The sequence below is a fragment of the Pseudomonas sp. YA1 genome (genome assembly GCF_058680555.1).
Map to the genome: position 1 here is coordinate 391,374 of NZ_JBZWBG010000001.1, position 56,401 is coordinate 447,774.

Consider the following 56,401-nt stretch of genomic DNA (forward strand, 5'->3'; position numbering starts at 1 on the left):
AAGCCGGAGCCGGCGGTACAGAAGATCCTCGACGAACAACTCAAGGCCGATCCGAACTGGTACTGAGGCGGAACGGGCTTGCGTGACACCGCCCCGCCCGCAGCGGGGCATGGCCAGGGGACCGGGATGCGCTGGGTGAGGTCGATCCGGCGGGTTCCAGGGGTACAGGGAGTACCTCCTTCGGGGTCGGGCCAGGCGAAAACGCGCCGGAGGGGAGCCACCGATGTCTCGCTGCCTTCCGGCGCGCTTCTATATATAGAAGGGGGTACGACGCTCCGCCGTCCGGCGGAGCGTCGGCTTCCGCACCGATACTCCGCGAACTTCCCTGATATCGATCAATGCCTGTGGATGGCGGAGTCGTTTTACAATCGACCACCCGCGCGTTCCGAGGCGCCCTCCCAGAAGGGCTTTACCGCGCGGTTATCCACAGAACGCCGCTTATCCACAGCCGGCGATGGCGTGCCGGACGGCGTTGCGTGTCCTGTGACCATCCATCGCAGCGATGATGAGCGACTTTCAACTTCCCAGGATGGGCACGAGGCTCCCAGGCCTTGCACGGAGTGCCTTCCGCTCCCTGTTCTTGTACGAAAATCAAGGGCAATTTCCTGTGGGACGGACGTTTCATTAGTGATTTCTCATGCCGATTCGGCATGGGGCAGTCACTTACGGCATTAGACGGGGTAGGGGAGCGCATGAATCATTGCGCCCTTTCGCCTGTCGGGAGCGACTCTCCCGTTGGAGCGACTCCCGACTTCCACAAGAATTAAGGGTGACGAAACATGGGTAAAGCCAAGCTAAGCCTCGCCTGGCAGATCGTGATCGGTCTGGCACTCGGTATCGCCGTCGGCGCAGTGCTCAACCATTTCAGCGCCGAAAAGGCCTGGTGGATCGCCAACGTGCTGCAACCGGCCGGCGACATCTTCATCCGTCTGATCAAGATGATCGTGGTGCCGATCGTGATTTCCTCGCTGGTGGTCGGCATCGCCGGCGTCGGCGACGCGAAGAAGCTTGGCCGCATCGGCCTGAAGACCATCATCTACTTCGAGATCGTCACCACCGTCGCCATCGTCGTCGGCCTGCTGCTGGCCAACCTGTTCCAGCCCGGCACCGGCATCGACATGAGCACCCTGGGTACCGTGGACATTTCCCAGTACCAGAAGACCACCCAGGAAGTGCAGCATGACCATGCGTTCATCGCGACCATCCTCAACCTGATTCCCTCCAACGTCTTCGCCGCCATCGCCCGTGGCGAGATGCTGCCGATCATCTTCTTCTCGGTGATGTTCGGCCTCGGCCTGTCGAGCCTGCCCAACGACCTGCGCGAGCCGCTGGTGAAGGTGTTCCAGGGCGTTTCCGAGACCATGTTCAAGGTCACCCACATGATCATGAAGTACGCCCCTATCGGTGTCTTCGCCCTGATCGCGGTGACCGTCGCCAACTTCGGCTTCGCCTCGCTGCTGCCGCTGGCCAAGCTGGTGATCCTGGTCTACGTGGCCATCGTCTTCTTCGCCCTGGTGGTGCTGGGCCTGATCGCGCGGATGTTCGGCTTCTCGATCATGCGCCTGATCCGCATCTTCAAGGACGACCTGGTCCTCGCCTATTCCACCGCCAGCTCGGAAACCGTGCTGCCGCGCATCATCGAGAAAATGGAAGCCTACGGCGCGCCGAAGGCGATCAGCAGCTTCGTGGTGCCCACCGGCTACTCCTTCAACCTCGATGGCTCGACCCTGTACCAGAGCATCGCGGCGATCTTCATCGCGCAGCTCTACGGCATCGACCTGTCCATCGGCCAGCAGATCATGCTGGTGCTGACCCTGATGGTGACCTCCAAGGGTATCGCCGGCGTGCCGGGCGTGTCCTTCGTGGTGCTGCTCGCCACCCTGGGCAGCGTCGGCATCCCGCTCGAGGGCCTGGCCTTCATCGCCGGCGTGGATCGCATCATGGACATGGCGCGCACCGCCCTCAACGTGATCGGCAATGCCCTCGCGGTGCTGGTCATCTCCAAGTGGGAAGGCATGTACGACGCGGCCAAGGGCCAGCGCTACTGGGATTCGCTGCCGCACCTGCGGCAGGCGGTCGGCGAAGCCAAGGGTAAGCAGGCCACCCTCGAATAAGGCGGCTTCCCGCCCAGGAGGCCCCGGCATCGTCCGGGGCCTCGGCGTTTCTGGCGCCGGCACCGCCTGCGCCGCTATCATCCGCGCAACGCGGGGGATTCTGAATGCTGAACGGCTTGTGGTTGGGTTTTTTCCTGGTGGCGGCGGCGAGCGCGCTGGCGCGCTGGTTGATCGGCGGCGATGCGACGGTGTTCGCGGCGATGGTGGAGAGCCTGTTCGCCATGGCCAAGCTGGCGGTCGAGGTGATGGTCCTGCTGTTCGGCACCCTGACGCTCTGGCTCGGCTTCCTGCGCATCGCCGAGAAGGCCGGTCTGGTGGAGCGCCTGGCGGTGCTGCTCGGTCCGCTGTTCCGTCGGCTGATGCCGGAAGTGCCGCCGGGGCATCCGGCGATCGGCCTGATCACCCTGAACTTCGCCGCCAATGGCCTGGGTTTGGACAACGCCGCCACGCCGATCGGCCTGAAGGCGATGAAGGCGTTGCAGGAGCTCAATCCCAGCAGCACCACCGCGAGCAATGCGCAGATCCTCTTCCTGGTGCTCAACGCCTCGTCCCTGACCTTGCTGCCGGTGACCATCTTCATGTACCGCGCGCAGCAGGGCGCGGCCGATCCGACCCTGGTATTCCTGCCGATCCTCCTGGCCACCAGCGCCTCGACCCTGGCCGGCCTGCTGTCGGTGGCGCTGATGCAGCGCCTGCGCCTGTGGGACCCGGTGGTGCTGGCCTACCTGATCCCCGGCGCGTTGCTGCTGGCCGGCTTCATGGCGGTGCTCGGCACGCTCTCGGCCACCGCGCTGGCGCAGCTGTCCTCGCTGCTGGGCAACCTGACGCTGTTCAGCCTGATCGTGCTGTTCCTGATCGTCGGCGCGCTGAAGAAGGTGCCGGTCTACGAGAGCTTCGTGGAGGGGGCGAAGGAAGGTTTCGACGTCGCCAGGAACCTGTTGCCCTACCTGGTCGCGATGCTTTGCGCGGTTGGCGTGCTGCGCGCCTCCGGGGCGCTGGAAGTGGTACTCGGCGGGATACGCTGGGCGGTCGAGGGGCTGGGCTGGGACAGCCGCTTCGTCGAGGCGCTGCCCACCGCGTTGGTCAAGCCGTTCTCCGGCAGTGCGGCGCGGGCGATGCTGCTGGAGACCATGCAGACCCACGGCGTCGACAGTTTCCCGGCGCTGGTCGCCGCCACCGTGCAGGGCAGTACCGAGACCACCTTCTACGTGCTCGCCGTCTATTTCGGCTCGGTCGGCCTGCAGCGCGCGCGCCACGCGGTGGGCTGCGCGCTGACCGCGGACCTGGCCGGGGTCATCGCCTCCATCGGCGTGTGCTACTGGTTCTTCGCCTGAAGTCGCCAGGCTTCGACGTCACTGGGTGACGTCGAAGCGCAGGGTACCGATCATCTGTCCGGCCTCGGTGAGTACCTTCACCTGCCAGTGGCCGACCGGGTCGCCGGGGAAGTTCTGCTTGTGGGTCCAGGCCCGGTAGCCCTCCTTGCGGCCGCCGTGGATATCCAGGGCGATGCGGTCGAACTCCTTCCCGTTAAACATCCACACGTGATAGATGCGCTCGTCGAGGCCGCGCGGCGCGTTGATCGCGGTATAGGCGAACAGGCCCTGGCTGCGCAACTGGCTGGCGCCGACCTGCTCCAGGCTATCGCCGGGCGTGCGGCTCTGGTCGTCGAACTGGCTGCTCACCGCCACTTCGGTCAGCCACAGGGTGGCCGGCGGCACCCAGGTACGGCCGAACCAGCCGGTCAGGCCTACCGCCAGGGTCAGGCCGAGAAGCAGGAAGCCGCGCCACCAGTGCTGTAGCGGGAAGGTCACGAGCAGGCTGGGGAAGGACAGCACGACGGCGATGCCCAGCGACAACCGGTAGCTTTCCGGGGTGGTCAGGTGCAGCAGGATCGGCAGCGAGGTCAGCAACACCGCGAACAGGGTCAGGGTGTGGTAGGCGAGGAACACCCAGCGACGCCTGGACAGCCAGCGATAGTAGAGCGGATCGGTGATGGAGATCAGCGCCGCGGCGGCCAGCGTCCCTGTGAACAGCGCCTGGCCGCTGTTCCAGGTGGTGGTGATGAGAAAGAACGGCAGGACGAAGAACAGGCTTTCCTGGTGGATCAGTTGGGTCGCGTAGCGCAGCAGCGGCGCCGGGATCTCCCAGCCGAAGCGGCGGGCGAAGGTCTCCCGCAGGAGGTTCTCGAGGATCAACCAGACCCAGCTGACCAGCATGATGATTGCCAGTACCTGGGCGAAGCCCTTCTGCCGGTCGACCATGATGAAACTGAACACGCCCGAACAGAAGCCGAACAGGGCGATGGTGCGTGGATAGCGGGCCATCAGGCCGCCGACCAGGGCGATCAGTTGCTCCAGGCGGGCCTTGAGGATGGGGCGTTGTTGGTTGGGCATGGGGAACAGCGGGTTCTCGATCGGATCTGCTCGGCCAGCCGGCCGGGGCGCGCAGCATAACCCCGGCCGGGTTTCCTGGGTATGAACGAAGGACAGCTACCGCGCGGCGAATGTTTCCTTCGCCCGACAGAGGCTCCGCTCTCCTTTCGCGGAGGGCCACCAGGGAAAAAGGCGTCGCTTTCCCGACCGATGGTCGCGAAGCTTTCGGCAGCCTTTCAAACCCCTTCAATTCGCACCTTTCGGGCAATTTTAGATTGTTCGACAGGAGTTTTTACACATATGGTTACAACTCGGTCGATGGATGACGTACCCGCCTGCGTGGCCATCGACGCCGCCATGGACCGCTTCCCCGTGTCTGCCTGAGTGTGTGTCCCATGGCCTCTAATAAATCCAAAGGCGTCGCCATTTTCCGTGTGGTCAGTGGCAACTTCCTCGAGATGTACGACTTCATGGTGTATGGCTTCTACGCCACCGCCATCGCCAAGACCTTCTTCCCCGGCGACAACCCGTTCGCCTCCCTGATGCTGTCCCTCGCCACCTTTGGCGCCGGCTTCCTGATGCGGCCGTTGGGTGCGGTGTTCCTGGGCGCCTACATCGATCGCCACGGCCGCCGCCAGGGCCTGATCATCACCCTCGGCCTGATGGCCATGGGCACCCTGCTGATCGCCTTCGTTCCCGGCTATGCCACGCTGGGCGTGGCGGCGCCGTTGCTGGTGCTGTTCGGCCGGCTCCTGCAGGGTTTTTCCGCCGGCGTCGAGCTGGGAGGGGTTTCGGTCTACCTGTCGGAGATCGCCACGCCAGGACGCAAAGGCTTCTTCGTCAGTTGGCAGTCGGCCAGCCAGCAGGTCGCGGTGGTCTTCGCCGGCCTGCTCGGCGTGCTCCTCAACCAGTGGCTGAGCCCGCAGGACATGGGCGAATGGGGCTGGCGCGTACCGTTCTTCATCGGCTGCCTGATCGTTCCGGCGCTGTTCGTCATCCGTCGCTCGCTGGAGGAAACGCCGGAGTTCGAGGCGCGCCCCCACCGCCCGTCGCTGTCGCAGGTGCTGCGCTCCATCGGGCAGAACTTCGGCGTAGTGCTGGCCGGTACCGCGATGGTGGTGATGACCACCGTATCGTTCTACCTGATCACCGCCTACACGCCGACCTTCGGCAAGAATGAGTTGCAACTGTCGGACCTCGACAGCCTGCTGGTGACCATGTGCATCGGCCTGTCCAACTTCATCTGGCTGCCGGTGATGGGCGCGTTCTCCGACCGCATCGGGCGCAAGCCATTGTTGCTGGGTGCCTCCGCGCTGGCACTGCTGACCGCCTACCCGGCGCTGTCCTGGCTGGTCCGCGAGCCGAGTTTCGCCGGCCTGCTCGGCGTCGAGTTGTGGCTGTCGTTCCTTTACAGCAGCTACAACGGCGCGATGGTGGTGGCGTTGACCGAGGTGATGCCGGCGGACGTGCGCACTACCGGTTTCTCCCTCGCCTACAGCCTGGCTACGGCGACCTTCGGTGGTTTCACCCCGGCGGTCTGCACCTGGCTGATCCACACCCTGGACAACCGCGCGGCCCCGGGCATCTGGCTCAGTGGCGCGGCGCTGCTGGGGCTGCTCGCCACCCTGGTGCTGTTCCGCCGGCGCGGCAAGGAGATCGCCGAGGCCGAGCTGGCCAACGCCTGAGGCGTTTCGCCGCATGCCGTGCGTCGGCTCCCGCCGGGGCTGCGGCGGCGGCGTTGATGTCGATCAACCGGAGCTGCGCCAAACCGCGTAGACAGGAAGGAAGTGGTTGTACCGACTTCCTTCCCTTCCTGGAGATCGCATCATGTCCAATGTACAAAATGCCAGCCGGTCTTCCGCGTTCGCGGCGGTGGAGGGCGACCATTGGGTCGAGTCCCTCGACGATGGCCGCCACGTGCTGATCCGTCCCCTGCGCGAGGAGGACCGGGAGCGCGAACGCCAGTTCATCAACCGGCTGTCCCCGGCAACCCGCCACTTCCGCTTCCTCGGCGAGATCAAGGAAGCCAGCCCGGCGCTGCTCGACCAACTGATGGACATCGACTACCAGCAGAGCATGGCCTTCGTTGCCCTGGTGCACGAGGACGGTGAGCTGCGCGAGGTCGGTATCAGCCGCTACGCCGCCTGTTGCGAGGAAGGGCAGTGCGAATGCGCGGTAACCATCGCCGACGACTACCAGGGGCTGGGCCTCGACGCCGTGCTGATGCGCCATCTGATCGACGTGGCGCGGCGCAACGGCTTCCGCCAGATGTATTCGGTGGACTCGGCGGCCAACCGGGCGATGCGCGACCTGTGTTGCGCACTGGGCTTCGTCGGCCAGCGCGACCCGGACGACTCGACCCAGGTCATCCACCGCCTGGCCCTGTAGCCCGCTCAGGCGCGCCGGCGGCGCAGGCCGAACCAGAGCAGGCCGCTGGCCAGGAGACCGGCGGCGAGTAGCAACGGGTAGAGCATGTCGTCGTCGAACAGCGGCTTTTCGATGCGCAGGTAGCCTTCGCCGTCGAACAGCCGCTTCGCCAGCGCGTTCGCCTGTTGCAGGCTGACCTTCGCCAGGCGGCGCTCCTCATTGGGGAAATGGCCGTCCTCGTAGTCGGCCAGCGAGCCCCAGTAATAGTCCGCCAGCGCCGCGTTGCCCTGAGTGCTCCAGGCCAGCCTGGCGCGCTCGGCGAATTGCACCCGCTTGAAACGCCCCGGGTCCAGGCCATGCTGGCGGATGCCGTCGAGCAACTCGCGCAGGGCGGCCTCGGTGGCGGGCAGGTCGCTGCGCTCGACATCCGCGTCGAGGCTGAAGAAGCCCTGGTTGGCGAACACCTGGCGATCGGTCGATGGCCCGTAGGTGAGTCCGCGACGCACACGCAGGTCGGCGTACAGCGCGTCGTTCATATAGGCCTGGAGCAGGACCATGGCGTCCGGGTCGGCGTCGTCCGGCTCCGGATAGATCCAGTGCAGCATCGCACCCTCGCCGAATGGCCGGGTGATCAGGGTGCGCCTGGCCTCGGCATGCCCGTTGGCCGCCGGCAGCTCGCGGCGCTCGGGGAGCTCGTGGTCTTCCAGGGTGCCGAAGGTCCGGGTCAGATAGGCCGGCAGGCGCGGATCGAGGTCACCGACCAGGATCAGGGTCATGTTGCCCGGTACGTACCAGTCGCTGCGCAGCCGCTCCAGCTGCTCCGCGCCAAGCGGCGCCAGCGGCGCGCGCTGGGAGCAGGCCAGGCCCAGTTCCACCGCCAGTTGGTCCATGGCGCCACGGCCCAGGTTCTCGCGGTCGAGCCAGCGCTGCAGGTGCGAGTAATGGCCGCCGCCTTCGCGCTCGATCACTCGCTTGGCGGCGGCGATGCGCGGCTCGTCCAGTTCGGTGCGGGTGATGGTGTCCAGCAGCAGGTCGAGGACCTGCCGCTGGGTGGCGGCAGGTGCCTCGATGACGAAGGTGGTGTCGCCTTCGCTGGTGTAGGCGTTCCATTGTCCGCCGAGGGCCTGCATGCGGGCTTCCAGGTCGGCCTCGTCGCCGCCGTCCAGGCCGCTGAAGAAAAGGTGCTCGAGCAGGTGCGGCAGCTGCTTTTCACGGCACGAGAAGTCGGCGAAACCGACCCCCACCACCAGCCGGATCGAGACGTGCCGGTGCTGCTCGGTGGGCTTGAGCAGCACGCCCATGCCGTTTTCCAGCTGGAAGGCTTCGACCTCGCTGCGCTGGTCGGCGTACGACCAGGGGCAGAGCAGGCAGAACAGCAGCAGGGTGGACAACGAACGCATGGGCCGAGCCTGGAACTGAAAATACCGAGAATAGCGGATGCTTCATGACGAACCTACCCGCAGAACGGCTAATGTCGCGAACGGCGCGTTTCCGCACGCTCCTCGACGAGCGCTGGCTCGGCCAGCGGCGCCGAGGTCATGTCGTCGACCTCGTCGGCCCAGTCGTCCTCGTCCCGGCGAACGCCCTCGTCGGCGGTTCTGCTCGGCGCGTCAGGGTTGTCCAGCACGGCGTAGGCGATGGCGCAGAACAGCGAGTTGAGACGCTTCATGTCGCTGATCAGGTCCAGGTGCAGCGAGCTGGTCTCGATGCTCTGCACCACCTGCTGGTGCAGGCGGTCGACATGGGCATGGGCGTAGCGCCGTTCCTGCAGGCGGAAGCGCTGTTTGGCCCGGCGCAGGCGCTTGGCGCTGTCGAGGTCGCCGTTGAGGAACACCGAAAGGCCCAGGCGCAGGTTGGAAACCAGTTGCTGGTACAGGGTGCCGATCTCTTCCAGGCCGGTGTCGGAGAACGAGCGGCTGCGCGAGGTCTTCTTGTCCTGCACGGCGGCGAGCATGTGCTCGATGATGTCGCCGGCCTGCTCCAGGTTGATCGCCAGCTCGATGATCTCCGCCCAGCGCCGGCTGTCGCGTTCGGACAGGTCCTCGCGCGGCATCCTTGCCAGATACAGCTTGATCGCGGTGTAGAGGGCGTCGACGTCGTCGTCGAGCTTGCGGATGTCCTTGCCCAACAGCGGATCGCCGCCGCGGATGATCTGCATCAGGTTGTTCAGCATCTGCTCGACGGTATCGCCCATGCGCAGGGTCTCGCGCACCGCGTTGGCCAGCGCCAGGCTCGGCGTGTCGAGGGCGGCGGGATCGAGATGGCGCGGCCGGGCGACGTCGTCGGGAAGGGCGCGGTCGGGCATCACCCGGGTGCAGAAGCTGGCCATGGCGTTGGTCAGCGGCAGGCAGGCGAGGCAGCGCGCGGCGTTGTAGAGCACGTGGAAGGCGATCACCAGTTCGGCTGTGCTGAACTGCCAGTGATCCATCCAGTCCGCCAGCGGCCCCACCAGGGGCAGCACCAGCAGGCAGCCGGCGACCTTGAACAACAGGCTGCCGAGGGCCACCCGGCGACCGGCGGCGTTTTGCGCGGTGGCGCTGAGCATGGCCAGGATGCCGCTGCCGAGGTTGGCGCCGACCACCAGGCACAGCGCGACTTTCAGCGAGATCACCTTGGACGCGGCGAGGGTCGCGGTAAGCAGCACGGCGGCCAGGCTGGAATAGGAAATCATGGCGAACAACGCGCCGGTCAGGGCGTCGAGCATGATGTCGCCGGTCAGGCTGGAGAACAGTACCTTGACGCCCTTGGCCTGGGTCATCGGCTCGGCGGCGGCGACGATCAGCTGGAGCGCCAGGATGATCAGGCCGAGGCCGATGAACACCCGGCCGAGCTGGCCGAGGCGGGTCTGCTTGCGGCTGAGGAAGAAGATCACGCCGAAGAAGACCAGCAGCGGCGACAGCCACGACAGGTCGAGGGTCAGCACCCGCGCCATCAGTGCGGTGCCGACGTCGGCGCCGAGCATGATCGCCAGTGCCGGCGCCAGTGCCATCAGGCCCTGGGCGACGAAGGAGGTGGCCAGCAGGGCGGTGGCGTTGCTGCTTTGCACCAGGGCGGTGACGCCGATGCCGGCGGCGAACGCCAGCGGGCGTTTTTCCACGCTGCGACTGAGGATGCGCCGCAGGTCGGCGCCGTAGACCCGGAGAATTCCGCTGCGGACGATATGCGTGCCCCACACCAGCAGGGCGACGGCAGAGAGCAGGTCGAGCAGTTTCAGCATGGCGTGGCCCCCCTGGCACTACGACGAATGGCCAACCTCGCGCCAGGTTCCGCGTGCGTTGCGCCGCAGAGCCCGGACAACGGCGCCAACGGCCACGATGGAAAGGCAGCGTTCAGGCGAGTTGTAACACGAACGTCATATTTGGACAGGCGCCCCCCGCGGGAGTTCGTCCCGGCAGCCCGAGCGGCAGGGCGCCTACCCTTCATTCAAGCGTGCGCGCCGCGAAACGGCGAGGATTTTTTCGCCTTCCGTTCGATGCATGCGTTTGCGCCACAGCCCATGGAATTAGCCGACAGGAAGGGTATCCTTTGCACCTTGTGAAAAGCCCCGGTCTAGAGGGATACAGAGGAGTGGTGCGGATGCGATTTGCGGGGATCAGTGGCTGCCTCTCGGCAGCGGTGTTGGCGCTCGGGGTAGGGGGAGCGCCGGTGGTTCAGGCCGATGCGCTGGGCGATAGCCTGGAGCAGGCGCACATCCGCAAGGCGACCTTCGCCGCGCCGGCCTGGGAAGGCTATACCAACGCCGACGGCAGCGGTCTGTACTGGGACCTGCTGAAGCAGGTCTATGCGCCCTACGGGCTCGACGTGAAATTCATCAACATGCCCTGGAACCGCGCCAACAAGCTGATGACCGCGGGCTCCATGGTCGATGGCGTGCCGGGCGAGATCCCCGGCGTTGAGGGCAAGCTGTACGCCCAGTTGCCGATCGACATCGAGTACCACGGCGTGATGCATGCGGCGAAGACGCCCTTTTCCGGCCGCGCCAGCCTCACCGGCAAGCGCGTCGGCTGGCGCCATAGCTACAACCTGATCCCCGCGGAGCAGCGCGACTTCACCCTGGTCGAGTGCGTCCGCCCCGAGCGTTGCACCGAGCAGGTCCAGAACGGCGAGCTGGATTTCTTCCTCGACGAGCCGGACGAACTGGAAAAGCAGCGCAGCGAAGCGCATCTGCCGGCCGATGCCTATCCGATCGCGCAACTGCCGCCTGGCAAGGAGTCCTTCATGACCTTCGCCGACAGCGCCAGCGGCCGGCTCCTGCGCGAGGTCTATGACGCGCGGGTACGGCAGATGGCGGCGTCCGGCGAGCTGCGGGCGCTCTACCAGCGCTGGAACAGCGAGGTGCCCGGCGCCGTGCAGGCCCTTTCGGCGCAGTGATGCGCCGCTCATTTCCACCGCGGAGCCTTTCCGGGGCTTGCGCGGCGGGAATGAAACGCCTAGGATTCGCCCTTCATTTCCCCCACTCACGCACCGCAAAGGAGGTTACATCGATGATTCAGTTCTCTACCCTTTGCAGGCTGCGCCTGGCCTAACGGCCACCGAAACCTACCGCTCGACCCCCTGCACCGCTGAACGATTCCCGCCCTTGCGTCCGCGCAAGCTTCCGGCGAGAGGTCATCGGCTGCCGCGGTCACCGCTCCCCAGGTTTTCACTTCTCCGTTAGACGCCCTTCGCCCTTCCGCGAGTGCCCGCTCGGCTTCGGTCTGCCCCCCGGATCTACCGTTTCAATCACATGGATTGGATTATGGGCAACTACATCAAGCCTTTGTCCGCGGGCGTCGCACTGATCGCCTCGGACAGCACCTGGATCGAAGGCAAGGCGATCCAGCAACTGCAAACCACCGCCGAGCTGGACGGCATGCGCCGCGTCGTCGGTCTCCCGGACTTGCATCCCGGTCGCGGCTATCCGGTCGGCGCGGCGTTCTTCTCCGTCGGCCGCTTCTACCCGGCGCTGGTCGGCAACGACATCGGCTGTGGCATGGCCCTGTGGGAAACCGGCCTGGCCCCCGGCAAGCTGTCGGCGGACAAACTGGAAAAGCGCCTGGGCAATCTCGACCTGCCGCTGGACGAGACCTGGAACGATTGCATCGAAGCCCTGGAGCTGCCGGCCCGCGAGCACTGGCGCGCGCTCGGCACGATCGGTGGCGGCAATCACTTCGCCGAACTACAGCAGGTCGAGACCGTGTTCGACCAGGCTGCCCTGCACGCCCTCGGCCTCGATGCCGATCGCCTGCAACTGCTGGTGCACAGCGGCTCGCGCGGGCTCGGCCAGGCGATCCTGCAAGAGCATGTCAGCCTGCACGGCCACGCCGGCCTGCTCGACGGCAGCCTGGAAGCTTCCGCCTACCTGGCGCGCCACGCCGATGCGTTGCGCTTCGCCGAGGGTAACCGCCAGCTCATCGCCCGGCGCATTCTCGAACGCTTGCGCTGCGACGGCCTGGAACTGCTCGACGTCAACCACAACCTGGTGGCGCCGGCACAGGTCGATGGCGTCGACGGCTGGCTGCACCGCAAGGGCGCCACCCCGGCCGACCAGGGCGTGCTGGTGATCCCCGGCTCGCGCGGCGACTACAGCTACCTGGTGGAGCCTGTGCCGAGCGCGCAGAGCCTGTTCTCCCTGGCCCACGGCGCCGGTCGCAAATGGCAGCGCGGCGAGTGTCGGGAACGCCTGGCGGCGCGCTTCAGCGTCGACCAGCTGGGCCGCACGCGCCTTGGTAGCCGGGTGATCTGCGGCGACCGCCAGCTGATCTACGAGGAAGCGCCGGAAGCCTACAAGGGTATCGACTCGGTGGTCGGTGCGCTGCTCGAAGCCGGCCTGCTGCGCCTGGTCGCCCGCCTGAAGCCGGTGCTGACCTACAAGACCCGTGGGGAGTGCTGCCGATGATCCTGCTGCAACTCTCCGCGGCCCAGGGGCCGGCGGAATGCTGCCTGGCGGTGGCGAAGGCGTTCGAGCGGCTGTGCCTCGAGGCGGCGCAAGCCGGCGTCGAGGTCGAGGTAATCGAGGAGGTGGCCGGCGAGCGTCCGCGCACCTGGCGTTCGCTGCTCCTGGGGCTGCGCGGCACTGCCGCCGAAGCGCTCGCCGAGCGCTGGTGCGGCGGTATCCAGTGGATCTGCCCCAGCCCCTACCGGGCAAGGCATGCGCGCAAGAACTGGTTCATCGGCGCGGAGCGCTTCGCCGCGCCGCCGGCCAGTCTGGAGGGCGAGATCCGTTTCGAGACCCTGCGCTCTTCCGGCCCCGGCGGCCAGCATGTCAACACCACCGACTCGGCGGTGCGCGCCACCCACCTGGCCAGCGGCATCAGCGTCAGGGTGCAGAGCCAGCGTAGCCAGCACGCCAACAAACGCCTGGCGATCCTGCTGATCGCCCGGCGCCTCGCGGATCAGGCGAGCAGCGCGGCCGACGCGCTGCGCGCGGAGCGCCGCCAGGCCCACGGCCGGATCAGTCGCGGCGCGGCTCGCCGGGTATTCCGCGGCGAGCGTTTCGAGCCGGCCTGAGCGGCTCAGTCGCCGAGCACTTCCTTGCGCAGCTTCACCGGCTCTTCGCCCCGTTTGCGCGCGGCGGCGCCGCGCATGCGGATGTTCAGCGCCTCCACGGCCAGGGAGAAGGCCATGGCGAAGTAGACGTAGCCCTTCGGCACATGGACTTCGAAGGCTTCGGCGATCAGCACCGTGCCGACCACGATGAGGAACGACAGGGCGAGCATCTTCAGCGACGGGTGCTTGTCGATGAAGTCGCTGATGGCGCCGGCGCAGAGCATCATCACCAGTACCGCGACGATGATCGCCGCGACCATCACCGGCACGTGGGAGACCATGCCGACGGCGGTGATCACCGAGTCCAGGGAAAAGACGATGTCGATGATCGCGATCTGGATGATGGTGCCAATGAAGCCGCCCGCCGAACCCTTCGGTTCCTCGCCGCTTTCTTCCTCGCCTTCCAGGCCCTGGTAGATCTCCGAGCTGCTTTTCCAGAGCAGGAACAGGCCGCCGAAGAACAGGATCAGGTCGCGTCCGGAGATGCCTTGGCCGAACAGGTAGAAGAGGTCGGCGGTCAGGCGCATGACCCAGGTGATCGACAGCAACAGCAGGATCCGCGTCACCATCGCCAGGGCCAGGCCGAAGAAGCGGGTGCGTGGCTGCAGGTGCTTCGGCATGCGCCCGACCAGGATCGAGATCATGATGATGTTGTCGATGCCGAGGACGATCTCCAGGGCGGTCAGGGTGAAGAACGCAATCCAGATTTCCGGGCTGGTCAGCCATTCCATGAAGCGGTCACTCGTCTCGGTCAGTTACTGAACAGGGGGAACAGGCCCAGCAGCAGGGCCATGGCGAGGATTGCCAGGCACACCAGCACGGCCCATTTCAGGGTGAAGCGCTGGTGGTCGCCGAAGTCGATCTTGGCCAGCCCCACCAGCAGGTAGGTGGAGGGCACCAGCGGGCTGAGCAGGTGCACCGGCTGGCCGACGATCGAGGCGCGGGCCATTTCCACCGGGGTGATGCCGTATTCGGCGGCGGCCTGGGTGAGGATCGGCAGGACGCCGTAGTAGAAGGCGTCGTTGGACATGAAGAAGGTGAACGGCATGCTCACCAGCGCGGTGATGGTCGCCAGGTATGGGCCCAGCGCCGGCGGGATCACCGCCAGCAGGCTCTTGGACATGGCGTCGACCATCCCGGTGCCGGAGAGGATGCCGGTGAACACCCCGGCGGCGAAGATCAGCGAGACCACCGCGAGAATGTTCTCGGCGTGCGCGCCGATGCGCTTCTTCTGCTCCTGGATGCACGGGTAGTTGACGATCATGGCGATGCCGAAGGCGATCATGAACAGCACCGGCATCGGCAGCAGGCCGGCGATCAGGGTCGCCATCAGGACCACGGTGAGAATGGCGTTGAACCACAGCAGCTTGGGCCGGCGCGCCTCCGGATACTGCGACACGCTGATCTCCGCCAGGTCCTCGTGGTCGGTGGGCAGGTGCAGCTCGCCGAGGCGGGCGCGCTCGCGCTTGCCGTAGATCCAGGCGATGGCGAAGATCGCCAGCAGCCCGGCGATCATCGCCGGGATCATCGGCACGAAGATATCCGCGGGGTCGACGTGCAGGGCACTCGCCGCGCGGGCGGTGGGGCCACCCCAGGGGGTCATGTTGAGCACGCCGCTGGAGAGCATGATCAGGCAGGCCATCACCAGCGGGCTCATGCCCAGGCGGCTGTACAACGGCAGCACGGCGGCCACGCAGATCATGTAGGTGGTCGAGCCGTCGCCGTCGAGGGAGACGATCATCGCCAGCGCCGCGGTGCCCAGCGAGACCTTCAGCGGGTCGCCCTTGACCAGCCGGAGGATCTTGCGCACCGCCGGGTCGAACAGCCCGGAGTCGATCATGATGGCGAAGTAAAGGATCGCGAACATCAGCATCACGCCGGTCGGCGCCAGGGTGCGGATGCCGTCGAGCATCATCGGGCCGAGGCCGGCGGCGAAACCGCCGATCAGGGCGAAGGCGATCGGGACCAGGATCAGCGCGATCAGCGCGGACAGGCGCTTGGTCATGATCAGGAACATGAAGGTCGCCACCATGGCGAAGGCGAGCAGGGTCAGCATGGGTTCACTCCGGGGAAGACGGCGGACGGGCGTGCGGCGTGCGGTCAGCAGGCGGCGGGCGGGAGGCGTCGCGCGGACGGAGTGCGGCTGTAGGCGTGTGCGGAACGGGGCATGGCAATCACCATTGTTGTTTTTGTACGGGTAAGCGGGCGTCTCATGGACGCGCCGTCGTGACCGGTCTTCTGCCGGTGGTGGGCGGATGCTACGGCGGGAAGCTTTCAGGCAGCTTTCGCTGGATAACGGCGGGAAACGTGCGGGTAATTTCGGATATGTGGTCGATCAGGGCTGCCGCGTGAGGAGCGCCGCGGCCAGTTGCAGGTCGCTGTACCCGGCGTATTCCGGGGCCTGGCGCAGGACCTGCAAGGCCGCCTGGAGGTACGCGCCACGGATCGCACCGTCGCTGGCGACGAAGCTGGCGGCGTCGTCCCGCGCCTGGACGAGCTTGTCGCCCTCATCAGCGCTGGACTCCTGTGCGCTGATGGTGCTGCCGATGAACGGGCCGACGGTGGTGACGGCCGCCCAGAAGAAGGTGGCGGCGCCGGGTTCGTCGTCGAATTCGGGAAACACCTTGATGAAACCGAAGGCCGGTTGGCAGAGCAGGCAGAGCGCCGTGAGGGCGGCGGCCACGCGTCCTGTCGTCATGGGCTTCCTTGCAGCACGAGGAGTACGCCGACCAGAGTGGCGCCGGAAAGCAGCGTTTGCAAGGTGATGATGCCCGCCATCAGGTGGCCGTCGCCGCCCAGTTGGCGGGTCAGCACATAGGCGGTGGGCGCCGTCGGCAGGGCGAAGAACAGCACCAGCACGGCGCTTTCCATGCTCGGCAGGCCCAGCCCGCGAGCGATGGCGAAGGCCAGCAGGGGCATCGCCAGCAGCCGCGCCGCGCAGTTCCAGCCAAGGGCCGCGACTTCGCCGCCGAGTTCCTGGGGTTTCAGCGCCGCGCCGACGCACAGCAGGCCCAGCGGCAGGCTGGCCACCGCCAGCAGGTTGAGCAGGCGATCGCTGCCGCCGGGCAGGCCGACGCCGGCCAGGTTGACCAGTGCGCCGGCGAGGCAGGCGAGGATCAGCGGGTTCTTCAGGATCGGCAGCAGCAGCGCGCGCAGGCTGATGCCGCGCTCGGCGGTCAGCGCCCAGACCGACATCACGTTCACCGTCGGCACCATCAGCGCCAGCATCAGCGCGGCCAGGGTCAGCCCCGGCTTGCCGTACAGGCTGCCGACCGCGGCCAGGCCGAGATAGGTGTTGAAGCGCAATACGCCCTGGGCGATGGCGCCGAAGCGCCCGGCGTCCCAGCCGCGCCAGCGCTTGCAGAGCAGCAGGGCGAGCCAGGCGACGCCGAGCCCGAGCAGTACGGCCAGGGCCTGGCGGGCCAGGCCGGGGTCGTCCAGCGGCGCGGTCGCCAGGTTGCTGAACAGCAGCGCGGGAAACAGGATGAAGTAGTTCAGGCGTTCGGCGGCAGGCCAGAAGGCTTCGCCGGGAAAGTCCCAGCGGCGCAGGGCGTAACCGCCGACGATGAGGGCGAACAGCGGCCAGAGGGAGTAGAGCAGAGCGGTCACGGGCACCCCCGGATAGTGGAATCCGCTCATCTTGCGAGGTGGCTGCGGCACAGGGCAAGTCCGGCTTATGCTGGCACTCCCGCGAGGAGGATTCGCCATGCCCGAGACCCATACCGGCGGTTGCCATTGCGGCTATCTGCGCTACGCCGTCGCCGCGCCGCTGGACGATGTCGCTCACTGCCACTGCTCGATCTGCCGGCGCACCACCGGCGGCATCGTCACCACCTGGGCCACGGTGCCGCGCGCGGCGTTCCGCTGGCTGGCGGGCGAAGCGGCGGAATATGCCTCGTCGGCCAGCTGCACGCGCTACTTCTGCCCGCGTTGCGGGGCCAACCTGGCGTTGTTCACCCGGCTCAGCGCCGATACCCTGGACTTCACCGTGGCCAGCCTCGACCATCCCGAGCGCGCGCCCGCCAACCGGCATATCTGGGTCGGCAGCCGCCTGCCATGGCTACACCTCGACCCGCAGTTGCCCGAAGAGGACGAGGAGTTCATCGCCGGAGCGGACGCCCCGTGAGCGAAGACCGGAGCTGGCACCTGTAGGGTGAATAACGCAGAGCGTTATCCGCCGTCTGCGAGGCGCTGGAAGAGCGCCCGGGACCATGCGTCCTGCAGGCGCCTCCCTCAGGGCAGCATCAGCCCGCCGGCCGCCTTGTGCAGCTCGCGCAGGTGCGCGCCGACCTCCTTGATGTTGGCCTCGTTGGCTTCCAGCTCGGCGCGGCGCTCGGGATCGAGCAGGGCGCGGACCTCGCGGTCGAGGTCGTCGCTGAGCCGGCGCAGGCGCGCCTGGCGTTCGCGGGTCTGCTCTTCCAGGTGCTTCCACTCGGCGGCCTGCGGCAGGCCGTAGCCGCCCTCCAGGAGTTCCGCCGGACGACTGAGGAAGCCGCTGTCGTCGAGGATCTGCTGGAAGGTCTTGCCGGCCACTTCCAGGCGCTGGTCGCCGGCCGGCTTGTCCAGGTGGCCGAGGTACAGGCGCTTCAACTCGTCCTGGGCGAGCAGCAGCTGGCGCCGCAGCGAGGCCTGCTCGAGCAGCAGCAGCGCGGCGCTGGCGCGCAGGTCGGCCTTGGCGAACCAGGGCTGGCGCTCCCTGGCCGGCAGCGCCAGCCAGTCCTCGACCTTGTCCTGGGGGATGTGCAGGCGCTGCTTGAGCACGTCGAACATCGCCTGGTAGCGGTCGCGGAAGGAGTCGAAGCGGTAGCCCAGGCGCAGGGCTTCCTTGGGATCGTCGAGCACACTGGGATCGGCCAGCTTGCGGTTCTCCAGCATCTCGAGCACGCCGTAGGGGGTGATGCTGTCCAGGCTTTGCAGCGGTCGCCGGGGGATGCCGCTGCGCAGCAGCTTGAGGGTTTCCACCGCGCAATTGTTGGAGATGAAGTAGTACTGACCGTCGTAGCTCCAGTGACTCTGCGCGGCGCGCTCGACCAGGCTGGCGACCTCCTCGCGGTCCAGCTTCAGCGGCACCGAGGCGAGGCTGCGCAGCTCGACCTTGGTGTATTCCTCGATCACCTGCGACAGCGGCAGGACGAACAGGCGCGACGGATAGGCGCCGGTCAGGCCGTCCCAGCTGGACAATTGCAGGTCGCCGACGAAGGCGCGGTAGGACAGCACCAGATGCTGGTCGAGGTCCAGCCGGCAGTCCGGCCCGCGCGGCCGGCCGGGGGCGCAGATCACCAGGCGGAGCATGGTGTGGCCCCAGCGGCTGACCAGGTTGTCGTTGGCCTCGGCCAGCAGGTAGTCGACCTCGTAGACCCGCTCGGGGTCGAGCTGGCCCAGCGGCTGCTGGCCGAAGTCGCGGCCGGCGTTGAGGTAGGCGAAGCTCTGCGCACAGGCACTGTGTTCCGGCGCCCAGCCGAAGCGTTGCTGGTAGTAGCGGTAGAGCGCCGGGCGGCGGCAGGCGTAGCTGGGATCGAGGAGGAAGTACTCCATGTTCACCGCGACGAACTCGCGCGGATTGCTCAGCTCGTAGACGTCCGGGCTGCGCAGTACGAAGCCATTGTGCGCCTCGCGCCGCCCGCGCTGGCCGGCGCGCTGCGGCCAGCCGGCGAGATCGAGCAGGCGCGGGTCGTCGGAGAGCGTGAAGCGGCGACCGCTCTGCCCGCGGCAATCGGTGGGCTGGGCGATCCGGCCGAGGGTTTCTTCCTGGCGCGTGCAGCGGCGGATCTCGCGTTTTTCCTCCGCCGACCACAGGCGCGCGCGATCGTAGACGTGGGTCAGCTCGTGCAGCAGGGTCGCCAGCAGCTCGCGCCGCTCGGTGCCGTGCACGCGCCCGGTCTGGCGGCTGGCGGCGCTGCCGTCGGTGAGATCGGCCAGGTACTTGCGGTTCAGCGCGATGCGCTGCGGGCCACGGGCCTGGCCCATGCCGTTGGCGGGCAGGTCGTCGCGCCACTCGACCTCGATCTCGCGGTCCAGGCGTTCGCGGAAGGCCGGCGGCAGCTTGTCCGCGGCTTCGTCCAAGAGTTGCTGGCTGGCCTCGCGCTGCGCAGGGTCCAGCCCAGGCGCGTCGAGTTTCAGGCGCAGGGCCGCCGTCGCGTTGCCGGCTCCGCAGAGGGCCAGCGCCAGCAGCCAGGCGCAGGCCTTCCTCACAGGGCGAGAATGGCTTCGGCAAGTACCTGGTCGGAGGCTTCGCGGGCTTCCGGCAGACGGCTGCGCAGGGTCCGCATCGCGGCTTCCAGCTGGGCGCCGCGAATGGCGCCGTCGCTGGCGACGAAACTGGCGGCGTCGTCGCGCGCCTCGGTGACCACTTTCATGTCGCGCACGGAAGTGGTGGTGTCGGAAGTGAAGTCGATGCTGCGGTCGAGGGCGCGGACGATGATATTGCTGGTCGCGACCACCGAGCGTGCTTCCGCGGCCGTGGCGCAGAGCGCCAGCAGCAGGGCGGCGAACAGGGGGCTATGACGCATGGAGCTACGGCGCATGGAGGTTCTCCGGAACGGTGGTGATCGCCTATTGGGCAAGAATTGCTTCGGCCAGTTCCTGATCGCTGGCCGCCAGCTCGGGGTGCGCGACACGCAGCCAGCGCAATGCCGCTTCCAGGCGCGCACCGCGGATGCTGCCATCGCTGGCGACGAAACTGGCCGCATCGCCCCGGGCATCGCGTAACAATTTGTTCTCGAACGGCGTGCTGGTCAGCTTGCTGGTGACGTAAAGAGACTTCGCGGTGAACGCCGTCGTGGTATCGAAGGCGTGCGCAGCGGGCGCCAGCAGGCAACAGAAGAACAACGAGAACCGGTAACGCATGGGGTTGAGCGGAATAGGACTGGAACAGCCGCCAAGGCTAACGGAATGTGCGGCGCGGAGCCAGTGTGGCCGGTCGGCCGGGTCATCGCCGCAGCCGGGCGGCTGCGGCGGCGGGGCGGGCGACTCAGATGGTCAGGATCGCCTGGGCCAGTTGCATGTCGTTGGCGGCCAGGCTCGGCAGCTTGCCACGGATGTGGCGCAGTGCGGCTTCCAGGTGCGAGCCGCGGATGTCGCCCTGGCTGGCGACGAAGCTGGCGGCGTCGTCGCGCGCTTCGAGGACGATCTTGTCGTCGCGGAAGGAATTGGTGATGTCCGAAGTGGCATTGGAGGTCATGCCGGTAGCGCGGACCAGGGTATCCGTGGTGACCACGAAGCTGCTGGCGAACGCGCTGGAGGCGCAGGCGAGCAGGGCAGCGGCACCGATCAGGCGCAGACGTTTCATGTGAGTTGCTCCGAACGAAGTCAGCGTAGACGGCCGCATCCGCGCGGCCGTGTCAACGCTGAGACTAACCAACTGTGCGCCACGTCACCAGCGGCTCAGCGCCAGAAAGGTTTCGAAATCTCTACGTAGCGTTCGCTCGGGCTGATCGCCAGGTCGGCGAGGTCGTGTTCGGACATTTGCGCAAGATGCTTGCGCGATCGAGCATTTTGTCGCCAGGAATTCAATTTTTCCAGCAGGGCGGCGAGATGTGGATGGGCGGCCGGGAGACCGCTGGAACTCCCGGCGTGCGGGTGCGGGGATGTCCTCATCGTGCGTTCCTTCCCATCCCGGGGATGGGGGCGGGGTGTGGAACCTCATGATGCGCCGGGACCGCTGGCTTGCTCAGGGGCAACCACGCGGGAGTTGGACGGAACAGTTCGGTGGCCCCGGCAACTGTTCTGCCCGGCTGTAGCGGAACTGTTCCGGTGGCTCTACGCCTGGGCGGGCTTGCGCGCGATGATCACCTGGCTCTTGGCGACCACGGCGTCCAGGGCCTGCTTGATGGCCGGGCCGCGCGGCGAGTCGAGCAGCGCCTGCCAGGTCCTGGCCCAGTGTTCGAGGAGGGGATGGTCGGGATTGCCGAAATCGACCTTGGCCTCCCAGAACAGCAGCATCCACAGCGACCAGTAGAAGCCGTAGCGGCTGTGGCTGAGGATTTCCAGCCCGGCTTCGCGCACCAGTGCGGCGAACTGCTCCTCGCCGAGCACGCGGATGTGGTTGGGCTTGCGGAAGTATTCGTCGGCGGCGAAGTCCTTCTGCAGGTCTTCCGACGTGGGATGCGGCACGCTGAGCAGATAGAGTGCGCCGGGCTGGCCGACCCGCACCAGCTCGGCGAGGAACTGCCGCGGATCGTCGACGTGCTCGATGACCTCGGTGGAGACCACCCGGGTGGCCGTGGCGTCAGCCAGGGGCAACGGGTCGCAGTCGCTGACCAGGCATTCCAGTTCGCGGGCCGGGGTATCGGCCAGGCGCTCGCGGGTCCTGGCGATCTTTTCCGCGTCGATGTCGGCGATGATGATGCGAGCGCCGCGCATGGCGCAGAAATGAACGTTGCCGCCGTCGCCGCACCCCACGTCGAGCACGGTGTCCTCGGCGGAAATCGGAAAGCCGCTGAACAGCTCGTCGGTCTCCTGGTTGAACCAGCCGCTGAGCACCGCGTCGCGCAACCCGAGCATGTACGGGTCGACCGGCGCGGGGGCGGGTGGCACGGCGACGGGCTCGGTGGCGGGGCTGGGCGGCGAGACGATCTTCTTGAGGAAGTTCAGCATGAGGTGGCTCCGGAAGTGGTGGCGACGCGGCGGGCGGCGCTCAGGCGCTTGACCAGGCGGGAGCCCAGGTCGCGGCAGGGGCTCTCGACGAAGCGGTAGTTGAGCTCGCTGAGTACGACGATCAGGACCAGGCTGGTGCCGAGCAGCGACAGGGGCCGCTCGCCGGCGTCCCAGCCCAGGCGGAAGCAGAGTTCGCGACTGAGATAGAACGCCGGGATGTGGATCAGGTAGATCGCATAGGAGCGCGCGCCGACCCAGACCAGCAAGCGCTTCAGCGGCCCGTTGGAGAGCAGGTAGTCGCGGTCGTAGGAGGCTATCCACACCAGCAGTCCGCACAATAGCGCGATGGCGCCGATCCGCACGGCGACCAGGCTGTACGCTTCGCTGGCCAGCACGCCCAGGGCCGCGGCCACGGCGACCAGCAGCAACGGCCCGCTCCAGGCGCGGCCCAGCAGGGTGGGGTTCCAGCGGGCATAGCCAGGCTGCAGGGAGGCGAGGGCGAGCAGTACGCCGATGGCCAGGGCGTCGGTGCGCAACACCATCAGCAGCGGCGTGCGCAGGCTGAAGAACTGGACCAGCACCAGCGCCAGCAGGGCCCAGCCCAGGTAGCGACGCAGGCAGAGGACCAGCAGCGGCAGCAGGAGGTAGAACTGTTCCTCCAGGGAAAGGCTCCAGTAGACGAAGCTGGCACCGTATTCGTAGCGGTAGAAACTGTCGGCGAAGCGGAAGTTGGCGACCTGGAGGAAACCGGCGAGGCTCGCCGCGAGGTTGGCCGACAGGCTGCCGAAGGCTCCGGAGCGGTTCAGCAGCAGGCAACAGGCCAGGATCAGCGCCAGCCACAGCCAGGCCGAGGGCAACAGGCGGAAGGCGCGGCGGATCCAGAAGTACCGCGCCTGTTCCCAGAATGCCTGGCGTGTGGGCGCCTCGCGCAGTTGCGGGATGAGGGTGCGGGCGATGACGAAGCCGGAGATGGCGAAGAACAGGTCCACGCCCCACCAGAACTGGACGCGCTGGTTGATGCCGTCCAGCAGTGCCGGGGAGCCGCTGAACAGGTTGCCGTGCAGATGGTGGAATACCACGCCGAGTACGGCCAGCCCGCGCAACAGTTCGATGTCGAGGATGCGTTTGCCGCTCATGTCCGCGACGGTCCGGGGTCGAGCGGCTTGCGCGCGATGATCACCTGGCTCTTGGGCATGAAATGGTCGAGCAGGTGCTTGATCTCCAGGCCGTCGGGACGGGCCAGGAGGTTTTCCCAGAGCCGTGCCCAGTCTTCCATCAGCGCCGGGTAGGGCGGCTGGATACGGTCGCGGACGGCGCCGCCGAGCTCACGGCCGGCGGCCCGTTCGCTGGCCCAGAAGAAGATCATGCCCATCACCCAGAAGAAGCCGCTGGCCTGGCGGTGCTCGATGACCAGCCCGGCGTCCTGCACCAGGCGCGCGAAGTCGTCGCGGGAGAAGATGTGGATGTGGTTGGGCGCCCGGAAGTAGTCGGCCGGGGCGATGCCCTGCTGCAGGTGTTCGCCGACCGGGTCCGGCACGCTCAGCAGGTACTGCGCGCCAGGGCGCCCGAGACGCACGAGTTCGGCCATCACCCGCGCTGGGTTGGCCACGTGTTCGAGCACTTCCATGCACACCAGCTTGTCGGCGCAGGCGTCGCGCAGCGGCAGCGGGTCGCTGTCGCTGACCAGGCCGGTGAAGGGCCGCCGGGCCACCGCCTCGACCTGCTGCGCCAGGCTCCGCACCTTGTCCTCCTCGCTGTCGGTGAAGATCACCGAAGCGCCCTGGCGGGCGGCGAAGAGGGTGGCGACGCCTTCGCCGCAGCCGAGATCGAGCAGGGTGTCCTGGGCGCCGATGGCGAAGCCGGCGAGCAGTTCGCCGGTTTCGCTGCGGAACCAGCCATCCAGCACCGCATCGCGCAGACCGCACATGCGTGGCGACACCGGTTCGCTCGCCGCAGCGGGACGGGAACGCCAGCGTTGGAGCAGGGCGCGGATCATGCCGGGATGCTTTGCAAGGCGGCGGGGTCGCCTTGTGCCGCTTCGTCGAGGAAGCGACGCACGCGCTCCACGGCCAGCTTGCGGCTGCAGAAGCGTTCGAGGCTGGCGCTGGCATGCGCGGACATGCGTGCGTAGCGCTCCGGTTCCTGGCGAGCGACCTCGAAACTGGCCCGGTAGGCCCGGCACAGCGACTCCCAGTCGGTGATGTAGCGCAGCGTGCGGTAGGCCGCACGCGGGTCGTGGGGCCAGGCGGTGGCTTCTTCCGAGGAGTCGACGATGAAGGCGTTGTCGGCGTCGATGTAGTCGATCATCGCGGTATTGCGCGGAGCCACGGCCGGCTTGCCGCTGGACATGAATTCCATCAGCGGCAGGCATTGGCCTTCGCCGTAGGAGGTGTTCACCACGTAGCTGGTGGCCTCGACCAGCCGCTCGTAGTCCGGGTCGGCGAGGTAGCCGTGGATCAGCACGATGCGGCAGCGGTAGGACTGGTTCTTGTACAGGTGGTGAAGCATGTCGGCCAGCGCTTCGCCGACGTTGTGGTGGGTCAGTTTCAGCACCAGGGTGGCGTCGGGCTCGTCGCGGAAGGTGGCGCAGAACGCGCTGATCATGTCCTGCCAGTTCTTGCGCCCGTCGTAGGGGTTGAACACCGAGGTGTAGATGACCCCGTCGAGGCTCAGCTCGACCTGTTTCGCCGCGCGGTCCGGCAGGGCCAGGACCTCCGCCGAGGGCTCGGGGTCGGCATGGACGGCCAGGTCCAGCTGGCGGCTGTCCACCAGCAGGCCGTCCAGGCGCAGGCGCACATCCCGGGCTTCGGGACGGCCCGCCTGCTGCGAGGCGCGGTTGGCGAAGCGATCCCAGACCGGCGCCGGCACGCTCAGTACCGGGTAGTCGCGACCCATGGCGGCGCGCACCACGTCGACCGTGAAGCTGGAATGGGTGATGGCCCGTCCGCTGTGGCGCAGCACGTGTCGCCAGTCGTGGCGCGGTTCGCCGTGCCAGGTTTCGCTGGGCAGGGTGCTGAACTCCCAGGCGAACACCGGGATGGTCGGGCAGGCATGGTGGATCGGCGTGCGATGGGGCGGCGAGAAGGAGAGGAAGACGCAGGGTTCGCCGCGCTTGCGGCAGTCGTGGTAGAGGCGGTCCACCAGTTCGTCGGGATCGCTGACTTCGACCACCTGGCCGATCTCTTCCAGCAGCGGACGGAATTCCTTGAGGACGAAGTAATAGCTGTACTCCGGGCGCCCGAGGTTCTGCCGGATGGTGGTCTTGTTGGTCTCGGAGTGGATGATGATCAGCATGGAACGTTGCCTGTGGCGGTGGCCGCCAGTTCGACGCCGGGCGCAGGGGTTGCCTTGCGGGCGGAAAGGAAGGGTTCCAGGCGCTGGCGGACCACGTCGCCGGCGCAGTAGCCGCGCATGCGTTGGTTGGCCGCGGCGGACAGCTGCCGATAGCGCTCCGGCTGTTCCCGGGCCACCCGGTAGCTCTCCAGGTAGGCCTCCTTCAGGGACTCCCAGCTCGGCCGGTAGCGCCGGGTGCTGTACAACCGGCGCGAATCCTGCGGCCAGGCCGCGGGCTCCTGGCTGGAGCGGACCACGAAGCCCACCTGGGCGTCCATGTAGTCGGCCATCGCCGAATGGTCCGGAGCGATCGCCGGGGTGCCGCAGGACATGAATTCCATCAGCGGCAGGCACAGGCCCTCGCAGCGCGAGGTGTTCACGTAGTAGCTGGCGGCTCCGTACAGGCGGGCGTACTCCGCGGCGTCGAGATAGCCGTGCAGGGCGATGACCCGGCAGGCGAACGGCGACAGTTGGGAAAGCAGGGTGAGCAGTTCGACGTGGTAGGTCGTCAGGTCGCTCTGGGTCATCTTCAGCACCAGCGTGGCATCGCTGGTGTCGCGGAATGCCCAGCAGAAGGCGGTGATCAGGTGATGCCAGTTCTTGCGCCCGTCCAGCGGATTGAACACCGAGACGTAGACCACCCCGTCCACGACGACCTGCTGGTGCTGGTCGACGTCCGGCAGCAGCGCCGGCGGATGCTCGGGCTCGGCGGGCGGCATCGGCTCGGTGGCCTGGGGCAATGGCTCCGGCAGCGTTTCCAGCGCCGTTGGCGGGGGCGGCAGCGGCCGGCGCAGGTGACGGAACAGCCAGCGGCGTACCGGTATGGGTACCAGGTCGCTGACGGCTTCCCGGTACCACAGCAGCAGGTAGTGCTTGCTGATGACCAGTCGGCGCCTCCAGTCGAGAGGAACCGGCTCTGGCTCTGGTTCTGGCTCAGGGACCGGTTCGGGCTCGGGCTCGGCGGGCGTCTCGGGGAGGACCTCGAGGATCTCATCCTCGGTCTCTTCCCTGATCGGTGCGATGAGGCCGTCGGCGGAAAGGCCCAGCAGGCGGCTGTCGATGACGCAGCCCTTGAGTTGCAGGGTCTCGCCGGACTTGACCGGATTCCGTTCGCCTTGCTGGCGGATCGCGGCGAACTCCTCCCAGATCGGCGTCGGCAGCGCCAGCACCGGAAAATCTTCGCCCAGCACCCGGCGAACCGCGTGGGCAGTCTGCTCGGAGAGGGTGATGGCTGCGCCATGGCCGGCCAGGACCTGGCTCCAGTCCTGCGCCGGATCGCCGTCCCACGCCACGTCGGGAATCGACTCGAACTCCCAGGCGACCACGCACAGCATCGGGCATTGCAGGCCCCGCGCCGCCTTGTGCGGCGGGGTGAAGGAGAGGAACAGGCAGTCTTCGCCCTGTTCATGCAGTTGCCGATAGAGCGGGTCGACTTCGTCCGTGCTCTGTACCAGGTGGACCTGTCCCAGCGATTCGAGGATTGGCCGGTAGGCCTTGAGGACGAAGTAGTAGCTGTATTCGGGGCGACCGAGGTTGTGGCCGATCGAGCGCTCGTTGATATCCGAGTAAAGGATGAAATTCATGGCATCTCGTGATGAAACTGCCCGTTCGACAGCTTGGTGGTGATGAGCGAGGCCAGGCGCTGCTTCGTTGTCCGGAAGCCTTCCCGGCGGACTGGTCGACCCATCGTGTTCTTGTTCTGTTATCGCAGCCGCGACCTGTTCGATCAACAGAACAGGAGGCAGTCAAGCACGAAATCGAGAGGCATTCTAAACATACCTTTCGCAAAAACGTGAAGGCTGACGGAGAAAACGTCATGCCGTTCGAGTGAGAACCTACCGGTCACGAATAAGCGGTTGAAATTGGCGCATTCTTGGCACAGATTGGAGCGCGATAATCAGAACAACACGCTATCCGGCATGACCTCTGGAACGTCGTATTCCTAGGAAGAGCGTCGCCGAGCGTAGCATCAGATAAAAGGCCCGCTTCCTTGACTCAGCGTCTGTTCGTCACCGGGCTCTCCGGTTTCGTAGGCAAGCATCTTCAAGCTTATCTGGCAGCGGCCCACACGCCGTGGGCGCTCCTTCCCGTACCGCATCGTTACGATCTGCTGGAGCCGGATTCGCTGGGCGACCTCTGGCCGGAGCTGCCGGATGCGGTCATCCACCTGGCCGGGCAGACCTATGTGCCGGAGGCCTTCCGCGATCCTGCGCGGCCCCTGCAGATCAACCTCCTTGGCACCCTGAACCTGCTCCAGGCGCTTAAGGCGCGGGGTTTCTCCGGTACCTTCCTGTACATCAGCTCCGGCGACGTCTACGGCCAGGTGGCCGAGGCGGCGTTGCCGATCCACGAGGAACTCATCCCCCACCCGCGCAATCCCTATGCGGTCAGCAAGCTGGCGGCCGAGTCGCTGTGCCTGCAGTGGGGTATCACCGAAGGCTGGCGGGTGCTGGTGGCGCGGCCGTTCAACCATATCGGGCCGGGGCAGAAGGACAGCTTCGTGATCGCCAGCGCCGCGCGGCAGATCGCCCGGATGAAGCAAGGCTTGCAGGCCAATCGGCTGGAAGTGGGGGACATCGACGTCAGCCGTGATTTCCTCGATGTCCAGGACGTGCTGTCAGCCTATCTGCGCCTGCTCTCCCACGGCGAGGCGGGCGCCGTCTATAACGTCTGTTCCGGGCAGGAGCAGAAGATTCGCGAGCTGATCGAACTGCTGGCGGACATCGCCCAGGTCGAGCTGGAAATCGTTCAGGACCCTGCCCGGATGCGCCGGGCGGAACAGCGTCGGGTTCGCGGCAGCCATGCGCGACTGCATGACGCCACGGGCTGGAAGCCTGAAATAACCATAAAACAGTCCCTGCGGGCGATCCTGTCCGACTGGGAGTCACGGGTACGAGAAGAATGACAAGAAGTGCACTGGTAACTGGGATCACCGGTCAGGACGGAGCGTACCTGGCCAAGCTGCTGCTGGAGAAGGGCTACCGGGTCCACGGCCTGGTGGCGCGGCGCAGCAGCGACACGCGCTGGCGCCTGCGTGAACTGGGGATCGAAGGCGATATCCAGTACGAGGACGGCGACATGGCCGATGCCTGTTCGGTGCAGCGCGCGGTGATCAAGGCGCAGCCGCAGGAGGTCTACAACCTGGCGGCACAGAGCTTCGTCGGGGCTTCCTGGAACCAGCCGGTGACCACCGGCGTCGTCGACGGCCTGGGCGTGACCCACCTGCTCGAGGCGATCCGCCAGTTCAGCCCGGAAACGCGCTTCTACCAGGCCTCCACCAGCGAGATGTTCGGCCTGATCCAGGCCGAGCGCCAGGACGAGAACACGCCGTTCTACCCGCGCAGCCCCTACGGCGTGGCCAAGCTCTATGGCCACTGGATCACCGTCAACTATCGCGAGAGCTTCGGCCTGCACGCCTCCAGCGGCATCCTGTTCAACCACGAATCGCCGCTGCGCGGCATCGAGTTCGTCACGCGCAAGGTTACCGACGCGGTGGCCCGCATCAAGCTCGACAAGCAGCAGGAATTGCGCCTGGGCAACGTCGACGCCAAGCGCGACTGGGGCTTTGCCGGGGACTACGTCGAAGCCATGTGGCTGATGTTGCAGCAGGACAAGGCCGACGACTACGTGGTGGCCACCGGTGTCACTACCACCGTGCGCGACATGTGCCAGATCGCTTTCGAGCATGTGGGCCTGGACTACCGCGACTTCCTCAAGATCGACCCGGCGTTCTTCCGGCCCGCTGAGGTCGACGTGCTGCTGGGTAATCCGGCCAAGGCCCAGCGTGTGCTCGGCTGGAAGCCCAGGACCAGCCTGGACGAGCTGATCCGGATGATGGTCGAGGCGGACCTGCGACGCGTTTCCCGGGAGTAAGCCATGCTGATTCCCGTGGTGCTTTCCGGCGGCGCCGGTACCCGCCTGTGGCCGGTGTCGCGTGAAGGACAGCCGAAGCCGTTCATGCGCCTGCCCGATGGCCAGACCCTGCTGGGCAAGACCTACCGACGTGCCGCCGGGCTCCTGGCCGGGCATGGCGAAATCGTCACGGTGACCAACCGCGAGCATTACTTCCAGAGCAAGGACCAGTTCCACGCGGCCCGCCTGGGGCGGCACCGGGGACATTTCATCCTCGAACCGACCGGGCGCAACACCGCTCCGGCGATTGCCGTCGCCGCCCTGGCGCTGCAAGCCGAACATGGCGACGCGGCGGTACTGGTGGTGATGCCGGCGGATCACCTGATCCGCAACGAGGAGGCCTTCCGCGAGGCGGTGGGGCATGCCGCGCGTCTCGCCGTCGCCGGGCACCTGGTTACCTTCGGCGTGGTACCGGACGCAGCGGAAACCGGTTTCGGCTATATCGAGCTGGGCGACCGGCTGGACGAACAGGGGGCGGCCAAGGTGCGCCGCTTCGTCGAGAAACCCGATGAGGAAACCGCCCGTCGCTACGTGGAAAGTGGCGGTTTCCTGTGGAACTCCGGGATGTTCTGTTTCACGGCCTCGACCCTGGTCGACGAGCTGGCGCAGCATGCCCCGGCCCTGCTGGAGCAGGCCAGGGCCTGCCTGGCCGCCAGTGCGGCGGTGAAGATGGCCGATGGCATCCAGCATGAGCTGGCGGGCGAAGCCTTCGCCGCGCTGCCGGACATTTCCATCGACTATGCGCTGATGGAGCGCTCCGCGCGGGTCGCCGTGGTGCCGGCGGCTTTCGACTGGAGCGATATCGGTTCCTGGGGCGCGATGAGCGCGCTGCTCGACGCGGACGCAGAGGGCAATCGCGGCAGCGGCGACACCCTGTTCGTCGACACCCGCAACACCTTCGTGCAGAGCGACGGGCGCCTGGTCGCCACGGTCGGGGTCGACGACCTGGTCGTGGTGGATACTTCCGATGCGCTGCTGATCGCCCGCGCCGACCGGGTCCAGGAGGTGCGCAGGGTGGTGCAGCGGTTGAAGGACGAGCGGCACGAGGCCTATCGGCTGCATCGGACCGTCAACCGTCCCTGGGGCAGCTATACCGTCCTCGAGGAGGGGCCGCGCTTCAAGATCAAGCGAATCGTGGTCAGGCCGGGAGAGCGCTTGTCGCTGCAGATGCACCATCACCGCAGCGAGCACTGGATCGTGGTGCAAGGCATGGCCAGGGTCACCAATGGCGATGGCGCGCGGCTGGTCAACAGCAACGAGTCGACCTACATTCCCGCGGGCCACCGGCATCGCCTGGAAAACCCGGGGGTCATCGACCTGGTGATGATCGAGGTGCAGAGCGGCGAATACCTGGGAGAGGACGACATCGTCCGCTTCGAGGACCAGTACGGCAGGGTGGTCTGATGCTTCTTGGCTTGTCTCGTTCCTTGTGGGGCTATCGTGGCTTCGTTCTCGGCAGCGTCAAGCGCGAGTTCCAGTCGCGCTACCGCGGGTCGCTGTTCGGCGCGTTGTGGACGGTGCTCAATCCGCTGTCGATGATCGTCGTCTACACGGTGATCTTCTCCCAGGTGATGCGCGCGCGCCTGCCGGGGGTCGACGACGGCCTGGCCTACAGCGTCTATCTCTGCGCCGGGCTGCTGACCTGGGGCCTGTTCGCGGAAATCACCTCGCGCAGCCAGAGCATGTTCATCGAGAACGCCAACCTGCTGAAGAAGATCAGCTTCCCGCGCATCTGCCTGCCGGTCATCGTACTGCTCAACGCCGGGGTCAATTTCGCCATCATCCTCGCCTTGTTCCTCGGCTTTCTTGCCCTCAGCGGGCGCCTGCCGGGCGCGGCATTGCTCGCGCTGGTGCCGCTGCTGGCGATCCAGGTGCTGTTCGCGGCGGGACTGGGGATGATCCTCGGGGTGCTCAACGTGTTCTTCCGCGACGTCGGCCAGTTGTTCGGCATCTGCCTGCAGTTCTGGTTCTGGCTGACGCCGATCGTCTATCCGATCGGCATCCTGCCCGAGGGTATCCGCTCGCTGATCGAACTCAACCCGATGACCGCGCTGATGCGCAGCTACCAGCAGCTGTTCCTCCACGGGCAATGGCCGGACTGGCCTTCATTGCTGCCGATCACCCTGCTGGCGCTGCTGCTGTGCGCGCTCGGCCTGCGTCTGTTCCGCCAGCGGGTCGGCGAAATGGTGGATGAACTCTGATGGGACAGATACGCGTATCCGGCCTCGGCAAGGCCTACAAGCAGTATCCCAATCGCTGGAGCCGGTTGTTCGAATGGCTGGTGCCTTTCAGCCCTCCGCGCCACCACCTGCACTGGATCCTGCGCGAGGTCGAGTTCACCATCGAGCCGGGCGAAGCGGTCGGCATCGTCGGGGTCAACGGCGCCGGCAAGAGCACCCTGCTGAAGATGATCGCCGGCACCACCCAGCCGACCTGCGGCGAGATCCGCGTGGCCGGCCGGGTCGCCGCGCTGCTCGAGCTGGGCATGGGCTTCCACCCGGACTTCACCGGCCGGCAGAACGTCTTCATGGCCGGGCAACTGCTGGGCATGCAGGTCGAGGAAATCCAGGCGCTGATGCCGGAGATCGAGGCCTTCGCCGAAATCGGCGAGGCCATCGAGCAACCGGTGCGCACCTACTCCAGCGGCATGCAGATGCGCCTGGCGTTCAGCGTTGCGACTGCCCGGCGGCCGGACATCCTGATCGTCGACGAGGCCCTGTCGGTCGGCGATGCCTATTTCCAGCACAAGAGCTTCGAGCGCATCCGCAGTTTCCGCAAGGCCGGCACCACCCTGCTGATCGTTTCCCACGACCGCTCGGCGATCCAGTCCATCTGCGACTCCGCGATCCTCCTGGAGCAGGGACGGATGGCCATGCGCGGGCGGCCGGAAGAGGTGATGGACTACTACAACGCCCTGCTCGCCGAGCGCGAGGGGCAGACCGTGCGCCAGGAAATGCTCGCCGACGGCCAGGTGCGGACGATTTCCGGCACCGGCGAGGCAGCGATCCTCGACGTACGGATGGTCGACCAGCGGCAGCGCGCGCTGGAGGTGGTCGAGGTAGGCCAGGCGGTGACGCTGGAAGTCGAGGTCGAGGTTCGCCAGGACATCGAGCGGCTGATCCTCGGCTTCATGATCAAGGACCGCCTCGGCCAGCCGATGTACGGGATCAATACCCACCGCCTGGACAAGGCCCTCACCGACCTGAAGGCCGGCGAGCGCATCACCTACCGCTTCGCCTTCGACATGCGCCTGGGCAAGGGGCACTACTCGGTGGCGCTGAGCCTGTCGCGGCTGGACTCGCACCTGGACCGCAACTTCGAATGGCGCGACTACGGCCTGGTCTTCCATGTCATCAACAACCGCCAGGAAGACTTCGTCGGTTGCTCCTGGCTGGGCGCCGAAACCCATATCAGCCGCTCCGGCGAGGCGGCTCTGGACCCCACTTCCGCGGAGAGCACTCCATGAGGCGTCTGTTGGTCGAATGCACCTATGTGTTCGAGCATCCCAAGGTCAATTCCGGTATTCAGCGGGTGGTGCGCAACGTCATCCGCGAGTTGCCGGAAGCCGACGAGACGGTGGAGTGCATCCCGGTGGCAATGCTCGACGGCACCCTGTACCAGGTCCACAGCCTGGCGCCGCTGGACCCACGGCCGCATTCGCCGCTGGTACGCCTGCGCATCCTGGTGGAGCGAGCCGCCAACTACTTCTGGCTGGGCCAGCGCACCCTGGAAAAGCGCCGCCCGTTCCGTTCCTCGCCGTGGGCCCGGCGCCTTCTCTATGTAGCCTGCCGCCTGTTCGCCTTCGCCTTCCTCAGCATTCCGCTGCGCCTGCTCGACCGCATCCTCGGCAAGCAGCAGCCTGCACCCGTGCGCGCGACCCCGCTCGAACATCGGGCCGGCGACCAACTGGTCTTGCTGGACTCCTCCTGGCACGCCGATTTCTTCCCGCTGGCGGAACGCCTCAAGAGCGAGGGTGTGGGCATCGTCTCGGTGATCTACGATCTGATTCCCCTGACCCATCCGCAATTCTGCGATGCCGGCCTGGTCAAGGTGTTCAACCACTGGTTCGACTGGGTCGCGGCCACCGCCGACGGCTACGTCGCGATTTCCGAGACCATCCGCGACGAAGTGCGCGCGGAGATGCTGCGGCGCATCGGCCCGGAGAAGGTCGCGCAACGCTGGTTCGATTATTTCCACCTGGGTTCGGAGCTGGACCTGGTGGAGGACGGCGCCTCCGTCGAGCCCGACCTGCTGCGCATGTTCAAGGCCAAGGCGCCGGTATTCCTGATGGTCAGCACCATCGAGCCGCGGAAGAACCACGGTTACCTGCTGGATGCCTTCGAGCGCGCCTGGGCCCAGGGTTCGCAGGTGCGGTTGTGCATCGCCGGACGCATCGGCTGGAAGTGCGAGGCGCTGGTGGAACGGGTGCGGCAGCATCCGGAGCTGAACAAGCGCCTGTTCATGTTCAACGACCTCTCCGACAAGAGCCTGGAGTACGCATACTCCCATGCCGCATCGCTGGTCTTCCCGTCCTATGTGGAAGGTTTCGGCCTGCCGCTGGTGGAGGCCATGCAGCGCGGCCTGCCGGCGATGGGCAGCGACATCCCGGTGTTCCGCGAGATCGGCGGCGAATTCATGGCCTACTTCGACCTCGCCGATCCGCAGACCCTGGCGAACCTGGTCACCCGCTTCGAAGCCACGGGCGAGTTCCCGGCCGAGCGACCGGTCGGCGAATGGCGCTGGATCGGCTGGCACGAAGCGAGTCGGCAACTGATCGCGCGGATCCTGCTCGCCCTCGGCAAGGCCCCGACGCATGGCGAGGCAGTACATGCGGATTGCGGTTAACGCGCGGATTCTCCAGGCGCCGCGGACCGGCATCGGACATTACCTGGTCGAGTTGCTGGGCGCGTTGCAGGCGCACGCGGACTTCGAGTTTTCCCTGTTCCATGGCTGGGGCTGGAGCGGCGACCTGCCGGCGGCGGCGCTGCCCGGCTATTCGCGTCTGTCGCCCTGGCTGCGCAACCTGCCCGGAGCCTACCGGGCACGACGCTGGCTGGAGCAGCGGCGTTTCGATAGCGGTCGGCCGCCGGTCGATCTCTACCATGAGCCCAGTCTCTGGCCGCTGGACTTCGACGGGCCGATGTTGATGACCCTGCACGACCTGACCCACCTGCATTATCCGGCGACGCAACCCGCCGCCCGCTTGCGCGAAATAGAACGCCGGCTGGCGCGCGGGATGGAAAAGGCGCGGTTGATCCTGACCGACTCGCAGGCGATCGCCGACGAGGCGCAGGCGTATTTCGGCCTGCCGCGCGAGCGCTTCGTGGTGGCGCCCCTCGGCCATGCCGCGCGGTTCCGTCCGCGGGACCGGGAGTCCCTGCGCGAGCCCTTGCGCGCGCATGGCCTGGTGCCGCGCGGGTATTTCCTCTGCGTAGGAACCCTCGAACCGCGCAAGAACCTGTCGCTGGCCCTGCGCGCCCATGGGCAACTGCCGGCGGCGGTCCGCCAGCGTTTTCCGCTGATGATCGTCGGCATGCCGGGATGGGAAAGTCGCTCGCTTGACGACGAACTGCGCCAGGCGCTGGCTTCGGGGACGGTGCGGCTGCTCGGCTACCTGCCGGACGAGCGGGTCGCCGAGTTGATGTCGGGCGCTCGGGCGCTGGTCTTCCCCTCGATCTACGAAGGCTTCGGCCTGCCTGTGCTGGAAGCCATGGCCAGCGGCACGCCGGTATTGCTCACGCGACTCTCCGCAATGCCGGAGGTGGCCGGCGAGGCGGGCAGCTATATTGACCCGGATGATGCCAATGGGCTATCTGACATGCTGGTCCGCATGACCGAGGATACCGTCTACTGGGAGTGCTGCCGGGAAGCCGGCCTGCGACGGGCGGAGCAGTTTTCCTGGAAGCGTTGCGCGAATCTCACCGCTGCAGCCTATCGTCGTGCCGTGGAGGGCTGAATGCGGGTACTGCACTTCTACAAGACCTACCTGAGCGAGACGGTAGGCGGGATCGAACAGGTGATCTTCCAGCTTTGCGAGAGCAGCGGGTCGTGGGGGATCGACAACCACGTCCTGACCCTGAGCAGCGACCCGCATCCGCCTGTCGTGCCCTTCGGCGGACATGTGGTGCATCGCGCCAGGCTCGACCTGCAGCTCGCCTCCACCGGTTTTTCCCTGAGCGTGTTCAAGCAGTTCCGCGAGCTGGCGGCGGAGGCGGACGTGGTCAACTACCACTTCCCCTGGCCGTTCATGGACCTGGTGCATTTCCTCACCGGTATGAACAAGCCGAGCGTGGTCACCTACCATTCGGACATCATCCGCCAGCGCGTCCTGTTGAAACTGTACCGGCCGCTTATGGGGCGCTTCCTTCATAGCGTCGATCGGATCGCGGTGGCGTCGCCCAACTACTTCAGCACCAGCGACGTGCTCCGCCAGTACCGGGAAAAGACCCGGGTGATCACCTACGGCCTGGACAAGGCTTGCTACCCGAAGCCTGCGGCACAGCGTCTGGAGCACTGGCGAGAGAAACTCGGGCCGCGGTTCTTCCTGTTCGTCGGGGTGATGCGCTACTACAAGGGCCTGCATATCCTGCTGGATGCGTTGCAGGGCACCGATTACCCGGTGGTGATCGTCGGTGCCGGGCCGTTGCAGGCCGAGCTGTATGCCCAGGCCGCGGCGCTGGGGTTGCGCAACGTGCACTTCCTCGGGCGGGTGGACGACGAGGACAAGGTCGCCCTGCTGCAACTCAGCTACGCCATGGTCTTTCCGTCGCACCTGCGTTCCGAGGCGTTCGGCATCTCCCTGCTGGAGGGCGCGATGTACGGCAAGCCGATGATCTCCAGCGAGATCGGCACCGGCACCAGCTACATCAATATCCATGGCGAGACCGGCCTGGTCGTGCCGCCCAGCCAGCCGGCCGCGTTTCGCCAAGCGATGCGCTGGCTCTGGGAGCATCCGCAGCAGGCGGAGGATATGGGCAGGAACGCGGAGGCCCGCTATCGGCAACTGTTCACCGCCGAAGAGATGGGGCGTCGCTGGAGCGAGCTGTACCGTGAACTGCTGGAGGAAAAGGCTTCTTCCAGATACGTGAAGGCCGCTCGGTAAGGAGCGGCCTACGGTACAGTTCAGGCTGGGCCGAACCGGGGCGTTACAGTATCGCTTAGCGCCAGAACGGCTTGTTCAGCTCGGCGTAGCGCTGGGCTTCGCTGATGCCGGCGTCGGCGAGCAGGCGGGAGTCCAGGCGGGCCAGCTGGCGACGGCTCTGGATGCGGCGCTGCCACAGTTTCATGGTGCCCAGCAGGCTGCTGCTGCGGCGGTTGGAGCGAGCGATGTCGAAAGTGTTGGAACCGAGGGTACGTTCCATGATGTGTCGATCCTTCCCACTTGTGGTGGGTAGTCAGGTTGCTAGTGATTAACTGAGCAATATGATCTGACTAACAGGTCAACAAGAATAGGAACAGTTGCGGAGAATTGCGTTGGATCACCGGGGTGTGTTTCCGAACTGTATGGGTTGTTTCGGTGCGTAACTGTACCGCTCTGCACCGTCATGGTGCGTTACCGAAAGAAACAACGAAGTGTTACAGCAGGAAAAGCGGAAGGGCCGGGTCGGCGTGTTGCGATGGCGGCAAGAGAAAAGGCCGCCGAAATATGTTTTTACGTGGTTTTTTCTGCCCTGTCCAGACGCCCGGAAGAATTAATCGTCCGGGCGCTGGAAATAGTTGCGGATGAAACGGTTCAGCCTCAGCCGGCCAGCATGTGTCCACGTTCTTCCAGGTTCAGGTGCCAGGCCAGCGCCTCGCGCAACAGATGCGGCGTGTGGCCGCCTTTCGCGCAAGCCGCCTCGAAGTAGTCCAGCAGCGGTGCCTGGTAGGACGGGTGGACACAGTTCTCGATGATCACCCGGGCCCGTTCGCGAGGCGCCAGGCCGCGCAGGTCGGCGAGGCCCTGCTCGGTGACGAGGATGTCGACGTCGTGCTCGGTGTGGTCGACGTGGCTGACCATCGGCACCACGCTGGAAATGTTGCCGCCCTTGGCGATCGACTTGGTGACGAAGATCGCCAGGTGCGCGTTGCGGGCGAAGTCGCCGGAGCCGCCGATGCCGTTCATCATCTTGGTGCCGCCGACGTGGGTCGAGTTGACGTTGCCGTAGATGTCGAACTCCAGCGCCGTATTGATGCCGATGATGCCCAGGCGACGGACCACCTCGGGGTGGTTGGAGATTTCCTGCGGGCGCAGCACCAGCTTGTCCTTGTAGCGCTCCAGGTTACCGAACACGTCGGCGTTGCGCCGCGGCGACAGGGTGATCGAGCTGCCCGAGGCGAAGCGCAGCTTGCCGGCGTCGATCAGGTCGAAGGTCGAGTCCTGCAGCACTTCGGAGTACATGGTCAGGTTCTCGAACGGCGACTCGATGAGGCCGCACATCACCGCGTTGGCGATGCTGCCGATACCGGCCTGCAGCGGGCCGAGGCTGTTGCTCATGCGCCCGGCGTCGACCTCGCGCTTGAAGAAATCGATCAGGTGGTTGGCGATGGCCTGGGTCTCGCCGTCCGGCGGCAGCACGGTGGATGGCGAGTCCGGCTGGTCGTTGATGACGATGGCGACGATCTTCTCCGGCGGGATCGGGATCGCCGTGCTGCCGATGCGGTCGTCGACGCGGGTCAGCGGGATCGGCGTGCGGGTCGGCCGGTAGGTTGGGATATAGATGTCGTGCAGGCCTTCCAGGTTGGTGCTGTGGGCCAGGTTGATCTCGACGATGACCTGCTTGGCGAAGATCGCGAAGCTCGCCGAGTTGCCCACCGAGGTGGTCGGCACGATGTGGCCCTGCTCGGTGATCGCGGCGGCTTCGATGACGGCGATGTCCGGCAGCTTCAGCTGGTGGTTGCGCAACTGCTCGACGGTTTCCGAGAGATGCTGGTCGATGAACATCACTTCGCCGGCGTTGATCGCCTTGCGCAGGGTGCTGTCGACCTGGAACGGCATGCGCCGGGCGAGCACGCCGGCCTCGGTGAGCTGCTTGTCGAGGTCGTTGCCGAGGCTGGCGCCGGTCATCAGGCTGATACGCAGCGGACGTTCCTTGGCGCGCATGGCCAGCGCCTGGGGTACGGCCTTGGCCTCGCCGGCGCGGGTGAAACCGCTCATGCCGACGGTCATGCCGTCCTGGATCAGGTCGGCGGCTTCGGCCGCACTCATCACCTTGTCGAGCAGGGAGGGCAGGCGCACGCGATCACGGTACATGGAACGAACCTCAGACGACGAATTATTAGAGGCCGCCAGTCTAGGGTTTCCGCGATTTTTCGCCTTTATACCAAGGTCGAAGCGCCATTCAGCGGGCTTATGGGCGGATTGCCAGGACCACCACGCCCGCTGTCACCAGGGCTACGCCGAGCCATTGGCGCAGGTCCAGGCGTTCGCCGAGGAGGGCCACGCCGAGCAGTGCCACCAGCACCACGCTGAACTTGTCCAGCGGCGCCACCAGCGACGCCGGGCCGAGCTTGAGGGCGCGGAAATAGCAGATCCAGGAGGCACCGGTGGCCAGCCCGGAGAGCACCAGGAACAGCCAGCTGCGCGGCGGGATGCTGCCCGGGGCCTGGAACTTGCCCAGGACCGCGAGGATGCTGCCGAGGGTGACGAGGATCACCAGGGTGCGAATGAAGGTGGCGAAGTCCGAATCGACCCGGTCGAGGCCGATCTTGGCGAAGATCGCGGTCAGCGCGGCGAACAGCGCCGAAAGCAGTGCCCAGAAGGCCCAGGATGCCAGCATGTCGTCCTCCTCCGGGCCTTCTCCACGGGCTGCGCCGCTACAGGGCTTCCAGCTTGGCGTAGCCGAGCATCAGCCACTTGCTGCCTTCGCTCTCGAAGTTCACCTGCACCCGGGCCTGGGCGCCGGCGCCTTCGAAGTTGAGGATAGTCCCTTCGCCGAACAGCGCGTGGCGCACCCGCTGGCCGAGGGAGAAGGGCGTCTCCGGCACCCCGGCGCCGCTGAACAGGCTGCCGCCGGCGTTGCGCGAAGTGCCGCCGTAGGGGCGGCTGACGGTATTGGACAGGCGCACTTCCTGGATCAGCGACGGCGGGATCTCGCGGATGAAGCGCGAAACCTTGTTGTAGGTCTCGCTGCCATAGAGCCGGCGGGTCTCCGCGTAGGTCAGGACCAGTCGCTGCATGGCGCGGGTGACGCCGACGTAGGCCAGGCGGCGTTCCTCTTCCAGGCGGCCGGATTCCTCCAGGCTCATCTTGTGCGGGAACAGCCCTTCCTCCATGCCGACCAGGAACACCAGCGGGAACTCCAGGCCCTTGGCGCTGTGCAGGGTCATCAGCTGGACACTGTCCTCGTGGGCGTCGGCCTGGGTTTCCCCGGCCTCCAGGGAGGCGTGGCTGAGGAAGGCCTGCAGCGGGGTGAGGTCTTCCTCTTCCTCGCTGTTCTCGAAGGCGCGGGCGGCGCTGACCAGTTCCTCGAGGTTCTCCACCCGGGCCTGGCCTTTCTCGCCTTTTTCTTCCTTGTGGTAGCTGATCAGTCCGGACTGCTCGATCACCGTCTGGGTCATCAGGTGCAGCGGCATGTCCATGACCTTCGCCGAAAGATTCTCGATCAGCTCGACGAAGCCGGTCAGGGCGCTGGCGGCGCGGCCGGGCAGGACCTTGTTGGCGATCATCAGGCGAATCGCCTCCCACATCGACACATCGTTGCCGCGGGCGAATTCGCGGATGCTCTCCACGGTCTTCTCGCCGATGCCGCGTGCCGGCACGTTGACCACCCGTTCCAGCGCCGCGTCGTTGCCGCGGCCGTCGAGCAGGCGCAGGTAGGCCATGGCGTTCTTGATTTCGGCACGCTCGAAGAAGCGCTGGCCGCCGTAGATGCGGTAGGGAATCTTCTCCCGCAGCAGGGCTTCCTCCAGCACCCGCGACTGGGCGTTGGAGCGGTAGAGGATGGCGATCTCGCTGCGCGCCAGGCCGCCTCTGAGCGCGCTCTCGATCGACTCGACCACGTAGCGCGCCTCGTCGTGCTCGTTGAACGCGGCGTACAGGCTCAGCGACTCGCCGTCCTCGCCGTCGGTCCACAACTCCTTGCCCAGGCGTCCCTGGTTGTTGGCGATCAGGGCGTTGGCGGCCTTGAGGATCGACGCGGTGGAACGGTAGTTCTGCTCCAGGCGGATCACCTCGGCGTCGGCGAAGTCGTCGCTGAACTGCTGGATGTTCTCGATCCGTGCGCCACGCCAGCCGTAGATCGACTGGTCGTCGTCGCCGACCACCATCAGGCTGTCGCCGCCCTTGGCGAGAATCCGCAGCCAGGCGTACTGCACGGCGTTGGTGTCCTGGAACTCGTCCACCAGGATATGGCGGAAGCGCCGCTGGTAGTGCTCGAGCACGCCGGGATGGTCGCGCCAGAGGTCCAGGGCGCGCAGCAGCAGCTCGGAGAAGTCGATCACCCCGGCGCGGGCGCAGGCCGCCTCGTAGGCTTCGTAGATCTTCAGCATGGTGGCGAGGAACAGGTCGCCGCCGGGCTGGATGTGTTGCGGCCGCAGGCCCTCGTCCTTCTGCCCGTTGATGAACCACTGGGCCTGGCGCGCCGGCCAGCGCTGCTCGTCGAGGCCGAGTTCGCGGATCACCCGCTTGACCAGGCGTTGCTGGTCGTCGCTGTCGAGGATCTGGAAGTTCTCGCTCAGCCCGGCCTCGCGCCAGTGCGCGCGCAGCAGGCGATGGGCGAGGCCGTGGAAGGTGCCGACCCACATGCCCGCCGGATTGATCCCGAGCAACTGCTCGATGCGGTGGCGCATCTCCGCCGCCGCCTTGTTGGTGAAGGTCACCGACAGGATGCTGTAGGGCGAGGCGTGCTCGACCTGGATCAGCCAGGCGATCCGGTGCACCAGCACGCGGGTCTTGCCCGAGCCGGCGCCGGCGAGGACCAGTTGGCGGCCCAGCGGCGCGGCCACGGCCTGGCGCTGCGGGTCGTTGAGGGAGTTCAGCAGGAGGGAGAGGTCGTCGTTCATCGCGGCATTCTACCGGGGCGGGGAAAAGCCGGGCAAACCGGGCCGCCATTCGGCGCAGGCCGGCGCAGCGTCGGGCCTGGCTGCGGAAAAATGCTCTATCCCGGCCTTGGGCAGCCTGCCCCTGCTCGGTTATGCTCCGGCCACTTCAAGGCAAACCACTACAAGAACAAGCGCCTATGACCGTCCATGTCGAGCCCTTGGCGCTGCCGGGCGGCAGCACCGATGTACTGCGGCTCTACGCCCGCGAAATTGCCATCGAGCGTACCCGGCTCCTTTATCTCGGCTCGCGCACGCCGACCCTGCTCATGCTGCTCGGCGGCGTGACCAGCGCCTGCCTGGTGTGGGGCAAGGTCAGCAGCTGGCTGCTCGGTGGCTGGCTGGTCTGGCTGGTGTTGCTCGCCGTCCTGCGCCTGCTGCAGGTCGCCGCCTTCCAGCAGGCCGACAGCCGTCGCCAGGCCAGCCGCCACTGGCGGCGGACCTTCCTGTGCGGCGCCGGCGCCTCGGGCCTGACCCTGGCGTTCGCGGTGATCATGCTGGTCCCGGCCGATGCCTTCCTCCAGCAGGTGCTGGTGTTCGGCCTGGTGGCGGCGGCGATCCTCTCCGCCAGCGTCGCCTATGCGGTGAGCCTGCCGGCCTTCCTCACCTTCGCCTTGCCGGGCCTGCTGCCATCCATCGTTTTCCTGCTGTTGCAGCCGCATAGCCTGTTGCAGGGCTGGGGCGTGCTCGGCCTGATCCTGCTGGTGGCGCTGCTGGTGGTCGCCGGGCAGATCCACCGGCTGGTGCAGGGCGCGCTGCTGCGACGCTTCCAGACCCAGGCGCTGAACCTGCACCTGGAGCGCGTCAACGCCGAGGCCGAAGCGCTCAATCGCAAGCTCGCCCAGGAGGTCGGCCAGCGACGCCTGGTCGAACGCGAGCTGCGCGCCGCCCGCGATGCCTTGCAGCGCCGGGTGGAGGCGCGCACCGAGGAGCTTGGCGCGACCAGCCAGGCGCTCAGCCAGAGCGAGGCGCGCCTGGCCATGGCCCTGGAGGCCAGTGAACTGGGGTTGTGGGACTGGAACCTGGAGAGCGGCCGGGTCCAGCATTCCTATCTCGAGGCGGTCTTCAGCGACGCCGGGGACGGTCCCGAGGACTATCGCAGGCTGATCGAAAGCATCCACCCCGGCGACCTGCCGCGTATCCGTCGCGCCCTCGCCGAACATCTCAAGGGGCGCAGCGAGCTGTACCGGGTGGAGTACCGCGTGCGCGACCGGGAGGGCGGCTGGCGCTGGCTGGAGGATCGTGGCCGGGCCATGGCTCGCGACCCGCGGGGACGGGTGACGCGGATGCTCGGCACGCGCAGCGACATCAGCGCGCGCAAGCGCCTGGAAGAGCAGCAGCAACTGGCCGCGACAGTGTTCGAGGCGGCCAGCGAGAGCATCGTGATCCTCGATCCGGCCTACAACCTGCTGGCGGTCAACCAGGCCTTCAGTCGCATCACCGGCTATCGCCGCGAGGACGTGGTCGGGCGCAACGCCAGCCTGCTGGTGAATACCCCCGAGGCCCAGCGCCACTACCGGCAGATCCGCGCCGAGCTGCGCCAGCACGGGCAGTGGCAGGGCGAACTGGTGGATACGCGGAAGAATGGCGATCCCTATCCCCAATGGCTGCAGCTCAACCTGCTGCGCGATGGCAATGGCGAGGCGACCCACATCGTCGGTTTCTTCACCGATCTCAGTGCCCGCCGCGACGTCGAGGAGCGCCTGCGTCACCTGCTGCACTACGACGAACTGACCGGCCTGGCCAACCGCCGGTTGTTCCGCGAGCGGCTGCACGAGGCGGCCCAGCGGGCGCGCCAGGAGGAGGGCGGGCTGGCCCTGCTGCTGATCGACCTGGACCGCTTCAAGCTGCTCAACGACAGCCTCGGCCACGAGGTCGCCGACCAGTTGCTCAGGGAGATGGCCCAGCGCCTGCGGCGCACCGCGCCGGAAGCCAACACCCTGGCGCGTCTGGCCGGCGACGAGTTCGCCATCCTCCTCGATGGCGGCACCGGCGCCGCGGCCCTGTCGCGCCTGGCCGAACGCCTGCTGGTCCAGTTGCGCCAGCCGGTGAGCGTGCTCGGCCACGAGCTGATCCTCGGCGCCTCGCTGGGGATCAGCCTGTTTTCCGAGCAGGCGCGGGAAATCTCCGTGCTCATGAGCCAGGCGAACCTGGCGATGCAACATGCCAAGCAACTCGGCGGCAACACCTTCCAGTTCTTCCGCGACAACCTGCAGGACAGCACCCTCGAACGCCTGCGCCTGGAAACCCGGTTGCGCAAGGCGGTCGAGGAGGGCCAGCTGGACGTGCATTACCAGCCCAAGCTGTGCCTGGCCAGCGGCCGCCCGGACTCGGTCGAGGCGCTGGTGCGCTGGCACCATCCGGAGGAGGGCATGATCCCGCCGTCGACCTTCATCGGCCTGGCCGAGGAGTGCGGGTTGATCGGCGAGATCGGCGAATTCGTCCTGCGCCGGGCCTGCCTGCAGGCCGCCGAGTGGAGCCAGCGGGGCCTGAACCTGCGGGTCTCGGTGAACCTCTCGGTCCACCAGTTGCGCCAGGGCGACCTGCTCGACGTAGTGCGCTCGGCGCTGGCCGACAGCGGCCTGCCGGCGGTGCAACTGGAGCTGGAGTTGACCGAAAGTCAGTGGCTGGACGCCCTCGACAGTGTCCTGGCGACCTTCCGCCAGTTGCGCGAGATGGGGGTGAAGCTGTCGGTCGACGACTTCGGCACCGGCTATTCCTCGCTCAGCTACCTGAAGCGCCTGCCGCTGGACTACCTGAAGATCGACCAGTCGTTCGTCCGCGACCTGACCCAGAACAGCGAGGATGCGGCGATCATCCGGGCGATCATCGCCATGGCCCACAGCCTCGACCTGAAGGTGGTCGCCGAAGGCGTGGAAACCATCGAGCAGCGGGACTTCCTGGTGGCCCAGCGTTGCGACGAGCTGCAGGGCTACCTGATCGGCCGGCCGTTGCCGGCCCATGCCCTGGAGGAAGGTTTGCGCCAGGCTCGTTGAACGCGATCCGGCGGAGTATGCTGTAGCACTTTCGACTCCCACGAATTAAGGACGATTCATGCGCTCGAAGCCGCTTCTTCCTGCCCTCCTGCTGGTGGGCGCCGGTCTCTCCCCGCTGGCCCAGGCCAGCAGCGACGACTCCTGCTATCCCGATTGGTCGCTGGTCGGCGGCGGTGTCTGCGATACCTTGCCGTTCCTCGCCCCGGGCAACGACACCCGCGCCAACCTGCGCCTGCTGCTGGCCGACGCCGGCCACTGGCGGCTGGTGGAGGCGCCGCCGTCGGAGGAAGAGAAGCTCGAAGGCTACGGTCTGGTGCCGTTCGGCCTGTTCCGCCTGCTGCCCGGCGACGGCAGCCAGCCGCCTGCGCCGGCGGTGAGCGAGGCGGAGACACCGCCGCCTGCGCCAGCGCCCTCGCCGCTCGCCGAACTGGCCCGGCAGATGGGCGCCGCAGCGCTACCGGAAAAGATCGCCGGCGCCGAATTCTTCGAGGGCGAGGGCAGCCGCTGCCGCAGCAACGACCAGGACAGCGCGCTGGCGTTTCTTCGCCAGGTGCGTGACGCCGGGCTGGGCGAGGCGGAGACCAAGGCACTGGCCAACAGCCGCCTGGAGCTGCTCGGTGCCTGCGGCTGGGAACAAGAGGAACTGGGCGGTGTGCTCGCGCAAGGCGTCGAGTCGGCCGCAGGCAAGGCCTTCGCCACGTACCTGGAGGCTGCGGCCAACTTCTACAGCGGCCGCTTCGACGAAGCCGAACAGGGCTTCAAGGCGTTGCAGGACGTGTCGCAGCCTTGGCTGAAGGAAACCGCCCTGTACCTGCAGGCGCGCACCCTGCTCAACGCCGCCCAGCAGAACGCCTTCGACGACATGGGCTTCCCCGAGCTGCAGAACGTCGACAAGGCTCGCCTGGAACAGACCCGCAGCGCCCTCGAGGCCTACCTGCAGGCGTATCCGAAGGGGCTCTACGCCGCCTCGGCCAAGGGCTTGCAGCGGCGCGTGCACTGGCTGGCCGGCGACCAGAAGCTGCTGGCCCAGGACTATGCCACGCAATTCGCCGAAGCCGAGCAAGGGCAGCGCAACATGGCCCTGGAAGACCTGGTCCAGGAGGTCGACAACAAGCTCCTGACCGGTATCCAGCTCGGCGACATCCAGACTCCGCTGCTGCTGGCGGTGGCCGACCTGGTGCAGATGCGCGCCCACGATCCGTCGACCCCGCGCAGCTTCACCTGGGAAACACTGCAGGCCCAACAGGCCAGCTTCGCCGCGCATCCCGAACTGTTCGCCTACCTGCAGGCGGCCTATCGCTTCTATGTCGACCAGGACCCGGCGAAGACCCTCGAAGCGCTGCCGCAAAAGGTCGGCAGCCTCGACTACGTCGGCTTCAGCCAGCAGACCCTGCGTGGGCTGGCGCTGGAGCAACAGAAGGACTGGAAAGCCGCCGAGGCGCTCTGGCTGGAACTGTTGCCGCAGGCCGCGCAGCCGTACCAGAAGGGCCAGTTGCAGTTGGCCCTGGCGCTCAACTACGAGCGCAGCGGCCAGTTGGAAAAGGTCTTCGCCGAAGGTTCGCCGGTCCAGGAGCCGCTGCTGCGCAGCATCCTCCTGCGCAACGTCGCCGACGCCGCGCTGTTGCGCCGCCAGGCCAAGCAGGGGGCGACGGCGGAAGAGCGCGACAGCGCGCTGTTCACTCTCCTTTACAAGGACCTGCGCCGCAGCCGCTTCGCCGACTTCGGCAAGGACTTCGCGCTGCTCGGCGAAACCCCCTCGCAGACCAAGCTGGGCACCAGCCTCGGCTATGTCTACGGCGCCGGCAACAGCCTGGAGCTGTTCCGCTGGACGGGCGACAAGGCCGAGTCCGGCTACGTTTGCCCGGCCATCGCCGAGTCGGCCGCGGCGCTGGCCGCCGATGACAAGGACCCGAAGGGCCTGAACTGCCTGGGCGAATTCATCCTGCGCAACGGTCTCGACGGCATGCCGCTGGACAGCCAGCCCGAGGCCAACGAGCTGGGCGGCACCCCGAGCGGCTTCAAGGGCGCGGTGTACTCCCGGCTGGATGGCTATCGCCTGGTCATGGACAACCCCAAGGCACCGCGCGAAGACAAGGCCTACGCGCTGTTCCGCGCGATCAACTGCTTCGCCCCGGCCGGCTACAACACCTGCGGCCAGCAGGACATCCCGCAGGCCGAGCGCAAGCAATGGTTCCGTACGCTCAAGTCGACCTACGCCGACAGCTCCTGGGCCAAGGAACTGAAGTACTACTGGTGAGGCGCTGGCGAGCCTGGCTGGCGGGCCTGTTGCTGGGCCTGCCGCTGTTGCCGTCCGTCGAGGCCGCGGTGCGCGCCGAGGACTACGGCGCTTTCTGGCTGTGGAGCGGCGTCGCGCCGCAGCCGGTGCTGGCGCGGGCCGAGACGCTGTACATCCTGCAGGGACAGATCAGCCAGTCGCGCCGGCGCCCCGGCGAGGGCGTGCGGCTGATCGCCCAGGGCATCTCGGTGCCGCGCCTGGCGCGGGGTGAGGTCTGGGTGGTGTACCGCGCCCATACCCTGCGCTGGACGCCGCAGATCTACCAGGCCGTGCTGAACCAGGTGCAGCGCTGGAAGCGTGCCGGCAACCCGGTGGTCGGCATCCAGATCGACTTCGATGCGCGTACCCGCTACCTCGACGAGTACGTCGATTTCCTCCGCGACCTGCGCCGGCGCCTGCCCCGCGAATACCGCTTGAGCATCACCGGGCTGCTCGACTGGGGCAGCAACGCCGAGCCGGCGGCGATCAACCGGCTCAAGGGCGTGGTCGACGAAGTGGTGGTGCAGACCTACCAGGGGCGCCACAGCATTCCCAACCACGCCGCCTACCTCCCGCGGGTCAGCCGCCTGCAACTGCCGTACCGGATCGGCCTGGTCCAGGGCGGCGACTGGCAAGCCCCCGACTACCTGGAAAAGAGCCCCTGGTTCAGGGGCTACGTGGTGTTCCTGCTCAACCCTCAGTGAGCGCAGCCGCAAGCGCCCTTGCCGGCACACCCGCCGCTGCGTTCGGCCTGCGGCTGGCGGGTGTCCTGGCCGGGCTGGAGATCGCGCATCAGTAACGCGTAGCGCAGGTCCAGGCCTTCCGGCAGCGCCAGGTAGACCACGTGGCCATTGCCCGGCGCCACCTCGATGGCTTCGCCGGCGGCGTTGCGCAGGTCCTCCACGCGCAGGCTCAGGTTGCCTCGCGGAGTCATCAGTTCGACGCTGTCGCCGCGCTGGAAGCGGTTCTTCACCTCCACCTCGGCCAGTCCGTCGCGGCGTTCGCCGGTGAGTTCGCCGACGAACTGCTGGCGCTCGGACAGCGAATGGCCGTGCTGGTAGTTCTGGTACTCGTCGTGCACGTGGCGGCGCAGGAAGCCCTCGGTGTAGCCGCGGTGGGCGAGGGACTCCAGGGTGTCCATCAGACCGCGGTCGAACGGCTTGCCGGCCGCCGCGTCGTCGATCGCCTGGCGGTAGACCTGGGCGGTGCGCGCCACGTAGTAGTGGGACTTGGTACGGCCCTCGATCTTCAGCGAGTGCACGCCGATCCGCGCCAGCCGCTCGACGTGCTGCACGGCGCGGAGGTCCTTGGAATTCATGATGTAGGTGCCGTGTTCGTCCTCGAAGGCGGCCATCGGTTCGCCGGGACGGTTGCCTTCCTCGAGGAGGAATACCTGCTCGGTCGGCGCGCCGCGTCCCAGGGTCGGCTCCCGCGCCACCACGTTGCCCAGCTCGTCCTCGCGGCCCTCCACCGCCTTGTATTCCCAGCGGCAGGCATTGGTGCAGGTGCCCTGGTTGGGGTCGCGGCGGTTGATGTAGCCGGACAGCAGGCAGCGCCCGGAATAGGCCATGCACAAGGCGCCGTGGACGAACACTTCCAGCTCCATGTCCGGTACCTGCTGGCGGATTTCCTCGATCTCCTCCAGCGACAGCTCGCGGGAAAGAATCACCCGGGTCAGGCCCTGCTGCCGCCAGAATTGCACCGTGGCCCAGTTCACCGCGTTGGCCTGCACCGACAGGTGGATGGGCATCTGCGGGAAATGCTGGCGAACCAGCATGATCAGGCCGGGATCGGACATGATCAGCGCATCCGGACCCATGGCGACCACCGGCTCCAGGTCGCGCAGGAAGGTCTTCAGCTTGGCGTTGTGCGGGGCGATGTTGACCACCACGTAGAAGCGCTTGCCGAGCGCGTGGGCCTCGGCGATGCCTTCGGCCAGTTGGGCGTGGTCGAAATCGTTGTTGCGCACCCGCAGGCTGTAGCGCGGCTGCCCGGCGTAGACGGCATCGGCGCCGTAGGCGAAGGCATAGCGCATGCTTTTCAGGGTGCCGGCGGGGCACAGCAGTTCGGGGCGGAGGGCGGTGGCGGTCATGGTTCGGGCTCGCAACGACGTGGGCGCGCGACTCTAGCCGAGCGCGCGCCGGGCGATCCTGAGCCGGATCAATGTCCGCGTCATTCCAGCCAGCGTCGACCCTGCAGTTCCAGCAGCAGTTGCGCCTGTTCCGGGCCGTTGCTGCCGGCCGGGTAGGGCCGCGGGCTCTGGTAGTGCTCGCGCCAGCCGGCGAGGATCGGGTCGACCCAACCCCAGGCGGCCTCTACCTCGTCGCGGCGCATGAACAGCGTCGAGTCGCCCTCGATCACGTCCAGCAGCAGGCGTTCGTAGGCGTCCCAGCGCCGCTTGTTGCGGCTGAGGGCCTCGGCCAGGTTGAGGTCCAGCTCCACCGGTTCCAGTTGCATGCCCTTGCCCGGGGTCTTGGCCATCAGTTGCACGCTGATCCGCTCCTCCGGCTGCAACCTTATCCACAGGCGGTTGGCCGGCCCGCCGCCGCCGTCGATCAGGCTGTGCGGCACCGGCTTGAACTGGATGACGATTTCCGAGCACTTGCGCGCCATGCGCTTGCCGGTGCGCAGGTAGAACGGCACCCCGGCCCAGCGCCAGTTCTCGACCTCGGCCTGGAGCGCGACGAAGGTCTCGGTATCGCTGTCGTTGTCGACGTTCTTCTCGAAGTAGTAGGCCGGCACCTCCTGGCCGCCAATCCTGCCGGCGGCGTACTGGCCGCGTACCGTCTTGTCCTGCACGTCGAGCCCGGAGATCGGCTTCAGCGCCTGCAGCACCTTGAGCTTCTCATTGCGCACAGCCTCGGCGTCGAAACGCACCGGCGCCTCCATCGCCACCAGGCAGAGCAACTGGAGCAGATGGTTCTGCACCATGTCGCGCATCGCCCCGGCGTGGTCGTAGTAGCCGCCGCGGTTCTCCACGCCAAGGGTCTCGTTGACGCTGATCTGCACATGGTCGATGTGCGCCGCGCGCCAGACCGGCTCGAACAACGCATTGGCGAAGCGCAGGGCCATCAGGTTCTGCACGGTTTCCTTGCCCAGGTAGTGGTCGATGCGGAACACCCGCGACTCGTCGAACACCCGGCCGATGGACTGGTTGATCGCCCGCGCCGAGTCCAGCGAATGGCCCAGCGGTTTTTCCAGCACGATGCGCGCTTGCGGCCCGGCGAGGCCGGCGATGGAGAGGTTCTGCGCGATCGGCGCGAACAGGCTCGGCGAGGTCGCCAGGTAGTGCACCAGCACCCGGCCCTCGCTGCTCTTCAGGTGCCGCGCGAGACGGCCGAAGTCGGCGCTCTGCGAGGCGTCCATGGCCAGGTAGTCGAGGCGCGCGGCGAAGCCTTTCCATTGTTCGGCGGCGAACTCGCTGCGCGTCACCACCGCGCGGACGTTGCGCTCGGCGAGGGCGAGGAAGGCGGCGTTGTCCAGCGCGCTGCGGGCGAGGGCGAAGATCCGCGTATCGGCCGGCAGGCGGTCCTCCCGGTGCAGGCGATAGAGCGCCGGCAGCAGCTTGTGCAGGGCCAGGTCGCCGGTACCGCCGAAGACCAGGATGTCGCAGGACGTTGGAGTGGCTGGTGTACTCAAGGCAAGCTCCCGACGGCGTTGGCTGGGCGTGGCTGACTGTTTGTAGTATAACTACAAGGTTACTACAGAGAATCGAGTCCAGCCTGTGAACCTGCTGCAGCACATAGCCCAGTCCCGCCAACAGCTCCGCAAGTCGGAACTCAAGGTCGCCGATCATGTTCTCAACGATCCGGCGTCGGTCATGCACAGCTCCATGGCCGAACTGGCCCATGGGGTCGGGGTCAGCGAGCCGACCATCGTGCGTTTCTGCCGCGCCATCGGCTGCAGCGGCTTCCAGGACCTCAAGCTGAAGCTGGCGCAGAGCCTGGCGGCCGGCGCCAGCTTCGGCCAGTTTTCGATCCACGAGAGCGACTCGGTGGCCGACTTCAGCCTGAAGATCTTCGACACCACGCTGCACAGCCTGATGGAAGTCCGCGAGCACCTGGACACCCACGCCCTGGAGCGCGCCATCGCCGCCATCGCCCACGCCCAGCGCGTGGAGTTCTACGGCTTCGGCGCTTCCGGCGCGGTGGCCTCGGATGCCCAGCACAAGTTCTTCCGCCTGCTGCTGTCGGCGGCGGCCTACTCCGACCCGCACATGCAGGCGATGTCGGCGGTGACGCTCAAGCCCAGCGACGTGGCCATCTGCATTTCCCAGTCGGGTCGCTCGAAGGACCTGCTGATCACCGCCAACCTGGTCCGCGAGGCCGGCGCCACGCTGATCACCCTGTGCCCGAGCCAGACCCCGCTGGCCGACCTGGCCACGGTCAATCTGGCGATCGACGTGCACGAGGACACCGACATCTACACCCCGCTGACCTCGCGCATCGCCCACCTGGTGGTGATCGACGTGCTGGCGATGGGCGTGGCCATGGCCCGCGGCCCGGACCTGGTCAACCACCTCAAGAGCGTCAAGCGCAGCCTGCGCAGCCTGCGCCTGTCGCCGAAGGTGATGAAGAACCAGGAAGAGCGCGGCGAGCCGTCCTGAGGCGCCGCCGGGAAGGCATAACGCAGTCTTCACCGGCCTGCCGCCAAACCGTCACATTGCTGCGCGATGCTCGCGACTCCAGCCAGTCGGCCATGGGAGACGCGAGATGCCCCGTCATAGCGATGCCAATGCCCAGCACGTGGATTCGAAAACCCGCCGCAAGCTCGAAGACCAGCGGCGCATGCAATTCCGCCGGGCGATCGAGGACCACTGCGAAGAACTGCGCCTGCGCCAGGAACTGGCCGACTACCCCGAGCTGGTAGCCGCCGCCTACCTCAGCTCGAACCGCCAGGGCCGGCGAAGCGCCCAGCGAGCTGGCTGATCAGCGCCCGCTCCTCGCGGACGAAGGCGACGAACGCCTGGGCCACCGGGCTCAGGCGCTTGCCCTTGGCGTGCACCAGGCACCAGCTGCGATAGAGCGGCAATTCCTCCACCGGTAGTTCGCGCAGCAGGCCGTTGGCCAGTTCCTGGTGCGCCGCATGGCGCGGCAGCAGGGCCAGGCCGAGGCCGGCGATCACCCCTTCGCGGAGGGACTCCAGCGAGGCGATCTCCTGGATCTGCGAGAAGTGCGCGCGGCGTTGCTGGAAGAACTCCTCGCAAGCCTTGCGGGTGCCGGAGCCCGGTTCGCGGACCAGTAGCGGGAAGGGCTCCAGGTCCTTCAGGGCCAGCTTCGCGGCGTTGCACAGCGGATGGTCCGGCGGCGCCACGGCGATGATCGGGTTGTTCAGGAAGGGCAGGAACTCCAGGGCCATGTCCTGCGGTACCAGGGACATGATCACCAGGTCGTCGCGGTTGTCGGCCAGGCGCTTGATCACCTGGGTGCGGTTGACCACCGTCAGGCTCAGGCTGACTTCCGGATGCAGGTTCTGGAACGCCTTGAACAGGTGCGGGGTGATGTACTTGGCGCTGGACTCCACCGCCAGGCGCAACTGGCCCTGCAGCGAGCCCTTCAGATCCGAGAGCTGCATGTCCAGGCTTTCCAGGCGCTGGAACAGGTCGGTGCTGGTCTTCAGCAGGGCTTCGGCGGCATCGGTCAGGTAGAGCTTCTTGCCGACGTACTCGAACAGCGGCTGGCCGACCAGCTCTTCCAGTTGGCGGATCTGCAGGCTGACCGCCGGCTGGGTCAAGGCCATTTCCTCCGCCGCCCGGCTGTAGGAGCGGCTCTCGCATACGGCACGGAAAACCTGAAGCTGCCGTAATGTCATACGCATCAACGACTTACGCATTCCAGTCACACTCTGACCGAGATCGGTCGGGCGACTATAAAGCTTTTCTAATGGCTATCCCAATAATTATTGATTTTTGTTAATCACCCTCGCGGGGGTAGGGTAAAAGTGCGACCGGGAGCTGCCTGCCGGTCATGCAGCGACCGGAATATCCGGATCGACCGTACCAGGTTCCCAACCCCGAAGAGGGAGACCTCCGTGATCAAGAAGATCCTGATCGCCAACCGCGGCGAGATCGCCGTCCGCATCGTGCGCGCCTGCGCCGAGATGGGCATCCGCTCGGTGGCCGTCTACTCCGAGGCCGATCGCCACGCGCTGCACGTCAAGCGCGCCGACGAAGCCCACAGCATCGGCGCGGACCCGCTGGCCGGCTACCTCAACCCGCGCGCCCTGGTGAACCTGGCGGTGGAAAGCGGCTGCGACGCCCTGCACCCCGGCTATGGCTTCCTCTCGGAAAATGCCGAGCTGGCGGAAATCTGCGCCGAGCGCGGTATCAAGTTCATCGGCCCGTCGGCGCAAGTGATCCGCCGCATGGGCGACAAGACCGAAGCCCGCCGCAGCATGATCGCCGCCGGCGTGCCCTGCACCCCCGGCACCGAAGGCAACGTCGCCGATCTCGCCGAGGCCCTGCGCGAAGCCGAGCGGATCGGCTACCCGGTGATGCTCAAGGCCACCTCCGGCGGCGGCGGCCGTGGCATCCGTCGCTGCAACAGCCGCGAGGAGCTGGAACAGGCGTTCCCGCGGGTGATCTCCGAGGCGACCAAGGCCTTCGGCAGCGCCGAAGTATTCCTCGAGAAGTGCATCGTCAATCCCAAGCACATCGAGGCGCAGATCCTCGCCGATTCCTTCGGCAACACCGTGCACCTGTTCGAGCGCGACTGCTCGATCCAGCGCCGCAACCAGAAGCTCATCGAGATCGCCCCGAGCCCGCAGCTCACCCCCGAGCAGCGCGCCTACATCGGCGATCTGGCGGTGCGCGCGGCCAAGGCGGTGGGCTACGAGAACGCCGGCACCGTGGAGTTCCTGCTCGCCGACGGCGAGGTGTACTTCATGGAGATGAACACCCGGGTCCAGGTGGAGCACACCATCACCGAGGAAATCACCGGCATCGACGTGGTCCGCGAGCAGATCCGCATCGCTTCCGGGCTGGAGCTGTCGGTCAAGCAGGACGACATCGTCCATCGCGGCTACGCCCTGCAGTTCCGCATCAACGCCGAGGACCCGAAGAACAACTTCCTGCCCTCGTTCGGCAAGATCACCCGCTACTACGCCCCCGGCGGCCCCGGCGTGCGTACCGACACGGCGATCTACACCGGCTACACCATCCCGCCGTACTACGACTCGATGTGCCTGAAGCTGATCGTCTGGGCGCTGACCTGGGAAGAGGCCCTCGATCGCGGCCTGCGCGCCCTTGACGACATGCGCGTGCAAGGGGTCAAGACCACCGCGCCGTACTACCAGGAAATCCTCCGCAACCCGGAATTCCGCAGCGGCCAGTTCAACACCAGCTTCGTCGAAAGCCACCCGGAACTGACCCAGTACTCGATCAAGCGCAACCCGTCGCACCTGGCCATCGCCATCGCCACCGCCATCGCGGCCCACGCCGGCCTGTAAGGGAAGGAGCAGAACATGAGCAACACCATCCAAGCGAAGAAGACCGGCGTCACCGATACCATCCTGCGCGATGCCCACCAGTCGCTGCTGGCGACCCGCATGCGCACCGAGGACATGCTGCCGATCTGCGACAAGCTCGACCGCGTCGGCTACTGGTCGCTGGAAGTCTGGGGCGGCGCGACCTTCGACGCCTGCGTGCGCTTCCTCAAGGAAGACCCGTGGGAACGCCTGCGCAAGCTCAAGGCAGCGCTGCCCAACACCCGCCTGCAGATGCTCCTGCGCGGGCAGAACCTGCTCGGCTACCGCCACTACAGCGACGATGTGGTGCGCGCCTTCGTGGCCAAGGCGGCGGTCAACGGCATCGACGTGTTCCGCATCTTCGACGCGATGAACGACGTGCGTAACCTGCGCGTCTCCATCGAGGCGGTGAAGGCCGCCGGCAAGCACGCCCAGGGCACCATCTGCTACACCACCAGCCCGGTGCACACCATCGAGGCCTTCGTCGCCCAGGGCAAGGCGATGGCCGACATGGGCGTCGACTCCATCGCCATCAAGGACATGGCCGGCCTGCTCACCCCCTATGCCACCGGCGACCTGGTCAAGGCCCTGAAGGACGCCCTGCCGCTGGACGTGGTGGTGCATTCCCATGACACCGCCGGTGTCGCCAGCATGTGCCAGCTGAAGGCCGTGGAAAACGGCGCCGACCGTATCGACACGGCGATCTCCAGCATGGCCTGGGGCACCAGCCACCCGGGCACCGAGTCGATGGTCGCGGCGCTGCGCGGCACCCCCTACGACACCGGCCTGGACCTGGAGCTGATCCAGGAGATCGGCATGTACTTCCACGCGGTGCGCAAGAAGTACCACCAGTTCGAGAGCGAATTCACCGGCGTGGATACCCGCGTGCAGGTCAACCAGGTGCCGGGCGGGATGATTTCCAACCTGGCCAACCAGCTCAAGGAGCAGGGCGCGCTGAACCGTATGGGCGAGGTGCTCGAGGAAATCCCGCGGGTCCGCGCCGACCTCGGTTTCCCGCCGCTGGTGACGCCGACTTCGCAGATCGTCGGCACCCAGGCGTTCTTCAACGTGCTCGCCGGCGAGCGCTACAAGACCATCACCAACGAGGTGAAGCTGTATCTGCAAGGCCGCTATGGCAAGGCTCCCGGCGAGGTCAACGAGCAACTGCGGCGCCAGGCCATCGGCAGCGAGGAAGTCATCGACGTGCGCCCGGCCGACCTGATCAAGCCGGAGCTGAACAAGCTGCGCAGCGAGATCGGCAACCTGGCCAAGTCCGAGGAAGACGTACTCACCTACGCGATGTTCCCGGACATCGGGCGCAAGTTCCTCGAAGAGCGTGAGGCCGGCACCCTGAAGCCCGAGGAACTGCTGCCGATTCCCACCGGCAAGGGCGTCGCCGCCGCCGGCGCGGAAGGCACCCCGACCGAGTTCGTCATCGACGTGCACGGCGAGACCTACCGCGTCGACATCACCGGGGTCGGCGTGAAGAGCGACAACAAGCGGCACTTCTACCTGTCCATCGACGGCATGCCGGAAGAAGTGGTGTTCGAGCCGCTCAACGAATATGTCGCCGGCTCCGCCAGCGGCCGCAAGCATGCCAGCGAGCCGGGCCACGTCAGCACCACCATGCCGGGCAACATCGTCGACGTGCTGGTGAAGGAAGGCGATAGCGTCAAGGCCGGCCAGGCGGTGTTGATCACCGAGGCGATGAAGATGGAAACCGAGGTCCAGGCCGGCATCGCCGGTACGGTCAAGGCGATCCACGTGGCCAAGGGCGACCGGGTCAACCCGGGCGAGATCCTGATCGAGATTGCGGGCTGACCGCGACAGACGGTTAAAGTCCCTGGGGGAGCATGATGCTCCCCTTTTTTTATCGGCATCGGTTGCCGCGTCGGCTGGCTGTTCGCCCTGCCAGGGTGCGCCCGGCGCGCGCGCCGCCTAGAATGCCGCCTCTGCCCAACGGCGCGTCGCGCCGCAGGCGCTGACTATCGGGAAGTCCAGGTGTCGTCCTCTCCAGCTCAAACGCCCAGCCGCCGGCCCTCGCTGCTCGGCGGTTCGATGATCATCGCCGGCACCGCCGTCGGTGCCGGAATGTTCTCCCTGCCCATCGCCATGTCCGGCATCTGGTTCGGCTGGTCGGTGGCGGTGTTCCTGCTCACCTGGTTCTGCATGCTGCTGTCGGGGATGATGATCCTCGAGGCCAACCTCAACTACCCGGTGGGCTCGAGCTTCTCGACCATCACCCGCGACCTGCTCGGCCAGGGCTGGAATGTGGTCAACGGGCTGAGCATCGCCTTCGTCCTCTATATCCTCACCTATGCCTATATCTCCGGCGGCGGCTCGATCATCGGCTACACCCTGTCCAGCGGCCTCGGCGTGACCCTGCCGGAAAAGCTCGCCGGGCTGCTGTTCGCCTTGGCGGTGGCG

General features: G+C 66.8%; 50 protein-coding genes (2 of these 50 only partly in view). 26 read left to right on the forward strand and 24 right to left on the reverse strand.

Features of this window, described 5'->3' with window-relative positions:
* The 3 genes from AC4OR5_RS01810 to AC4OR5_RS01820 form a co-directional block, all read left to right on the forward strand.
* Positions 1-66: the 3' end of an inhibitor of vertebrate lysozyme family protein gene (locus AC4OR5_RS01810; RefSeq protein WP_003096958.1), read on the forward strand. Its footprint begins 402 nt before the window's first position; 66 of the gene's 468 nt are visible here — the last part of the coding sequence; its start codon lies beyond the left edge, outside the window; its stop codon occupies positions 64-66.
* 713 nt (positions 67-779) lie between these two features.
* Positions 780-2,114, forward strand: coding sequence for a glutamate/aspartate:proton symporter GltP (gene gltP / locus AC4OR5_RS01815; RefSeq protein ID WP_003096956.1), 1,335 nt, complete (start codon positions 780-782; stop codon positions 2,112-2,114).
* A gap of 104 nt (positions 2,115-2,218) precedes the next feature.
* The gene (locus tag AC4OR5_RS01820) at positions 2,219-3,448 is read left to right on the forward strand and encodes a nucleoside recognition domain-containing protein (protein WP_003096953.1); all 1,230 of its coding nucleotides are present in this window, start codon (positions 2,219-2,221) and stop codon (positions 3,446-3,448) included.
* Positions 3,449-3,466: 18 nt separating this feature from the next.
* Here the strand turns inward: AC4OR5_RS01820 and AC4OR5_RS01825 are convergent, their stop codons facing one another.
* The gene (locus tag AC4OR5_RS01825; protein ID WP_031686827.1) at positions 3,467-4,507 is read right to left on the reverse strand and encodes a DUF5924 family protein; all 1,041 of its coding nucleotides are present in this window, start codon (positions 4,505-4,507) and stop codon (positions 3,467-3,469) included.
* 374 nt (positions 4,508-4,881) lie between these two features.
* Between AC4OR5_RS01825 and AC4OR5_RS01830 the strand changes: the two genes are divergently transcribed.
* Together AC4OR5_RS01830 and AC4OR5_RS01835 are read left to right on the forward strand one after the other, a co-directional pair.
* Entirely contained in the window at positions 4,882-6,171 is a 1,290-nt protein-coding gene (locus AC4OR5_RS01830) for an MFS transporter (protein WP_031686826.1), read from the forward strand.
* A gap of 142 nt (positions 6,172-6,313) precedes the next feature.
* A complete protein-coding gene (locus AC4OR5_RS01835) occupies positions 6,314-6,874 on the forward strand; it encodes a GNAT family N-acetyltransferase (RefSeq protein ID WP_003096934.1) in 561 nt (186 codons plus the stop codon).
* 5 nt (positions 6,875-6,879) lie between these two features.
* Here the strand turns inward: AC4OR5_RS01835 and AC4OR5_RS01840 are convergent, their stop codons facing one another.
* Both AC4OR5_RS01840 and AC4OR5_RS01845 read right to left on the reverse strand, forming a co-directional pair.
* Positions 6,880-8,253: a M16 family metallopeptidase gene (locus AC4OR5_RS01840; protein WP_003096933.1), complete on the reverse strand. Its 1,374-nt coding sequence runs from the start codon at positions 8,251-8,253 to the stop codon at positions 6,880-6,882.
* A gap of 68 nt (positions 8,254-8,321) precedes the next feature.
* A complete protein-coding gene (locus AC4OR5_RS01845; RefSeq protein ID WP_058155790.1) occupies positions 8,322-10,070 on the reverse strand; it encodes a Na/Pi cotransporter family protein in 1,749 nt (582 codons plus the stop codon).
* A 353-nt stretch (positions 10,071-10,423) separates the two neighbouring features.
* Between AC4OR5_RS01845 and AC4OR5_RS01850 the strand changes: the two genes are divergently transcribed.
* The 3 genes from AC4OR5_RS01850 (at position 10,424) to prfH (ending at position 13,342) form a co-directional block, all read left to right on the forward strand.
* Positions 10,424-11,224, forward strand: coding sequence for a substrate-binding periplasmic protein (locus AC4OR5_RS01850; protein ID WP_073646277.1), 801 nt, complete (start codon positions 10,424-10,426; stop codon positions 11,222-11,224).
* Positions 11,225-11,591: 367 nt separating this feature from the next.
* A complete protein-coding gene (locus AC4OR5_RS01855) occupies positions 11,592-12,731 on the forward strand; it encodes an RNA ligase RtcB family protein (RefSeq protein ID WP_003142126.1) in 1,140 nt (379 codons plus the stop codon).
* On the forward strand, positions 12,728-13,342 hold the full coding sequence (gene prfH, locus AC4OR5_RS01860) for a peptide chain release factor H (RefSeq protein WP_003158566.1): 615 nt from the start codon (positions 12,728-12,730) through the stop codon (positions 13,340-13,342). The genes AC4OR5_RS01855 and prfH overlap by 4 nt, the downstream gene beginning before the upstream one ends.
* Positions 13,343-13,347: 5 nt before the next feature.
* On the opposite strand, the gene AC4OR5_RS01865 is transcribed toward prfH, so the two are convergent.
* From AC4OR5_RS01865 to AC4OR5_RS01880, 4 genes are all read right to left on the reverse strand, one after another.
* Positions 13,348-14,112 (reverse strand): TerC family protein, encoded by a 765-nt coding sequence (locus AC4OR5_RS01865; RefSeq protein ID WP_019484459.1) that lies wholly within the window; start codon positions 14,110-14,112, stop codon positions 13,348-13,350.
* A 20-nt stretch (positions 14,113-14,132) separates the two neighbouring features.
* Positions 14,133-15,437: a CitMHS family transporter gene (locus AC4OR5_RS01870; protein ID WP_003096918.1), complete on the reverse strand. Its 1,305-nt coding sequence runs from the start codon at positions 15,435-15,437 to the stop codon at positions 14,133-14,135.
* Between the two features lie 279 nt (positions 15,438-15,716).
* A complete protein-coding gene (locus tag AC4OR5_RS01875) occupies positions 15,717-16,079 on the reverse strand; it encodes a DUF2388 domain-containing protein (protein WP_058155792.1) in 363 nt (120 codons plus the stop codon).
* Positions 16,076-17,020: an AEC family transporter gene (locus AC4OR5_RS01880; protein WP_003096914.1), complete on the reverse strand. Its 945-nt coding sequence runs from the start codon at positions 17,018-17,020 to the stop codon at positions 16,076-16,078. Before AC4OR5_RS01880 ends, AC4OR5_RS01875 begins: the two co-directional genes overlap by 4 nt.
* Positions 17,021-17,087: 67 nt before the next feature.
* Here AC4OR5_RS01880 and AC4OR5_RS01885 point away from each other — a divergent pair, with 67 nt between their 5' ends.
* Positions 17,088-17,507, forward strand: coding sequence for a GFA family protein (locus tag AC4OR5_RS01885; RefSeq protein WP_003110364.1), 420 nt, complete (start codon positions 17,088-17,090; stop codon positions 17,505-17,507).
* Positions 17,508-17,614: 107 nt separating this feature from the next.
* Here the strand turns inward: AC4OR5_RS01885 and AC4OR5_RS01890 are convergent, their stop codons facing one another.
* The 10 genes from AC4OR5_RS01890 to AC4OR5_RS01935 all read right to left on the reverse strand — a co-directional run bounded on the left by AC4OR5_RS01890 (position 17,615) and on the right by AC4OR5_RS01935 (position 26,892).
* Positions 17,615-19,573: a DUF7844 domain-containing protein gene (locus tag AC4OR5_RS01890; RefSeq protein WP_003110363.1), complete on the reverse strand. Its 1,959-nt coding sequence runs from the start codon at positions 19,571-19,573 to the stop codon at positions 17,615-17,617.
* Complete coding sequence (locus AC4OR5_RS01895; RefSeq protein ID WP_003114112.1) at positions 19,570-19,890, reverse strand: DUF2388 domain-containing protein; 321 nt, start codon at positions 19,888-19,890, stop codon at positions 19,570-19,572. Before AC4OR5_RS01895 ends, AC4OR5_RS01890 begins: the two co-directional genes overlap by 4 nt.
* 43 nt (positions 19,891-19,933) lie before the next feature.
* Entirely contained in the window at positions 19,934-20,227 is a 294-nt protein-coding gene (locus AC4OR5_RS01900; RefSeq protein ID WP_003110362.1) for a DUF2388 domain-containing protein, read from the reverse strand.
* 124 nt (positions 20,228-20,351) lie between these two features.
* Positions 20,352-20,669 (reverse strand): DUF2388 domain-containing protein, encoded by a 318-nt coding sequence (locus AC4OR5_RS01905; protein WP_003096907.1) that lies wholly within the window; start codon positions 20,667-20,669, stop codon positions 20,352-20,354.
* 95 nt (positions 20,670-20,764) lie between these two features.
* A complete protein-coding gene (locus tag AC4OR5_RS01910) occupies positions 20,765-20,977 on the reverse strand; it encodes a DUF1127 domain-containing protein (protein WP_003096905.1) in 213 nt (70 codons plus the stop codon).
* Positions 20,978-21,139: 162 nt separating this feature from the next.
* Positions 21,140-21,976, reverse strand: a complete 837-nt coding sequence (locus AC4OR5_RS01915) for a class I SAM-dependent methyltransferase (RefSeq protein WP_023436440.1) — start codon at positions 21,974-21,976, stop codon at positions 21,140-21,142.
* Positions 21,970-23,112 (reverse strand): acyltransferase family protein, encoded by a 1,143-nt coding sequence (locus AC4OR5_RS01920; RefSeq protein ID WP_023100277.1) that lies wholly within the window; start codon positions 23,110-23,112, stop codon positions 21,970-21,972. The genes AC4OR5_RS01915 and AC4OR5_RS01920 overlap by 7 nt, the downstream gene beginning before the upstream one ends.
* Positions 23,109-23,972 (reverse strand): class I SAM-dependent methyltransferase, encoded by an 864-nt coding sequence (locus tag AC4OR5_RS01925; RefSeq protein WP_003110359.1) that lies wholly within the window; start codon positions 23,970-23,972, stop codon positions 23,109-23,111. The genes AC4OR5_RS01920 and AC4OR5_RS01925 overlap by 4 nt, the downstream gene beginning before the upstream one ends.
* Positions 23,969-25,270 carry a glycosyltransferase gene (locus tag AC4OR5_RS01930; RefSeq protein ID WP_058159820.1) on the reverse strand — a complete coding sequence of 434 codons (1,302 nt, stop codon included), beginning with the start codon at positions 25,268-25,270 and terminating at the stop codon, positions 23,969-23,971. The genes AC4OR5_RS01925 and AC4OR5_RS01930 overlap by 4 nt, the downstream gene beginning before the upstream one ends.
* Positions 25,264-26,892, reverse strand: coding sequence for a glycosyltransferase (locus AC4OR5_RS01935; protein WP_023436439.1), 1,629 nt, complete (start codon positions 26,890-26,892; stop codon positions 25,264-25,266). Before AC4OR5_RS01935 ends, AC4OR5_RS01930 begins: the two co-directional genes overlap by 7 nt.
* Before the next feature lie 11 nt (positions 26,893-26,903).
* Here AC4OR5_RS01935 and AC4OR5_RS01940 point away from each other — a divergent pair, with 11 nt between their 5' ends.
* The 9 genes from AC4OR5_RS01940 to wbpZ all read left to right on the forward strand — a co-directional run bounded on the left by AC4OR5_RS01940 (position 26,904) and on the right by wbpZ (position 36,323).
* Positions 26,904-27,140 carry a hypothetical protein gene (locus AC4OR5_RS01940; protein ID WP_003096896.1) on the forward strand — a complete coding sequence of 79 codons (237 nt, stop codon included), beginning with the start codon at positions 26,904-26,906 and terminating at the stop codon, positions 27,138-27,140.
* 159 nt (positions 27,141-27,299) lie between these two features.
* The gene (rmd, locus tag AC4OR5_RS01945) at positions 27,300-28,214 is read left to right on the forward strand and encodes a GDP-6-deoxy-D-mannose reductase (protein ID WP_058159817.1); all 915 of its coding nucleotides are present in this window, start codon (positions 27,300-27,302) and stop codon (positions 28,212-28,214) included.
* Positions 28,211-29,182: a GDP-mannose 4,6-dehydratase gene (gene gmd / locus AC4OR5_RS01950; protein WP_058159815.1), complete on the forward strand. Its 972-nt coding sequence runs from the start codon at positions 28,211-28,213 to the stop codon at positions 29,180-29,182. The genes rmd and gmd overlap by 4 nt, the downstream gene beginning before the upstream one ends.
* Positions 29,183-29,185: 3 nt before the next feature.
* Positions 29,186-30,625, forward strand: coding sequence for a mannose-1-phosphate guanylyltransferase/mannose-6-phosphate isomerase (locus tag AC4OR5_RS01955; RefSeq protein WP_003114106.1), 1,440 nt, complete (start codon positions 29,186-29,188; stop codon positions 30,623-30,625).
* Entirely contained in the window at positions 30,625-31,422 is a 798-nt protein-coding gene (locus AC4OR5_RS01960) for an ABC transporter permease (protein WP_003096887.1), read from the forward strand. Before AC4OR5_RS01955 ends, AC4OR5_RS01960 begins: the two co-directional genes overlap by 1 nt.
* Complete coding sequence (locus tag AC4OR5_RS01965; protein WP_003142110.1) at positions 31,422-32,687, forward strand: ABC transporter ATP-binding protein; 1,266 nt, start codon at positions 31,422-31,424, stop codon at positions 32,685-32,687. Before AC4OR5_RS01960 ends, AC4OR5_RS01965 begins: the two co-directional genes overlap by 1 nt.
* The gene (locus AC4OR5_RS01970) at positions 32,684-34,066 is read left to right on the forward strand and encodes a glycosyltransferase family 4 protein (protein ID WP_058159811.1); all 1,383 of its coding nucleotides are present in this window, start codon (positions 32,684-32,686) and stop codon (positions 34,064-34,066) included. The genes AC4OR5_RS01965 and AC4OR5_RS01970 overlap by 4 nt, the downstream gene beginning before the upstream one ends.
* Positions 34,050-35,177, forward strand: coding sequence for a glycosyltransferase family 4 protein (locus AC4OR5_RS01975; protein WP_003102573.1), 1,128 nt, complete (start codon positions 34,050-34,052; stop codon positions 35,175-35,177). Before AC4OR5_RS01970 ends, AC4OR5_RS01975 begins: the two co-directional genes overlap by 17 nt.
* Entirely contained in the window at positions 35,178-36,323 is a 1,146-nt protein-coding gene (gene wbpZ / locus AC4OR5_RS01980; protein ID WP_003458263.1) for a D-rhamnosyltransferase WbpZ, read from the forward strand.
* A 55-nt stretch (positions 36,324-36,378) separates the two neighbouring features.
* Here the strand turns inward: wbpZ and AC4OR5_RS01985 are convergent, their stop codons facing one another.
* The 4 genes from AC4OR5_RS01985 to uvrD form a co-directional block, all read right to left on the reverse strand.
* Complete coding sequence (locus AC4OR5_RS01985) at positions 36,379-36,582, reverse strand: DUF1127 domain-containing protein (protein ID WP_003096877.1); 204 nt, start codon at positions 36,580-36,582, stop codon at positions 36,379-36,381.
* Positions 36,583-36,959: 377 nt separating this feature from the next.
* The gene (gene scpC / locus AC4OR5_RS01990) at positions 36,960-38,453 is read right to left on the reverse strand and encodes a succinyl-CoA:acetate CoA-transferase ScpC (RefSeq protein WP_003096875.1); all 1,494 of its coding nucleotides are present in this window, start codon (positions 38,451-38,453) and stop codon (positions 36,960-36,962) included.
* A gap of 97 nt (positions 38,454-38,550) precedes the next feature.
* Complete coding sequence (locus AC4OR5_RS01995; RefSeq protein ID WP_058159809.1) at positions 38,551-38,979, reverse strand: EamA family transporter; 429 nt, start codon at positions 38,977-38,979, stop codon at positions 38,551-38,553.
* A 37-nt stretch (positions 38,980-39,016) separates the two neighbouring features.
* The gene (gene uvrD / locus AC4OR5_RS02000; protein ID WP_003110348.1) at positions 39,017-41,203 is read right to left on the reverse strand and encodes a DNA helicase II; all 2,187 of its coding nucleotides are present in this window, start codon (positions 41,201-41,203) and stop codon (positions 39,017-39,019) included.
* 176 nt (positions 41,204-41,379) lie between these two features.
* Here uvrD and AC4OR5_RS02005 point away from each other — a divergent pair, with 176 nt between their 5' ends.
* From AC4OR5_RS02005 to AC4OR5_RS02015, 3 genes are read left to right on the forward strand one after another with little or no spacing between them, the layout of a single operon-like run.
* Positions 41,380-44,235 carry a putative bifunctional diguanylate cyclase/phosphodiesterase gene (locus AC4OR5_RS02005; protein ID WP_003110347.1) on the forward strand — a complete coding sequence of 952 codons (2,856 nt, stop codon included), beginning with the start codon at positions 41,380-41,382 and terminating at the stop codon, positions 44,233-44,235.
* A 58-nt stretch (positions 44,236-44,293) separates the two neighbouring features.
* Complete coding sequence (locus AC4OR5_RS02010; RefSeq protein ID WP_058159807.1) at positions 44,294-46,492, forward strand: PA5441 family protein; 2,199 nt, start codon at positions 44,294-44,296, stop codon at positions 46,490-46,492.
* Positions 46,489-47,214, forward strand: a complete 726-nt coding sequence (locus AC4OR5_RS02015; RefSeq protein ID WP_003096864.1) for a DUF3142 domain-containing protein — start codon at positions 46,489-46,491, stop codon at positions 47,212-47,214. Before AC4OR5_RS02010 ends, AC4OR5_RS02015 begins: the two co-directional genes overlap by 4 nt.
* Here the strand turns inward: AC4OR5_RS02015 and trhP are convergent.
* Both trhP and zwf read right to left on the reverse strand, forming a co-directional pair.
* On the reverse strand, positions 47,208-48,602 hold the full coding sequence (gene trhP / locus AC4OR5_RS02020) for a prephenate-dependent tRNA uridine(34) hydroxylase TrhP (RefSeq protein WP_043101488.1): 1,395 nt from the start codon (positions 48,600-48,602) through the stop codon (positions 47,208-47,210). The two genes, AC4OR5_RS02015 and trhP, sit on opposite strands and share 7 nt — an antisense overlap.
* 80 nt (positions 48,603-48,682) lie before the next feature.
* On the reverse strand, positions 48,683-50,149 hold the full coding sequence (zwf, locus tag AC4OR5_RS02025) for a glucose-6-phosphate dehydrogenase (RefSeq protein ID WP_034029131.1): 1,467 nt from the start codon (positions 50,147-50,149) through the stop codon (positions 48,683-48,685).
* A gap of 85 nt (positions 50,150-50,234) precedes the next feature.
* Between zwf and hexR the strand changes: the two genes are divergently transcribed.
* Together hexR and AC4OR5_RS02035 are read left to right on the forward strand one after the other, a co-directional pair.
* Complete coding sequence (gene hexR, locus AC4OR5_RS02030; RefSeq protein WP_003096857.1) at positions 50,235-51,116, forward strand: transcriptional regulator HexR; 882 nt, start codon at positions 50,235-50,237, stop codon at positions 51,114-51,116.
* 106 nt (positions 51,117-51,222) lie between these two features.
* Entirely contained in the window at positions 51,223-51,438 is a 216-nt protein-coding gene (locus AC4OR5_RS02035) for a PA3496 family putative envelope integrity protein (RefSeq protein ID WP_003105559.1), read from the forward strand.
* On the opposite strand, the gene pycR is transcribed toward AC4OR5_RS02035, so the two are convergent.
* Positions 51,392-52,327, reverse strand: coding sequence for a LysR family transcriptional regulator PycR (gene pycR, locus AC4OR5_RS02040; protein ID WP_003121355.1), 936 nt, complete (start codon positions 52,325-52,327; stop codon positions 51,392-51,394). The genes AC4OR5_RS02035 and pycR overlap by 47 nt on opposite strands.
* A gap of 213 nt (positions 52,328-52,540) precedes the next feature.
* Here pycR and AC4OR5_RS02045 point away from each other — a divergent pair, with 213 nt between their 5' ends.
* The 3 genes from AC4OR5_RS02045 to mtr form a co-directional block, all read left to right on the forward strand.
* Positions 52,541-53,956 (forward strand): acetyl-CoA carboxylase biotin carboxylase subunit, encoded by a 1,416-nt coding sequence (locus tag AC4OR5_RS02045; RefSeq protein WP_003096848.1) that lies wholly within the window; start codon positions 52,541-52,543, stop codon positions 53,954-53,956.
* A 15-nt stretch (positions 53,957-53,971) separates the two neighbouring features.
* A complete protein-coding gene (gene oadA, locus AC4OR5_RS02050) occupies positions 53,972-55,795 on the forward strand; it encodes a sodium-extruding oxaloacetate decarboxylase subunit alpha (RefSeq protein WP_003105555.1) in 1,824 nt (607 codons plus the stop codon).
* Positions 55,796-55,975: 180 nt separating this feature from the next.
* On the forward strand, positions 55,976-56,401 hold the 5' portion of the coding sequence (gene mtr, locus AC4OR5_RS02055; protein ID WP_003096841.1) for a tryptophan permease. It continues 828 nt past the right edge of the window; 426 of the gene's 1,254 nt are visible here — the first part of the coding sequence; its start codon is at positions 55,976-55,978; its stop codon lies off the right edge, out of view.

Coding starts and splice junctions, on each gene's coding strand:
- AC4OR5_RS01900 (WP_003110362.1), bottom strand. CDS start 20,227: ATGCGTTACCGGTTCTCGTTGTTCTTCTGTTGCCTGCTGGCGCCCGCT.
- AC4OR5_RS01820 (WP_003096953.1), top strand. CDS start 2,219: ATGCTGAACGGCTTGTGGTTGGGTTTTTTCCTGGTGGCGGCGGCGAGC.
- AC4OR5_RS01975 (WP_003102573.1), top strand. CDS start 34,050: ATGCGGATTGCGGTTAACGCGCGGATTCTCCAGGCGCCGCGGACCGGC.
- AC4OR5_RS01880 (WP_003096914.1), bottom strand. CDS start 17,020: ATGAGCGGATTCCACTATCCGGGGGTGCCCGTGACCGCTCTGCTCTAC.
- AC4OR5_RS01995 (WP_058159809.1), bottom strand. CDS start 38,979: ATGCTGGCATCCTGGGCCTTCTGGGCACTGCTTTCGGCGCTGTTCGCC.
- oadA (WP_003105555.1), top strand. CDS start 53,972: ATGAGCAACACCATCCAAGCGAAGAAGACCGGCGTCACCGATACCATC.
- AC4OR5_RS01855 (WP_003142126.1), top strand. CDS start 11,592: ATGGGCAACTACATCAAGCCTTTGTCCGCGGGCGTCGCACTGATCGCC.
- AC4OR5_RS01935 (WP_023436439.1), bottom strand. CDS start 26,892: ATGAATTTCATCCTTTACTCGGATATCAACGAGCGCTCGATCGGCCAC.
- AC4OR5_RS01910 (WP_003096905.1), bottom strand. CDS start 20,977: ATGAGGACATCCCCGCACCCGCACGCCGGGAGTTCCAGCGGTCTCCCG.
- AC4OR5_RS01835 (WP_003096934.1), top strand. CDS start 6,314: ATGTCCAATGTACAAAATGCCAGCCGGTCTTCCGCGTTCGCGGCGGTG.
- AC4OR5_RS02035 (WP_003105559.1), top strand. CDS start 51,223: ATGCCCCGTCATAGCGATGCCAATGCCCAGCACGTGGATTCGAAAACC.
- AC4OR5_RS01985 (WP_003096877.1), bottom strand. CDS start 36,582: ATGGAACGTACCCTCGGTTCCAACACTTTCGACATCGCTCGCTCCAAC.
- AC4OR5_RS01960 (WP_003096887.1), top strand. CDS start 30,625: ATGCTTCTTGGCTTGTCTCGTTCCTTGTGGGGCTATCGTGGCTTCGTT.
- pycR (WP_003121355.1), bottom strand. CDS start 52,327: ATGCGTATGACATTACGGCAGCTTCAGGTTTTCCGTGCCGTATGCGAG.
- AC4OR5_RS01875 (WP_058155792.1), bottom strand. CDS start 16,079: ATGACGACAGGACGCGTGGCCGCCGCCCTCACGGCGCTCTGCCTGCTC.
- trhP (WP_043101488.1), bottom strand. CDS start 48,602: ATGACCGCCACCGCCCTCCGCCCCGAACTGCTGTGCCCCGCCGGCACC.
- gltP (WP_003096956.1), top strand. CDS start 780: ATGGGTAAAGCCAAGCTAAGCCTCGCCTGGCAGATCGTGATCGGTCTG.
- AC4OR5_RS01965 (WP_003142110.1), top strand. CDS start 31,422: ATGGGACAGATACGCGTATCCGGCCTCGGCAAGGCCTACAAGCAGTAT.
- AC4OR5_RS01825 (WP_031686827.1), bottom strand. CDS start 4,507: ATGCCCAACCAACAACGCCCCATCCTCAAGGCCCGCCTGGAGCAACTG.
- uvrD (WP_003110348.1), bottom strand. CDS start 41,203: ATGAACGACGACCTCTCCCTCCTGCTGAACTCCCTCAACGACCCGCAG.
- AC4OR5_RS01970 (WP_058159811.1), top strand. CDS start 32,684: ATGAGGCGTCTGTTGGTCGAATGCACCTATGTGTTCGAGCATCCCAAG.
- AC4OR5_RS01920 (WP_023100277.1), bottom strand. CDS start 23,112: ATGAGCGGCAAACGCATCCTCGACATCGAACTGTTGCGCGGGCTGGCC.
- AC4OR5_RS01840 (WP_003096933.1), bottom strand. CDS start 8,253: ATGCGTTCGTTGTCCACCCTGCTGCTGTTCTGCCTGCTCTGCCCCTGG.
- AC4OR5_RS01925 (WP_003110359.1), bottom strand. CDS start 23,972: ATGATCCGCGCCCTGCTCCAACGCTGGCGTTCCCGTCCCGCTGCGGCG.
- AC4OR5_RS01870 (WP_003096918.1), bottom strand. CDS start 15,437: ATGCTGACCCTGCTCGCCTTCGCCATGGTGGCGACCTTCATGTTCCTG.
- prfH (WP_003158566.1), top strand. CDS start 12,728: ATGATCCTGCTGCAACTCTCCGCGGCCCAGGGGCCGGCGGAATGCTGC.
- AC4OR5_RS01905 (WP_003096907.1), bottom strand. CDS start 20,669: ATGAAACGTCTGCGCCTGATCGGTGCCGCTGCCCTGCTCGCCTGCGCC.
- wbpZ (WP_003458263.1), top strand. CDS start 35,178: ATGCGGGTACTGCACTTCTACAAGACCTACCTGAGCGAGACGGTAGGC.
- AC4OR5_RS02005 (WP_003110347.1), top strand. CDS start 41,380: ATGACCGTCCATGTCGAGCCCTTGGCGCTGCCGGGCGGCAGCACCGAT.
- AC4OR5_RS02010 (WP_058159807.1), top strand. CDS start 44,294: ATGCGCTCGAAGCCGCTTCTTCCTGCCCTCCTGCTGGTGGGCGCCGGT.
- AC4OR5_RS01845 (WP_058155790.1), bottom strand. CDS start 10,070: ATGCTGAAACTGCTCGACCTGCTCTCTGCCGTCGCCCTGCTGGTGTGG.
- AC4OR5_RS01955 (WP_003114106.1), top strand. CDS start 29,186: ATGCTGATTCCCGTGGTGCTTTCCGGCGGCGCCGGTACCCGCCTGTGG.
- AC4OR5_RS01895 (WP_003114112.1), bottom strand. CDS start 19,890: ATGCGTCATAGCCCCCTGTTCGCCGCCCTGCTGCTGGCGCTCTGCGCC.
- AC4OR5_RS01930 (WP_058159820.1), bottom strand. CDS start 25,270: ATGCTGATCATCATCCACTCCGAGACCAACAAGACCACCATCCGGCAG.
- AC4OR5_RS01865 (WP_019484459.1), bottom strand. CDS start 14,112: ATGGAATGGCTGACCAGCCCGGAAATCTGGATTGCGTTCTTCACCCTG.
- AC4OR5_RS01940 (WP_003096896.1), top strand. CDS start 26,904: ATGAAACTGCCCGTTCGACAGCTTGGTGGTGATGAGCGAGGCCAGGCG.
- scpC (WP_003096875.1), bottom strand. CDS start 38,453: ATGTACCGTGATCGCGTGCGCCTGCCCTCCCTGCTCGACAAGGTGATG.
- AC4OR5_RS01915 (WP_023436440.1), bottom strand. CDS start 21,976: ATGCTGAACTTCCTCAAGAAGATCGTCTCGCCGCCCAGCCCCGCCACC.
- AC4OR5_RS01885 (WP_003110364.1), top strand. CDS start 17,088: ATGCCCGAGACCCATACCGGCGGTTGCCATTGCGGCTATCTGCGCTAC.
- gmd (WP_058159815.1), top strand. CDS start 28,211: ATGACAAGAAGTGCACTGGTAACTGGGATCACCGGTCAGGACGGAGCG.
- AC4OR5_RS01830 (WP_031686826.1), top strand. CDS start 4,882: ATGGCCTCTAATAAATCCAAAGGCGTCGCCATTTTCCGTGTGGTCAGT.